The organism is Trichocoleus sp. FACHB-90 (assembly GCF_014695505.1).
Lineage (GTDB): Bacteria > Cyanobacteriota > Cyanobacteriia > Cyanobacteriales > FACHB-T130 > Funiculus > Funiculus sociatus.
On record NZ_JACJOK010000069.1, the window covers coordinates 172,106 to 229,599 of the forward strand.

The following is a 57,494-nucleotide window of genomic DNA, read 5'->3' on the forward strand; positions in this document are numbered from 1 at the left end:
TGAGGAACGATGCTCAAATTCCATCGCTTGTTTGTGGGGAGGAGAGAAACTTGGTACCCAGATCACCTTGTCCAAATCCGCTTGAATTAAGGCAGTTTCCGCCATCAACAGGTGTCCCCAGTGAACGGGATCAAAGGTGCCACCCAAAATTCCCCAGTTTTGCATAATACAACAGCCAAAGATAGCTTGTCGCCCATCGTCTTTGTCAAACAGTGAAAACTCGGATGAACTGCAACCAACTATGGTGTTAGTCTTTTCAAGAAGTTTCCGGAGTGTAAGCAATTTTGACGAGTAAAGATAAAAACCATCTCATGATAGAAGCTACTGGGTCAGGAATAACCTAGCGTGTAGTTAATCTAACTAGGGTGCCTAGTGCTACGCTCTTGAAGTGCGGGTATTGCGTGAAACAAAAATACTCTTATTATCGAATTGCGCTCTGGGATTGTATTGTAAATCTCGGCAAGGTTGTATCGAGAAAAATCAATTCTTGATATGATAGCGCGTGTTATCGGTGCAGCCTGGATGTGGTGTGGTGTGTAAGGAGCTAAAATGCCGAATACAGTTGATTTTACCGGGAGGCCATTTCATTTCATCGGCATTGGTGGAATTGGAATGTCAGCTCTCGCCTACGTTGTAGCTAAACGTAAGTTGCCTGTATCTGGGTCGGATATTCATTCGAGCCATATTACCAAGCGTTTGCAGGCAGTTGGCGCTCACATTTTTGGTAGTCAAGATGCCTCAAACATAGAATTTTTTCAGCCGAGTAGAGACACTGAAGCGGAGAAAGCGGCAGTTATAGGCATAAGCGACGCAAAAGAATCTTCTGTGGAACCAGAGAAGAACGGACTTGTCCGTTCTGGCGGTCGATGGTCATCTACGAATGGGAAAGTAATGTCGATGACCTTGCCGCAAGTGATTTGTTCCACAGCAATCAATCCGGCAAATGCTGAATATCGGGCAGCACTTGATTTAGGGTGTCCGATTTTTCATCGTTCGGATTTACTGGCAGCTTTGATTCAGGATTACCAGAGTATTGCGGTCGCTGGTACTCATGGCAAAACCACAACTAGCAGCATGATTGGGTATTTGCTGTTAAAAGCCGGGTTAGACCCGACAATTGTGGTAGGTGGAGAAGTAAATGCCTGGGAAGGCAATGCGCGTTTAGGAGACGGGCCCTATCTGGTTGCAGAAGCGGATGAATCTGATGGTTCTTTATCTAGACTTTCAGCTGCCATTGGGGTAGTGACAAACATTGAACTGGATCATCCAGACCACTACGATAGCCTCGAAGAAGTGATTAACACCTTCGAGATATTCGCTTCTCGGTGTAAAAGTGTCATAGGTTGCATCGATTGCGCGGTAGTTAAAGATTCCTTGCAACCGGAAATTAGTTATAGCCTGCGGCGGGACTCTGGGGCTGATTACACCGTCGATGAGATTAATTATGGAGCTGACGGCACAGAAGCGAGAGTTTGGGAACAAGGAAAAATTTTAGGGAAGCTTTCAGTGAAGTTGCTAGGGGCGCACAATTTGAGCAATGCTCTGGCGGCGGTAGCTGTAGGGCGCAAATTGGGTGTAGATTTTGGGGTAATTGCAGAAGCGATCGTATCCTTCGAGGGCGCACGCCGTCGATTTGAGCTGCGGGGCGAGAGCAATGGCATCTGCTTTGTGGATGACTATGCCCACCACCCCAGCGAAATCATCGCCACGGTAGGGGCAGCACGTTTGCAAGTCAAAGCACCGCGCAGGATTGTGGCAATCTTCCAGCCACATCGCTACAGCCGGACTATCACTTTTTTGGCAGAATTTGCACAGTCGTTTAAGGATGCCGACATTGTTGTTCTCAGTGATATCTACAGCGCGGGAGAATCAAATTTGGGGCAGATTAGCGGTGAACAGGTTGCAGAATTAATTGCAACCCATCATCCCAAGGTTTACTACCAACCGTCTCTGCCCGACATCAGTAGGTTGCTTACCCAAATCCTTCAACCAGGTGACTTGGCTCTGTTTTTGGGAGCTGGGAACCTGAATCAAATTATTCCAGAGGTCATGGCTTTCTATCAAAAAGAAGGAAGTAGTTAATAGTCATAAGTCATTGGTTACAGCTTTTCTAATGACCAATGGCTTATAAATAATGGCCTTTCTTCCGTGGTGTCAGCTGTCTCGGCATTCTCATTAGCGAATTGATATGACTCTTTCCTATGATCCACCAAGCGTTTTGAACGCTTCTGTTAACCCCAGCAAAGAATCCCTGAAATCTTTACCCCTTTACTTACCAGGAACTGAGTGTTTATTGCGATCGCAAGCACCTCTCGACCGACTCACATCTTACAGAGTCGGAGGCCCCGCAGAGTGGTACGTGGCTCCCCGTCGCATCGAAGAACTGCAAGCCAGTTTTGAATGGGCTAATTTCGAGGAATTACCGATCACTTTGTTGGGGGCTGGTTCAAATTTACTGGTAAGTGATAACGGGCTTCCCGGTTTAGTTATTTGTACTCGCCATCTCCGTCAAACTCACTTTGATCCCGAAACGGGTCTAGTGAGTGCAGGTGCAGGGGAACCGATAGCCCGCCTCGCATGGCAAGCAGCCGAACGCGGTTGGCAAGGGCTAGAATGGGCAGTTGGCATTCCCGGTACAGTCGGCGGCGCAGTGGTCATGAATGCGGGCGCTCACACTAGCTGTACTGCTGATATTTTGGCCAACACCCAAGTCTTCTCACCAGACGGGAAAATAGAAATTCTTACCCCTGAAAAACTCAAATTTGCTTATCGTACCTCAATACTGCAAGGAGGTAATCGCTTAGTCACCCAAGCAACCTTCAAGCTTCAGCCTGGAGCAGATCCTGCCTTCGTTATGGCAGCAACCAGCAAACATCTAGAACAACGGCGCACCAGTCAACCTTACAACTTGCCTTCCTGTGGAAGCGTTTTCCGCAATCCCAACCCCCACAAAGCAGCTTGGTTGATTGAACAAACTGGTCTGAAAGGATACCAAATTGGCGGCGCTCAAGTTTCCCAGCGCCATGCTAACTTTATCCTTAACTGCGGCGGTGCCAAAGCTAGTGATATCTTCCAACTCATCCGCTATATTCAGCAGCAAGTGGAACATCGCTGGTCACTGTCTTTAGAGCCGGAAGTGAAAATCTTAGGCGACTTTCAACCTGTGTAGAGATGTCGCACGGCCTCAAGAATACTAAGATCGAGATAGACTTGCAAGTCCAACTAATACAGCGTTAAATAGTCATGACACAAAAAGGATTCGGCTTCGGTTTAGGCAAAATGAAAGAACTAGCCGAAGCTTTCAAAAAAGCCCAGCAGGTTCAAGAAGGTGCTAAAAGGCTTCAGGAAGAACTGGAGCAAATGGAGATTGAGGGAGCTAACGACAATAGCACCGTCAAGGTTTACTTGAGCGGTAATCAAGAACCTCTGCGGGTAGAAATTTCAGCAGATGCCTACAATCTGGGGGCAGAAGCCCTTTCTGGACAGGTGACGGCAGCAATGAAAGATGCCTACGAGAAGTCCACAGCAACCATGCGATCGCGCATGGAAGAACTCACCAGTGGACTCGATCTACCGATGTAGTTAGGGATTGGGGATTGGGGATTGGGGATTGGGGAGAAGAAGGCTTACCTAGTCCCTAGCCCGTAGTTCCTAGTTCCTAGTCCCCAGTCCCCAGTCCCCAGTCCCCAGTCCCCAGTCCCCAGCCCCCAGTCCCCAGCCCCCAACCCCTATCTCGGCTTCCGAGTTGCAATCTGAAGCAGAGGTAACTCCAACATAGTTTTGTAGAGTCTATCTGCCAGGATTGTATTAGCTTCATCCGTCAGGTGAACGGCATCAGAGAAAGCCTGACGGGGATACTTCTCGTAAAGTTTGTAGAAGTCCAACGTTTTCACATTTTGCCCATACATTCGCTCTAGCTGCTGATTGGCTGCGGCTAATTGTACATAACCGTCTTTGACTCGTTGAGTATAGGTTGAACCTAATTCGCCCAAAAGCTGCCGCTCTTTTTCCGACATACTGCTGGTTGAGCGCCCGGTAATTTCGGGTTGAGTAGCCACAAGTAAAGGAATCTTTGCCGGTGCTGTCAAAATAGCCATCTGCTTCATGCGATCGCTATAACGTTCAACCCGACGCTTTAACTCAGCTGGCGAAGCTGCCAAACGTTCTTCTAAAGGCAAACTTTCCTCACTCACTGCCATACTCAGCTGATCCACCGATGGCTGCGGTTTCAACACCCAATACTGCGTTGCTTTCACTAGATACGTTTGACTGAGCCAGCGCTTAAGATCCTGGGTCAGAACGAACCATAGATGCCCAGGTGCATTGTTCAGAAATTTGTCTAAATGAGGAATATCCGTTTCGTTTTCGGTGCTGGGCAACATTAAGTCTGCATACCCATCCAAAACTATGATCGCGTCCGGCTTATAAGGCAAAATCTGGAGCGCTAATTGAGCCAGCTGATTGCCAGAAGTATAGCCTGGTACAGCCGCATTGATGACGCGATATTTGCCTTCGCGAATCCGTAGCGGTAAGGAAAGGGCTTTGATTCGTTCTGGCTTGTAGTAAGGCAAAAAATCTGGGCGGAAGTTCTCCGGAGCTGCTTTTTGCTTGGCTACTCGTATATTGAGACTACCTTCAAGCTTGTTAGCAAAGGTTTCTTGGTTACTCAAATTCCTGTGACCAAAGGCGGTTGATCCACCCAAAACGAAAACCCGAATTTCATCTTTGGGTTTTGCTAGGGGAACCGCTTCGTTGTCACGAAAACCCTGTTGGTTAATGCGCCAAAATTTGCTCTTCTGGTTAGGAGCCAGCTCATATCCTACAGATAAACGCTGATTAGCAATCAGATGCCCATAGTTGGGTAGACCGTCGAAGGGTTGCTGGTTTTGATCGAGGAACTTAAGACGGTAAGCTGTAACTTCTGGTGGTTCGCCTTCATAGGCTGCCAATTCGGGACTTTTGCCTGCGACACCCACGAAAACCCGTGCCAGCAATTCTAGAAAAATCAAGAATAGGGGCAGGGCTAGGAGTACGAGGAGAAGCTGAGGCGGCTGGCGGCGTTTTTGGTAAGATTTGTAGCTGTAGCCGGACTTTTTAAACATCAAGTAATGAACCTCAAATGAGCAACGAACAGGGGAAGTTAAAAGTTAAAAAGCAAAGGTAAATATTTATTCTTTTTTGCCTTTTGCCTTTTGCCTTTTGCCTTCGGCAAGCGATCGCGCTATGCTGCAATTTCGTTGCTAAACTTAACAGCGTGGTAGATGACAACCTATGATGAATTTGCTGTGCCAACAGACTTTTCCCTAAATGCTGGTGCGGTATTTAGGGAATCGTTACTGCATAAGAGTACAAAAGTAGATATCTTACCATATGCCCTACAAGTTATTATTCGTCTGCCTTGGTAATATTTGCCGTTCGCCTGCGGCAGAAAACATCATGAACCATTTGATTGAGCAAGCAGGTTTAAGCGATCGCATTAGCTGCGATTCTGCGGGTACTGGAGGTTATCACATTGGTAGTCCTCCAGACAGACGCATGGCAATAGCCGCTAAGGCACGTGGAATTACGCTTCAGGGTCAAGCGCAGCAATTTCAAAAGTCAAACTTTGAGGAATTTGATTTAATTTTGGCAATGGATCGAGAGAACTACCAAGATATCCTCTCCCTTGATCCAGCTCTCAAGTATCAGGACAAAGTGCGCCTAATGTGTGACTTCTGCACCCACCATACTGCCAAGGAAGTTCCTGACCCCTACTATGGGGGCCCGGAAGGATTTAATAAAGTCATAGATTTACTTTTAGATGCCTGTGAGGGGCTGCTGCAACACATTAGAGCTAATAGCATTTAAACAATTAGCTATTAACTATTGACTATTCCACCAAACGATGCTCCATAGCGAAACGCACCAATTCGGATCGGTTGTTGGTTTCCGTTTTTCTCAGCAGACTGCTGACGTGCTTTTCCACCGTCCGAGGACTGAGGTGCAGCTTGTTGCCGATATCGCCATTAGATAGACCTTTGGTGAGTTGATCTAGAACTTCCTGTTCTCGCTGAGTGAGGTTGAGTGTCACGGAAGCAACAGGTGGAGAAAGCGGAGAAGCTTCGACTTCTTGTGTTGGTGCAGCTCCACCTTGGATGAACGATCGCCACTCGACTTGGATCATTTGCGATCGCTCCAACAAATTGCGAATCACCGCCCCCAACTCCTCCAGTTCAAACGGCTTGGGCAGATAAAGATCGCACCCCAACTTATACCCCTGAATCCGTTCTGAGGTACTGGCACGCTCTGTCAAAAAAATCACAGGTAGCAACCGGAAGGCTGGACGTTGACGAAGCTGCCGCACCAGTTCGTAGCCGTCCATCCGAGGCATCATAATATCTGTCACCAGCAAATGAGGATGATACTTCTCAACCAAGCCGAGTGCGGCTTGACCATCCTCGGCTGTAATGACCGAATAGCCAGAAAGCTCCAGATAATCGCTAATAGAAAGACGAATCCCTGGATCGTCATCGGCAACCAGGATGAGCAAAGGCATGGCAAACAGGAAACAGCGTACTTAACCCCTAGAATAAGTCAATTTTATTTATAAGATTAAAACATTATAAGTTTTAGGCAACTTTTCTACCCATTGAGGTAAAAGCTGAGGATGCGTGAACACCGACTCAAACAAAAACTCCAGCAGGGCGAAGTCGTCATAGGCCCATTTATCAACTGCGCCTATCCCGCATTTATTGAAATCTGCGGACACGCCGGATTTGATTTCGCTGTCATTGATATGGAACACGGTGCCTTAAACACGCTAGTTGCCGAAGACCTATGCCGTGCAGCAGACTGCGTGGGATTAGCACCTATTATACGCATCAGCAAGAATGACGCGCCACAAATCCAACGAGCGCTAGACATCGGCAGCGCAGGTGTCCAGGTGCCTCAGATTGAAACCCAAGCCGACGCAGCAGACGTTGTGCGTGGTGCCAAGTATAGCCCGCTTGGTTCTCGCGGTCTATCATTCTACACCAGGGCTGGTGTGTATGGGGCAGATGGCACGCAAATTACCGATCGGCTAAACCAAGAGTCTTTAATTGTCGTTCACGTCGAAGGCAGGCGCGGCGTGGAAAACATCGAAGAGATTGTCAGTGTCCCCCACATCGATGTTATATTTCTCGGCCCTTATGACCTGTCACAATCGTTGGGAATTCCCGGTCAGGTAGGCGACTCGCGGGTTATTGACTTGATGCAGAAATGCGTTACCAGCATCCGCAACGCTGGGAAAGCTGCTGGCACCTTTTCCGATAATCCGGAAACCGCGAAGCAGTGGATTGATGCTGGGGTTCAGTATGTCGGGCTAGGCGTGGATGTAGGCATCTTTTTAAAAGCGTGCCAGGCGTTGGTTCATGCGGTGCGGTCTTAAAGTTTTTTAGCAGGCGTAAAGATGCGATAACCGCAAGTCTTATATACCAATTCTATTTGAGTTGTGAGCCAGCTCTTCAGATCCGCGACTTTTTGGAGAAGTCGGGGATCTCACCTTCACGAATCATTTAGGGCTACTACACAAAATGGCAATCAGCTTCATCAAAAATTTATATGAGTTTTGTATCAAATATAATAGTTTTTTATTTTTCTGAATCTATGCTTGATATAGAGTCCTCATAAAGAGGCTGAATATATAGGGATCAATGCTTATTGGAGAAAAAGCTATGCAAACGCTATCTGAAGTCAAAAATTTGGCTTATGCCATGATGTTTACTTTGCACAAAGTCAAGTCAGTAAACATTGAGGAGTTTAAGCCATTCTTTACCAATCTTCCTGTTGACCCTTATATCAAAGGTAATTATCGCTTTAGACGGTTATCTCGCTTCAAAGTATTGGGGGATGAGTTAATCAAGCTGCCTCATGGCTACTTGTTCCAAAGCAAAAAATACAATCCATTACTGGGGGACATTAAGAGAGAGTTTGCTGAACTCGATGATGCCATGACAAAGCTTGAGGATTTTAAAAAGCTGGTGTTGGCTTTTATTGATTACTGTCAACTCGACAAACAAGCTGTTGAAATTGGAGTTCATCAAATCAGAACTACCTGTTCGCCAGATAATTATGGAAATCCAGCTCCTGAAGGCATTCATAGAGATGGCACTGATTTTGTCGGGATATTTTCTGTGGATAGGAACAATATTCAAGGCGGGGAAACCGAACTGTATAAATCCAAAAAGGAGAGTCCAGTTTTTCATAAAATCCTCAATCCAGGGGACTTGCTATTAGTCAATGATGACGAGTTTTTTCACTACACTACTCCTATCCAACCGCTAGTTTCTGGTAAAGGTACGCGGGATGTGTTTGTTCTGACTTGCCCAAGTTTACTGAAAGATTAAAAATGGGAAGTTGTTAATTTCTGATTTTTACTGAAGGCAGAGTTTCGATTGTTTGAGAAAATCGAAACTCTGCCTCGTTTTTTTTTAGCAATGCTTTTGCATTTTCAAGCTTGTAGGGAATTGTGGCTGCAAGTAGATGGCGATCGCTCAAAGGAATGTACTGATATCGGTTTTGCAACAGCACCATCACAAAAATCCTGAAGATTACGGTTGGTGGCTCAAATGCCAACTGAAAAGCCGATTGTCAGATGAATTAGAAGATGTTCGGCGCGATCGCGTGGAGCGCACCAGCAAAGCTGAAAAACTGATCGCATCGTTTTTTCCTATTGGTGGGATTTATCTGAATAGTTGCTACGTTTGAAGCGATCGCCCTTCTCGGTAATTAATACGCCTCCTCTTCTGTCTACCAACGCCGCCACCTTATCCCCTAATTACCTATATTTTCCATGTTATTCCGTATGTTTACGGATATTGCCAAAGCCAAAATTGCTTTACCAATAACTTGAATTACTAATAACCCTAAGTATTTCTAATTAAGCACTTGCCAGGTCGGATAAAGGGTTCAAATCTTTATCCAAACTTTACTAAATAACTCGGCGATTTCAGTAAAGCTTCGGTTTACGCCCAGGAAATGAGCCAGTTAATTTAGGCAAAGGATAAATATCATCAATTGCTCTAAGAGGGCGGCGTTATTGAGTTTTTATTTAATTCAGGGCGTTGAAAAGTGATACTTTTGCAAGTGCAAAAGCATCCCTATTGTGATGTTTAAACAAGATATCTACCAGAAAATTAATCATGCGAAATCTCTGGAATAACTCTTATTCTCAAAGTCAAGAACTAAATCCCACTTTTAATGGCACCAAGAGTGGTGGCAACTCCAGAGAAGTGACTTCTCTCATCTCAGCTTCCCCAAGAAAAGAAATCGTCTTCATTGACTCTACAGTTGAGGATTACCAAAGTCTTGTTGCTGGTGTCAAACCAGCAACTGAGGTAATTATCCTTGACCCTTTGCAGAATGGAGTAGTGCAAATTACACAGGTGTTGGCAAACCGCACCGACATCAGTAGCGTTCATATTGTCTCCCACGGCAGCGAAGGCAATTTGCAACTGGGGTCAACCCTGCTCAATTCTGACAACTTGGAAGCCTACACCAGTTTTTGGGAGCAGTGGACAGGTGCCTTGACAGCTGATGCCGACATTCTCCTGTATGGTTGCGATGTGGCAGCGGGTCAGGTGGGGAAAGCCTTCGTGCAACAGTTGAGTCAACTGACAGGAGCAGTTTTCGCTGCTTCTACCAACCGCACTGGTAGTGAGGCAAAAGGCGGTGACTGGGAACTAGAATTCACCACTGGAAACATCAAAGCCGATTTAGCATTTGGGCAGTTGGTGAGGGAGGCTTACGGCGCTGTTCTTCCCATCAACCGCGTCTCCGTTGCTAGTGACAGCACTCAAGGGAATGGCTTTTCAGAGTACGCCTCTATTTCCGGTGACGGACGGTACGTGGCGTTTCAGTCTACTGCCAGCAGCTTGGTGAGTGGCGACACTAACAACACTTCCGATATTTTCGTCTACGACCGAGAGACTAACACTACTAGCCGCGTCTCCGTTGCTAGTGACGGCACTCAGGGGAATGACTACTCCTACGACCCGTTTATCTCCGCTGACGGACGTTATGTAGCGTTTGAGTCTCAGGCTAGCACTTTAGTGAGTGGCGATACCTCTGGAAGTGTCGATATTTTCGTCTACGACCGAGAGACTAACACTACCAGCCGCGTTTCCGTTGCCAGTGGCGGCACTTATAAAGGCGGTAACTCTTACGACCCCTCTCTCTCCGGCGATGGGCGCTATGTAGCGTTTTTTTCCAATGCCAGTAGCTTGGTGAGTGGCGATACCAACGGTCAATCCGATATTTTCGTCCACGACCGAGAGACTAACACGACCAGCCGCGTCTCGATTGCCAGCGACGGCACTCAGGGGAATAACTACTGCTACGAACCCATCATCTCCGCTGATGGACGTTATGTGGCTTTTGCTTCTTTTGCTACCAACCTGGTGAGTGGCGATACTAACACCACCTCCGATGTTTTTGTCCACGACCGAGAGACTAACACGACTCGTCGGATCTCGGTTGCCAATGACGGAACTCAGGGGAATAACTCCTCCCGCAGCCCCTCTATCTCAGCTGATGGACGCTATGTGGCGTTTTATTCTAGTGCCAGCAACTTGGTGAGTGGCGATACCAACGGTCAATCCGATATTTTCGTTTACGACCAACAGACTAACACTACCAGCCGTCTCTCAGTTGCCAGTGACGGTACTCAGGGGAATAACTATTCTCTCAATCCTTCCATTTCCGCTGATGGGCGCTACGTAGCATTTAATTCTCTGGCCAGCAACTTGGTGAGTGGCGATACCAACGGTCAAAGGGATATTTTTATCCACGACCGACAGACAGGTACCACCAGTCGCCTCTCCCTCTCTAATGACAGTACTCAGGGGAATACTCACTCAGATTCCCCTTCCCTATCAGCCGATGGACGCTATGTAGCGTTTCATTCTGATGCCAGCACTCTAGTGAGTGGTGATACCAACGGTCAAAAGGATATCTTTGTCGCCGCTAACAACAGCGCCCCCGTACTGGACAACACGGGGAATCCTACCCTAACAACCATCAACCAAGGTGATGCCAGCAATACTGGCACCCTGGTTTCTGCCCTAATTGCCAGTGGCGCTAACGGCGACCCTATTACCGACTCAGACGCAGGTGCTGTTGAAGGAATTGCCGTCACCGCCGTCAATAATACCAATGGCACCTGGCAATACTCCATTGATGATGGGAATACCTGGAATAACTTTGTGGTGTCCGCCACGAATGCCACAGTTTTGACAGACACCGCAAGCGATCGCATCCGCTTCGTTCCGGGTGCTAAGTATAGCGGTACTGTTACAAACGGCATTACTTTCCGGGCTTGGGATGCTACAGACGGACTTGTTAGCGGCACAACGGGAGTGAACGCGAGTATCAGTATCAGTGACGGGGCAACGCCTTTCAGCTTCGCTGCTGAGACAGCCAGTATTACTGTCAATCCCCCACCTACTCTCAGAATCATCGGTACCAACGTCATCGAAGGCGACAGCAACACCCCCAACGCCGTTTTCACAGTTCGCCTATCAGCCGCTAGCACCCAATCGGTGACAGTCAACTATGCCACTGTCAGCGGGAGTGCTACAGCTGGCTCAGACTACACCGCCACCTCTGGACAACTCACGTTTGCGCCTGGAGAAACTACCGCTACTATCAGCGTCCCGATTCTTAACGACTCCCTAAGCGAAGCGCTGGAATCTTTTAGCGTTAATCTATCCAATCCCACCAACGCCACTATCGCCACTCCAACGGGTACAGCTATGCTCACCGACTTCCTCGTGACTTCGGTTAGCACTACTCTCAGCCCTGGCATTGAAAATCTCTCGCTTGAGGGTGACAGTGCTATTAGTGGGATCGGTAACAATTCTGGCAACCTGATGATTGGGAATGCAGCTAACAACTTCCTGCGAGGAAAAGTTGGGAATGATACTCTCATTGGTGGCGCTGGCAATGACACCCTTGTAGGCAATTACAATAACGATACGCTGTTTGGCGGTACGGGCAATGATTTGCTTAAAGGCGGTAAAGGTGCAGATATCTTTGTCTTTGCCAGCCCTAGTGAAGGGGCGGATACCATTGCTGATTTTAATGTTGCTGAAGATACGATCCACGTTTTCAGTGATAACTTTGGTAGCGATTTAGTTACTGGAGCTGCAATTACCACCCAACAGTTTTGGCTGGGTGCTAGTGCAGCTGATAGCAGCGATCGCTTTATCTACAACCAGAGTACGGGTGGTTTGTTCTTTGATGTTGATGGTAAAGGTGGAGCTGCACAAATCCAAGTAGCTCAACTCTCGACTGGCTTAGCGATGACTAATAATGACCTTTTTGTTCTTTGATGCTGATGCCGGGGCATTGATTTAAGATGTAAAAAATTCCGGGGTAATGCCAAAGGCATTACCCCGGAATTTTTAGAGTGCAATATTCCTTCTCTAGCCACTCACTGGAGTTTAGAGCCAAGCTACGCGGCTCTTGAGGGTCGAGAATTAAAAATTTGAGTACCTTTGTTAAGCACAGGATATGTGATTCTACGTTAGCGAGATTGCTCTTGTTTCCAACCTGGAGATTTTCTACACCAACCACAATTCCCAGATGATCCAGGGGATTAAATTACTCTAGCGATCGCCTATTTTTAGTCTAAACTCCAGGCTGGAGCCTCGCCCACAAAAACACTACCACCTCTGAAAAACCTAATCACCCAGTTCCGCCTACGTTAGCGAAGCGGCACGAAGTGCGGGAAGGGGAGCCTGTTGCCCCTCCCCTTGCTCCCGGAGAGGTTGGGGAGAGGTCAAACGAGCTATTTTCCCGGTTGAGTCTGGGAACGAGAAAACAAGAAATTAGGTGGCGGAAACCATCAAACTTGCTGGTTTTGCGAAATTGCCTTCTAAGGCAACACCCCGGTGGTTGGCATGGAGATGCCGCAGGATTTTGTAAATCGCCTCAACTTGATCGGAAGCACCAGCTTTCTGTGCCAATTGGGTAAGAGAGAGGGCAGCGCCTTCTTCCTGTAGGACTTGCAAAACTTGTTTCTGCAAGTCGAGAATGGTGGCGGCAGCTTTTTTACCAGCTTCTACCCCCGGTTGGTGATAAGCATTGATATTGACAAGGATTCCATAAAATCCAACAGCCCGCTCATACAATGCAATTAACGCTCCCACCATGCGGGGATTGACTTGCCCAATCGTCACGGTGATAGAATCTCGGTGATTTTCGTAAAGAGCTTGTCGCGTTCCCTGCAAGAAACCGGATAGATAGTCGCCTGATGTGACACTAGGCTCTATTTCTGGGGAGTTGCCAGAGCGATCGCGTAACACTTCAATAAAGGTTAAGAAGAAATTCGGAACCCCATCTCGCAACTGCTGAACATAGGCGTGTTGGTCGGTTGAGCCTTTGTTGCCATAGACGGCGATGCCTTGGTGAACGATATTACCGTCCAGGTCTTTTTCCTTGCCCAAAGATTCCATCACCAGCTGTTGCAGATAGCGGCTGAATAGCAGCAGGCTGTCTTTGTAAGGCAACACCACCATGTCTTTTTCGCCTTTGCCGTTGCCAGCGAAGTACCAGCTGAGGGCAAGCAGTGCCGCTGGGTTTTCTTTCAGCTTAGGGATGCGGGTAGCGGCATCCATTTCTTTTGCACCAGTAAGCATAGCGCGGATGTCGATGCCTTGCAAAGCGGCTGGAACCAAGCCCACGGCTGACATTTCCGAAGTTCGTCCTCCCACCCAGTCTTCCATTGGGAAGGTGTCTAACCAGCCTTCTGACTTTGCCTGCTGGTCTAATTTGCTGCCGTCTCCTGTGATGGCGACGGCTTGGGGGGGAAAGTTCAAATTCTGAGCAGCAAAGGCTGTTTGCACCTCAATCATGCCGTTGCGCGGTTCTGGCGTTCCCCCAGATTTGGAGATGACTAAGACTAGGGTACTGGCTAGTCGGTCTTTGAGTTTGTTGAGGATACTGTCGATACCAGCGGGATCGCTGTTGTCGATGAAGTGAATTGCCAGGGGCGGGAAATCAGGCGCTAGGGCTTCGGCGACAAACTCAGGGCCAAGGGCTGAACCGCCAATGCCAATGGAGATAATGTCGGTAAATTTGGGGGCGTTGGGGGGTTTAATTCCCCCGCTATGGACTTTTTGGGTAAAGGCTTCAATTTTTTCTAAAGTTTTGACAATCTGTTGTTTTATTTCCGGGGTGGGGGCTAAGTCGGGATCGCGCAGCCAGTAGTGTCCGACCATGCGGTTTTCGTCGGGGTTAGCGATCGCGCCTCCCTCCAATTCTGCCATCTCCTTAAACGCCTTCTCAAACCCCGGCTGCATCGATTGGACAAACTCATCATCAAACCGCATCCGGCTGATATCGAGGTAAAATTCTAACCCCTCGTGATAGTAGAGCCAATCCTGGTACCGTTGCCAAAGTGCCACTGCATCCATAAGCGAATCTCACCAAGCGTGTTTTCAGTCAACACAAGTGTAAGGTAAGCGATCGCATTACTTCTGTGCTTACAGTTTAAAATTCGGTATTTGTGCCGAAACAACCCAGAACTGAAATTCAAAATTTCTTTTCGTCTCCCTAAGAGAAGGGACTGGGGACTAGGGGCTGGGGACTGGGGGCTGGGGACTAGGGGCTGGGTAAGATTCCTTCCAATCCCCAATTCCCAATCCCCAATTCCCAATCCCCAATCCCCAATCCCCACTCCCCAATCCCCAATCCCCAGTCCCCAACTTACAAATCCGGTTTAGGCAGAACCCGCAGGAATTTAACAATATGCCCTGTTACCTCAATTGCAATCAGATAGTCATCTATACTGAAGCGGTAGAAAATGGTATCGGAACCGAGTCGCTGTAATTCCGGTAGGTCATAAATTTGATTGACCCGCAGGAACTCTTCAAAAACGAATTCATAGATGCGTTCTCTAGCCGCGTACTCTAAATTTTTAAGGTCGCGCAAAAAAGACCGGGCGTAGCGCACTTCTAGTTTCACTTTCCAGCTTTAGCTTATTTTAATCGGCACACCCAATTTATTTTGCACTCTTCATGCTGCCAAACACATTTCCCCAGTGATGGAAAAACTTAGGGGAATTGCAACATACGTATAGCCTCTTCGCGGGTTAGGCTTTCCCCCGGCTGTACGCTTTGCTTCGACTCTTGGATGGCTTTGAGCATATAGAGGTCATAATAAACCTGTTGTAGAACTTGCCAAGTGTCTTCCAAGTTATCATCAGTTAGTTTCTCGATTAACTTAGGCATCTTAGCAATTAAGCGTTGTAACCGGCCTCTGACAAAATTCATACTTAAATACCACTGAACAAATTAACATCTTCTTTCTTCGGGTGCTGTTTTCATAAAACGGTTGCCCCTTGTTAGAGGACTCTAGATAGTCTAAAGTCTAAAGTCTCAAGTCCATTGTTTCATTACGTTTCACAAGCGTGACATGATTGGCTATCTAATTTTTTTGGTAACTTTTACTGCGACCTTTGCGCTGTTTAGCCTGGGGTTAAATTTACAGTGGGGCTTTACGGGGCTGATTAATTTTGGACACGTTGCCTTTATGACTGTTGGTGCATATACCACAGTATTGTTGAGTATGAAAGGCGTACCGCTGATTTTTGCGGTTTTGATTGGTGCAGCTGTGGCGGCGCTGTTGGGACTGTTGATTGGTTTATCGACGCTGCGGTTGCGGGAGGATTACCTGGCGATTGTTACTATTGGGGTTGCCGAGTTGCTGCGTCTGGTGGCGCTGAATGAGGAAGAGTTGACTTTTGGCAGCTTTGGGGTGCAAGCTCGTACTTCAGTAGGGAGATCGGGGTATGCACTGCCACTAGATTCTCTGCCACTAGATTTGAATATTGGGTTGATGGTGTTGTCGCTGTTGGTGTTGGGGCTGACTTTTTGGCTGCTGGAGAGGTTGGTGCGATCGCCTTGGGGTCGAGTGCTGAAAGCTATCCGGGAAGATGAGCAAATACCGAAAGCGTTGGGAAAGAATGTTTTTTGGTACAAGTTGCAAGCGTTTATGTTGGGAGGCGCGATCGCGGGTGTCGCTGGTTCGTTCTATGCTTGGTATCTGAAAACAGTTTACCCGACTAACTTTGAGCCGCTAATTACTTTCAACGCTTGGACAATCGTGGTTTTGGGCGGTGCTGGGAGCAATCTAGGTACTATACTAGGAGCAATTATTTTCTCGGCATATTTCGAGGCAACTCGCTTTATCCTTCCCGGACTTGTTAACATCGATAGTGCGCGTTTGGGGGCGTTGCGAATTATGCTGATTGGTTTAATTTTAATGTTGCTGATGATTTGGCGACCGCAAGGTATCTTGGGTAAAAAAGAGGAATTGACCCTTGGCAAATAATTCTCACATTCCGCCCAATTCGCTTTCTGATGATTCTTTAAACGGTAGCAGCCACCATGTCGAAAACAGTTCTGATGTGGTGGAAGAATACCAAAAACCCCAAACAGAAATATCTTTATTAGCCGCTACTGGACTGTGCAAAAGCTTCGGCGGAGTCCGGGCGGTGAATAATGCCGAAATTAGTGTAGCTCAAGGTAGCATCACTGGGCTGATTGGCCCGAATGGTGCTGGCAAAACTACTCTTTTCAACCTTTTGTCTAATTTTATTCGCCCAGATAAAGGGCGAACCATTTTTGACGGCGAACCTATTGAACACTTACAGCCGTATCAAATCGCCCAGATGGGGATGGTTCGCACGTTTCAGGTGGCGCGGGTGCTGTCGCGGCTGACGGTGATGGAAAATATGCTCTTAGGGGCGCAGAAGCAAACTGGCGAGAACTTTTGGAATGTCTGGCTTCAGCCGCATCTGGTTGTGAAAGAAGAAAAGCAACTGCGGGAACGGGCGATGAGTATGTTGGAATCTGTGGGTTTGGCTGCGAAGGCGCAGGACTACGCAGGTGCGCTGTCTGGCGGACAACGTAAGTTGCTGGAAATGGCGCGGGCGCTGATGACTCAGCCGAAGTTGATTTTGTTGGATGAACCAGCGGCGGGGGTGAATCCGACGTTGATTAATCAAATCTGCGAGTACATTACCCAATGGAATCGCGAGGGGATGACATTTTTGATTATTGAACACAATATGGACGTGATTATGTCACTATGCGATCGCGTTTGGGTTCTCGCGGAAGGTCGCAATCTTGCTGTAGGTACTCCGATAGAAATTCAGCGCAACTCAGAAGTTTTAGAAGCTTATTTGGGGCAGTAAGCTTTTTGGGAAGGCAAAAGAAAGAAGATTATTTACTATGTTTCTATTGTTCTGTCTAATTCTTCTTTTTTTTACCTTTTTTAACAAAAAATATTTATTTTTTAATCTATCTTATAGCTGAAATTTAATTACTTTTGAAATTAATAAATATCTATCAAACGATGTGCATATAAATCAAAAAAAAATATAAAAAGTGCTTTAGCGCAGGCTATTGGTTTACCTCCCGGACAAAGAAGCGATCGCGATACGGGATATCACATCGAAGCTTTCTATAGATATCAGTTAACAGAAAATATTTCGATTACTCCTGGTTTCTTTTGGCTAACAGCGCCTAACCATGACGATCGAAATCCTGATGCTGTGATTGGTGTGGTGAGAACAAGTTTCATTTTTTAGGATAAAGCAAATATCCCTGGCGAATAGAATTCGCGGCTACACAAATAAAGTCCGCATAGGCGGACTTTTGAAACCCGCATAGGCGGGTTTAGTCTGTATAGATGCGAATTCTATTCGCCCTTTCTACTTATAAAATGTAACTTTTCGTTAACAAAATCTCATCCTTAAGATAGTAGAAATCATCCTATAGTTAAAGGGTTAAATGTTGATAATCAAAACTATTAAGGAATTCCTAGCCATGCCAAAAAGGAAATGGCTCTTCTTCATCTTATTTTCTGTTGCGCTGACGATAAGTTTAGTTTTTGGAGGTTGGAGAAGCGATCGCGTCTTAGGACAATCGCCCCAATATCAAGGTAAAAAATTTGTGATGGTCACGTCAGCGGATTATCCACCTTATGAATTTCGAGATACTGCTAGTGGTAGCGCTGATATTGTTGGTTTTGACGTAGATATTGCCAACTATATTGCCAAAGAGTTAGGGTTTCAACTTGATATTAAAGATACAGATTTTAGCGGCATAATTCCTGCTGTGCAATCAGGCCGGGCTGACTTTGCAATGGCTGGAATGACACCGACAGCAGAACGGAGACAAAATGTAGATTTTTCCGATATTTACTATGAAGCCAAAAACACAATTGTTGCTCAAAAAGGTAGCAACCTAACCACACCTGAAAGTTTAGCAGGGAAAAAAGTTGGCGTTCAATTGGGTTCAACTCAAGAAAAAGCTGCTAAAGAAATAAAAGGTGCAAATCTTGTCGCCCTAAACAAGACTGGGGAGATCATCCAAGAAGTTAAATCAAATCGTATCGACGCTGCAATTATCGAAGATACAATCGCCAAAGGTTTTATCGCCAATAACCCAGATTTGGAATTTAATACTGTTCCCAATACTGGAGAAGCAGGGAGTGCGATCGCGTTCGCCAAAGATTCGCCGCTAGTCAATGACTTCAACCGCGTTCTGGCAGAAATGAAACAGAACGGGGAAATAGACAGGTTGGTGACAAAGTGGTTTGAAAACAAAGGAAAAACTGAAACCCCAGCTAGTAGTTCCAGCTTAGCTTTTGCTAAGATAAGGCCTCGGATTCCTTTCATTCTAAAGGGAATATTAATTACTCTCCAATTTACTGCCATCTCAGCAGTCTTAGGATTCATCTGGGGAACAATCTTATCGTTGTTTAAGATTTCTACCTTCAAGCCGTTGGTTTGGTTCGCCACAGCTTACACGTCTATCTTTCGAGGCACACCACTACTGTTGCAAATAGCTTTAGTTTATTACGCGACGCCTCAATTGATTGGCTACAATATCCCCGCCTTGTTAGCAGGTGTAATTACCTTTACTCTCAACTCAGGGGCTTACATTTCTGAGACAATTCGCGGCGGTATTCTGGCAGTTGATAAAGGACAACGGGAAGCAGCTTTATCCCTTGGCGTTCCCTACAGACCAATGATGCTAGATATTATCTTGCCACAGGCGATAAAAAACATTTTGCCAGCATTGGTGAATGAGAGTATTGCGCTACTGAAAGACTCAGCATTAGTCTCTACAATTGGTGTAACTGACTTGTTACGCCGCGCCCAAATTGTGGGAGCCGAACAATATATCTACTTTGAACCTTTGCTATTTGCAGGTGCAATTTACTATTTAATGGTCATGAGTTTAACATGGGGGGGTTATGCACTCGAACGAAGATTACAACGCAGCAGTTAAGGTTGATAACTTGCATAAATCTTTTGGCAACCTCAAGGTTTTGCAAGGAATTTCTACTGAGATTGGACACGGGGAAGTTGTGGCAGTTATTGGGCCTTCGGGTTCTGGTAAATCCACTTTCTTGAGGTGCATGAATTTACTAGAAGTGCCAACTTCAGGTAAGATTTACATCCAAGGAGCAGACATCACCTCGCAAAAAACGGACATTATGAAGGTTCGTCAAAATGTCGGGATGGTATTTCAACATTTTCATTTATTCCCTCACAAAACTGTCCTTTCTAATGTGACGTATGCACCAAAAAAGGTGAAAAATGTTTGGCCGGAGGAGGCGCGGCGAGAAGGAATGGAATTGTTGAGTAAAGTTGGCTTGGCAGAAAAGGCTGATGTTTATCCTTCTAAGTTGTCAGGGGGACAGAAACAGCGGGTAGCGATCGCGCGTTCCTTGGCAATGAAGCCTGATATTATGTTGTTTGACGAACCCACCTCCGCACTCGACCCAGAAATGGTGAAAGAGGTGCTGGAAGTGATGAAAGACCTTACCAAAACTGGGATCACAATGGCAATTGTCACCCACGAAATGGGGTTTGCGCGAGAAGTTGCCAATCGAATTTTGTTTTTGGATAAAGGTATGCTGGCGGAAGACTCACCGCCTAGCAAGTTCTTTACAAATCCAGAATGCGATCGCGCTAAGCAATTTCTTGAAAAGATGCTGTAAAAAATGCCGGATGAGTGTAGGCGCGCCTTCCCGAAAGGTAAAGGGCAAAAAAAAAGCCTGCTGACCTAGGCTTTTACAGCGCTTTTCGGGTGAGTATACAGATACGCGGCTTCTTCAAGAAGTCGCGTATCTCTCTACATAGCCTGTACTTCATCCGGCTGCAAGCCGCTGTTTATTACAATAAAGTATCCGTAGCCGGACGAGAGTTTGTGTAGCGCCATCCTTTAGGGTGAGCGCTAACTAACATTCTTGGCACATTCATGAAGCTGACTTTTGAGCTTTCTACAGTGAGCCTTAACTTCATTAGCTTGTTGTTTAAGCCTGTTAGATTGAGCTTGAAGTTTATCACTTTGCTCTGCCAGCGAAGTAAACTTAGTTCTAAGTTCACTTCCCTTGAAAGGGTCAGGTGCATTATTAGGGTGAGCGTTTGTCAGACAAGTAATAGAACTTGCTGTGTCTGTTTGCTGCAACTCATCGGCTTTGACTGGAGTACCATAGATAGCACTGAGGAGTTCACACAGAGATTCGCCAGTAATGTTCTGGCTTGCCAAAATGCTTTTAGCTAATTCCTTAGCCTCATCAAGAGTTAGCTGCTTCACTGCGAGTACAGCACATAGCTCCTGATTTGTAAAAATCAATTCTTGCTGTATGTGTTGCAGTTCTAACTCTTTGTAATGCAGCTCTTGCTTTAAGCTTTCTACTTGCTCGTGCAAAAGCTCTACTGCATCCTCAATTTCCGTTCTGTATGCGTACATTTACTTCAATAGCGACTTCTTTAACTTGTTTTAGTAGCGATCGCGTATCAAGAGCAATAGACTTGTTGCACCTTTACGCCAGCCTTTTGCATTTAGTATATAGTTTTGAAAATCGTTGCTCTGTCCGATATCGTACTCTAGGTAGAAATTGCTGCTGGTGTCTTTGGTGCTATAAAGCTGGCTCCTCCACTGGACGGATAATTGGAGGAGTTGACGGGTTTTCTGGTTGGAAGATAGCCTGGAGTGCTTGATCGAGAGTTTCTGCCATGATGATGCGGTTCTCATAGGCAACAATCACGCGCACTAAAGTCGGTAAACTGTTTCTTTCTGCTTCTAAATAAAGAGGTTCAACATAAAGCAGCGATTCTTCAATTGGAATTACCAATAAATTCCCTTGAATTGCTCTTGAACCTTGACGATTCCACAGAGAAATCTGTTGGGAAATAACCGGATCTTGGTTAATCAACGCTTCAATTTGCTCGGTTCCATAGATTAATTCCTGTTTAGGAAATTGGTAGAGTAACAGCTTACCGTAGTTATCACCATCGGAACGCGCCGCTAACCAAGCAATTAAGTTATTGCGTTGTATGGGAGTGAAGGGTAACAGCAGGATAAATTCTTCTTCCTGGGCTGTTGGCAGTCTCATAATTAGAAAGTAGGGTTCTACTGCTTGCTGTTCGGCGGCGTAAATTTCCATCGGAATGCGCCACTGATCTTCGCGGTTGTAGAACACCTGTTGGTCTGTCATGTGGTATGTTAATAATCGTTCCGATTGGGTGTTGAAAAAGTCCATCGGATAACGAATATGACTGCGTAAGGTAGCTGGCATCTCGTTTAAGGGTTTGAAGAGTCCCGGAAAGATAGCACTCCAGCTATTAATGATTGGGTCTGTAGGATTGGCAATGTAAAAGTTAGCAGAACCGTTGTAAGCATCGATGACGACTTTCACGGAATTCCGCATATAGTTAAAGTCATACTTGCCTGGATCTGAGTAGGGATAGCGATCGCTTGTTGTATAAGCATCCACAATCCAGTACAAGTAACTTTGAGTCTCGCTGTCGCCAGTATTAGCAGCTACCAAATAAGGTTCGCCATCGTATCGCAAAAAAGGCGCGATCGCTCGAATTCTCTGATTAATATTGCGGCGAAACAACAACTTAGTTTCTGGCGTAAAATCCCGCGTCAGAAGCATTTGCCAGTCTTTCAAATACTCGGCAAACAACAACCGCCGCCACCAAGAACCGATAGAAATACCGCCGCGACCATCATAAGTATTGTAAACATTATCGTCGCCACTCGGAAAATCTAACTCTCTAGCTCTTGTTGATGTCATTACATAGGTGTTGCTAATTTCACCGTAGTAAATCCGAGGCGTTTCAATAGGAATACTAGCTCGAACTGCTTCGCTAGATGTCTTTAAAGTGCCAGCTTCACCCGCCTCCGTGCCAATATCTTTTACAAAATAGTCTGGTAGTCCGCCTGGGCCTACTGTATTTACTGGAGAAAGGGTAAAACCGTAACCGTGAGTGTAAACTAGGTGTTCGTTTACCCAAGTCTGCGCTTGTTGGGGAACGGCGGTATAGTCTAATTCTCGTGCAGCGATGAGTACCTGTTGTCTTGATGTTGGGGGCGTTTTTGGAGCAATAACCTCGCTTTTTAAAGTATATCTATCGATATCAGCATCGGGAAATTTGTAATAAAGTCTGATTTGCTGTAACTGGCGATTAGTTTGCAAAAGTGGCCGCGTATCCCAAAGGCGAATATTATCAATAGTTAGATTGTTATTCTGTAAATCAGCTGCGGTGAGTTGATCTGTGGGATTAAAGGTTTGTACTTCAATATCCTCTAGATCGAATGCTTGACGTGTGAAAGCGATGCTGCGTTTAATAAAAGGTGTTTCTCGGCGGAGTTCGTTAGGCTGAACAACTAAGCGTTGTACTACGAAGGGTAAGACAATGAAAAATGAAACATGAAGGCTTAAAAATGCAATTAAAAAGAATTTTAATTTTAAAACTTTTAGTTTAAATTGCATTGTTCGCCAAAACAGGAAAAGCGCGATCGCTACTGCCAAAATGCTCAAACCTGTATTCAACGGCAACTTCACTGTGACATCAGTGTAACTGGCACCATAGCTAACGCCACTGGTGGAATACAACAATTGATAGCGCGACAGCCAATAATGCAGCGCCAGCGCGCTAAATAAACATCCTCCCAGTCCGTACAAATGCCGCAGTTGCGCTTTAGAAAATCCCGGAAATATGCCTTGACTAATACTGTTCCCGGAGGTTAAGTATGTCAGAGTTACTGCTACTAAACCATACAAAGATAGTCCGAAAAGCCCAAAATCCAATAACTCCCAAATTGGCAAACTAAATACGTAAAAGCTGATATCGCGCCCAAATAATGGGTCAATGCTATTAAAACTTATGGGATGAAAAAACTGTAAAACTCTCGCCCAGTGACTTGAGAGAACTAACCCAAAAAATAAACTTATGACAACAGCGATCGCTGTTACCAAAAACTGCGGAAAACTAAAAACCAGCGCCGCCGATACCAACACTACAACTATCTGCCAGCTGTTAGATAGTATCTTCCTACTTTGAACCAAAATCAACTCTGGCTGAATCCACACTGGCACGGGTGGAGATATATTAGGCAAGTTGAGATTGGGATGCCAATAGCTTACGGCTATTTGACCATAGTGCAGCAACATTAACCCAATCAGCAAACTGAGGGCGATGGTGATTACTAGAAGCGATCGCAATTTCAGTGCTGAGGATTGGGGATTGGAGGCTGGGGACTGGGGATTGGGGACTGGGGATTGGGGACTGGGTGAAAAAAAGGATTCTCCCCTATATTCGGTTAAGATTTGATCCCCCCTAGCTGCTCTTGAAAAGAGGGGAGAAAAGCCCCCCTTTTTTAGGAGGGTTGGAGGGATCTCGTTGGGATATTTGAGACGATGGGCGAGATATAAATTGCCCAGTAAAAAGCCTGCTGTAACGATAAATGCGATCGCACCCAACGACAGCTGAGTTTTTATCCTCAGAAGAAACGCCGCTAAATACCCGACTTCCTGAAACCAAAAAACATCTGCTACTAGGTGTGCGACTAGATCGAAACCTAGCCAAACCCCCAGTAGCAGTACAATTAATCGGAAAATTCGATTCATTATGTTAATTGCTAATGGCTAATTGTTCATAGCCATTGGCTATTAGCTAAATTGTTCACCTACATCCAGGTTAAACAATACTTGCAGCGATTGCATCGCTTTGCGTCTGGCGTCGATATCTTGCTGCGATCGCAACTGTACCATCGGATCGTGCAGAATCTTATTAACAATTCCGCGAGTTAGTGCTTCGATGACTTCTTGATGTCTTTCCGCAAACTCATTCCCCAAGCGGGATAGAGCTTTTTCTAACTCTTGGGCGCGGATAGTTTCCATCTTGTCGCGCAGACAGCTAATGGTTGGAACAGTTTCCAGCGATCGCCACCAGACATCAAAGGCATCCACCTCCTCTTCTAGCAGCCCTTGCGCTTCCATTGCCATCTTGCGACGGCTTTCGTGATTTTGCGCCACTACCGCCTTCAAATCATCCACATTGAACGCCTGCACGTTCTCCATTTCCTTGACATCCCCATCCACATTGCGCGGTACGGAAATATCAAATATCATCAAAGACCGATGCGCCTCTATGTGTATTTCCAGCTTTGAGCGGTTCAACAGCGGTTCCACAGAAGCGGTACTGGTAAACACCAAATCCGATTGGGCGATCGCGCTCATCATTTCTGATAGCGGATACAGTTGAAACTGGGCCTCTGGGAACTGACGCGCCAATTCTTGCGCCCTATCTAAACTGCGGTTCAGAATTGTGATGTGGACGGCTCCCTTTGCAACTAAATGCTGCACCAAAAGCCGCGACATTTTCCCAGCGCCGACAATTGCCACCCGACAAGCTGCCAAATTCTGCGCTTTAACTTGAGCTAATTCTACAGCAGCCGAGCTGATCGAGACTGCCCCAGTACCGATACTGGTTTCGGTGCGGACGCGCTTCCCAGCGGTGAGCGCACTTTTAAACAAACGATTCAGAATGCTGCCGATACCCTTGTATTGCTGCCCCAATTTGTGAGTATGTTTCACCTGAGCTAAGATTTGCCCTTCTCCTAGCACCAGACTATCTAACCCAGCTGCCACCCGCATCAAGTGCATTACAGCATCTTGGTGCAGCAACATAAACAAATTTTGCCGCAACTGGTGCATAGGTAACTTGCTGTATTCCGAGAGAAACTGGATAACTTCCCGGACTCCCTGTTCAGTCTCTTGAGCGACGATGTAGATTTCCAGACGGTTACAGGTGCTAAGTATCGCTACCTCTTGAATATGAGGGTAGCTGGTAATGTGGGCGATCGCACCTTCATACGCTGCCTCTGGAATACTGAGTTTTTCCCGAATTTCAACTGGCGCTGTCTTATGGCTAAGACCTACGACTGCAATATTCATTTGCTAAATTGCTAATTACTAATTGCTAATTACTAATCGCTAATAGCTAATGGCTAATTAACCATTAGCCATTAGTCATTAACGTCTTACTTCAATTGCAGCTGCTTTGGCTCTTCAAACATATGGATAGTATCCACAAACCGAGCCGTGCGCGACTGACTGGAAATTACCAGGCTTTCAGTCCTTGCCCCTCCCTTGAAGAACCGGACACCTTCCATGAGTGTTCCAGGGGTGATGCCACAAGCTGCGAACAGAACCGTCTTGCCAGAGGCTAGTTCGTCAGCGTTGTAAACTTTGTCTGGGTCTGTGATACCCATCCCGTTGAGTCGCGCAATGTTGCTTTCTCTGCTCTCCCCAATCAAGCCTGTTTTCACCACATCTGGATCGTAGATCAATTGACCCTGGAAGTGTCCACCCAGACAGCGCAGGGCGGCGGCTGAGATAACGCCTTCTGGTGCAGCACCAATTCCCATCAAAGCGTGGATATTAGTACCGGAGAAGGCGCAGGAGATAGCAGCAGAGACATCACCATCGCTGATCAGGCGCACTCTGGCACCAGCTTGCCGGATTTCCTGAATCAATTCTTTGTGACGGGGACGATCCATCACTACTACCACCAGTTCCTCAATCGAGCGGTTCAGACACTCAGAGAGAATTTTCAGGTTTTGGGTAGGGGACTTGTTAATATCTACATGACCCCGTGCCACTGGCGGAGCTGCCAGCTTTTTCATGTAAAAGTCAGGAGCTGCAAACAAACCGCCTTTTTCAGCGATCGCCAGCACTGCCATTGAACCATTTTGACCGTAGGCAACCAGGTTGGTGCCTTCGCAAGGGTCAACGGCAATGTCAATCTCCATCAATTCATCTGGGTTGCAGAAAGTTTTAGCATCTTCGCGGGTGCAAATGCCAACTTCTTCCCCGATATACAACATGGGAGCGTCGTCCCGTTCGCCTTCGCCGATGACAATGCGACCCCGCATATAAATTTTGTTCATCCGCTCCCGCATAGCTTCCACGGCTACTTGGTCAGCCGTGTTCTTTTCGCCTTTGCCCATCCATCGGGACGATGCGATCGCAGCTTGCTCAACTACCTCTATAATTTCTAATCCCAGCGTATTTTCCACGAAGACTGTCCTCCCAAGTGCTTGATTTGGCGACGTTTTATCTGGCGATTCCAGTTAGAAGTCTATCAGAGGGGGGATACCGAAAGCTGGAGATTTTCCGGCTTATTTATGTTAACTTTTGCTAAAGCCTAATGGCTAGAGGCTTTCTGAGCCTTTAGCCATTAGCTTTTATGGCAACTCAACGGATGTTGGTTTAGCAATGTGAGGCAAACCCCAGCCGAGTTTTTCCCGCAAAATCCGGAAAAACTCAGGTGGTTGCAGGCGAATGAAACTAGCCGAATAAGGCGATCGCTGCATCTGTACCCGATCTTCTGGCAACACATAACACCCTGCATTCCCATCCACCACCATCACCAGCGGATTAGAATTAGCTGGGAAAATTGTCACCGTTTCGCTATCAGCAAACACCAAAGCCCTAGATGCCAGCGAATGCGGACAAATCGGCACCAACTGTAGAGTCGGCACCCCTGGTGTCACCACTGGGCCTCCAGCACTCAACGAGTAAGCCGTCGAACCAGTCGGAGTAGAGATAATCAAACCATCTGCCGCAATATCCACAGGCGCATGACGACCTATCACCACCTCAAAATGGCACATACTCGTCAACGGTTCCCGGTGAATCACCATTTCATTCAGACAAAGCGCTTCCCACAACAGGCAATCATCCCGAAACAGCTGCACCGACAGCATCGCCCGTTGTTCAATCTCAAATTCCCCAGTTTTCAACATTTCCAGGGCGGTAGGCAACTGGTTCACATAAGCTTCAGTTAAGAAACCCATGTGTCCCGTATTTACCGCCAGCAAGGGAATCCCGCAGGGTGCCACTTGGCGAAATGCCGCCAAAACTGTGCCATCTCCCCCCAACACCACTGCAAAGGACATCTCGGCATCAAATCCAGGGGGAGCCAACGAATCAATCGGTGTATGACAAACTGGACGATTCGGGCGAGAATAACCCAAAATCCCACCGGAACCCGTTGCCATGCAAACTTCCCAACCTGATGCCGCCAGCTTGTCTTTCAACTCCATTGCCGCACGACAAGCTACAGGTTTGATGTCATTGTAGATAATCCCTGCTTTAGGCACGCTTCGAGTCCGGTAATGGTTCATTATTTGCTATTTGTTTATCTTGGTTTTTAGTTATCTCATAACTAAAAATTAACAAGTAAGCAACTAACTTAGGATCGGTAATTAGTTGGGTGGCATTGTCCACCCAACTGCTGTAAATTTAACTCAGAATGTAAAAGGCATCTTTTTCTTCTGCTTTTTATTTTTGGATGTTTGGTAATCTATTTCCTTAAGCTTTTTCAAAATTCGACTAAAGTAGTCTTGCAGGTATGCTTCTAAGGTTGTGATTTCCTCTTTGTCTATCCCGAAGACAGGATAAACTTCATCCATCGAGGAACTTAGGGGCTTGCCACTAGCCAAAACTTCCGCAAAAGCTAGTCTATCAGCCAAATTCCAGCCCCATTCAAAAAAGCGGGCAGTGGAACGAACCCCACGTAGTAAACCCAGAGGCATCCGCGATACCTTTGCCTGTCGCCCAGAAAGCCGTTCGCACAAGCGGATGATTTCGTATGCACCCCAAGCACGAGATCCTACCACTGGAAAAGATTTCTTTTCTGTTTCCGGAAGCCGCAGAGCTGCAACTGCAAACTTAGCGATATCCTGAGTATCCATGTAGGCAATAGGAGAGGTGTCACCTGTCACCCACACTGCTTGGCCATCCAAAATCGGCACCGCATATTGACCAATTAGCCCTTGCATAAAGCCGCTTGGTCGCAAAATTGTGTAATTTAATCCTGACTGGGCTAAAAAAAGTTCTGTACACCGCTTGATTTCCATCAGCGGCACATTGGGGTACTTTTCGGCATCCAAAATTGAGAAGAAGATAAAACGCTCAATACCCGCCGCCGCCGCTGCTTGAATCAGTGCGACTTTGCCATCCCAATCTACCTGTCTCATACTCAGGGAGTCGGTGGGGCGAGAGGTTGCTGCATCAATCACAGCGGTTACTCCGCTGAGGGCAGCTTTGAGGGTTTCGGGTTCGCAGAGGTTGCCTGGTACAAGTTCAGCGCCCCATTCTTTTAAGAATGCGGCTTTTTTAGCACTCCGTACCATACAGCGTACTTGATAGCCCTCTTCTATTGCCCGACGAGCCACCTGTCTTCCTAAGGTGCCGGTGGCACCGACTATTAATACGGTCATCTAGATAAATTAGTAAGGAATCTTAATCTTTCTATAAGATGTTATCAGAAATCTCAGGTTTAACTCTAAGAAAGTTTACAAAAGCCGGGAAGCTGGGATCAATGGCAGGAAAGATGCGATCGCGTAACATACGGGCTATCTGTGCTGTTCCCCATCAAAACAGGAAATTTTCGCCTCATGGCAATGCCACAGGCGAGTTATAAAATTAAACAAGTACCGCAAAAGGCGACACGCGGCTTAAAGCCGCGTGTCGCCTTTTGTGCGAATGAAGAATTTTCCCCTACAAGGACTCGTTTTCGCCGCCTTGGATTTTGAGTAACAAAAAGCCCATGCCCAGACCCACTAAAATCAAGGAAAAGGACAATATAGCTGCCTTGACAATCTCTTCGGTCATCGGTTGCAAACTCCAACGTTGGTGAATTTAAAGTTAGTCGTATTTTAAACTGAAAGCTGTGACAAGTTTCTTTACAAAAAGTTCAACCAATTTCACACAACAGCAAACTCGTCCCCGGTTGGCTGTTACATTGGGAGATCCAGCCGGAATTGGGCCAGAAGTGGTACTAAAGGCGCTGGCAGATCCGGATGTCACTAAAAATTGCGATATTACAGTGGTTGGCACCTCTGCGCTGTTGCAAGCCGGACTGAAGTCGCCGCTATCTGAACAAAGCCTGCCTTCGCAGACTAAAGAGTTATCTATTATCGATGTGCCGCTGGATGCGGAAATTACAATTGGTACTGGAAATGCTGCCAGTGGTGCCGCTAGTTTTGCTTATATGGAAACTGCGATCGCACGAACTCTTTCCGGCGAGTTCGATGCCATCGTCACTGCACCCATCGCCAAGTCTGCTTGGAAAGCTGCTGGACATGATTACCCCGGTCAAACGGAACTTTTAGCCATCCGCGCTGGTGTCGATAAATTTGGAATGCTGTTTGTAGCGCGATCGCCTCATACTGGCTGGACGCTCCGCACTTTACTTGCTACTACACATATTCCACTTTGTCAAGTTGCCGAAACATTATCACCGCAGTTGATGACAGCAAAACTAGATTTGCTGGAAAAGTGCTTGCGGGAAGATTTTGGGATAGAAAAGGGAAAGATTGCGATCGCGGGTTTAAATCCCCACAGCGGCGAACAAGGACAACTCGGACGAGAAGAAATAGACTGGTTAATTCCTTGGCTAGAACAAGAACGCCAAAAACGTCCGCACCTGCAACTCGACGGCCCGATTCCCCCAGATACCATGTGGGTGAAGCCTGGTCAAGCCTGGTTTGGTGGCATTTCATCTGCTCATGATGGCTATCTTGCACTTTACCACGACCAAGGTTTAATCCCAGTAAAACTGATGGCTTTTGACCGTGCGGTTAATACTTCTATCGGTCTTCCCTTCATCCGCACCTCACCGGATCATGGTACAGCTTTTGATATTGCAGGGACTGGAATTGCTGATGCTACTTCGATGAAAGCAGCGATCCAATTAGCAACCGAGTTGGCGTATCAGCGACAAAATTGTTCAAGGTAAGCTGGTTGTTGAATGCGATCGCAATCTCTCACTAATTGCCTTATGGCTATTATCACCACTGTTACTCCCAAACGTTTTACTTTAGAGGAATATCATCGCCTCATTGAATTGGGGTTCCTCACCGAAAATGACCGCCTAGAGTTAATCAAGGGAGAACTGATGCAAATGGTAGCTAAAGGAACCCCCCACACCGTTTGCAATACAAGTTTGGTTTGCGAAGTCACATTTTTGTTGCAAAGACAAGCAATAGTCCGAGGACAAGAACCAATAATTCTACCTCCCAATAGCGAACCTGAACCCGATTTAGTAATTGCACGTTATCGTCCAGATCGTTATTTATCGGATCATCCCAGTCCATCTGATATTTTACTCGTAGCTGAGGTTGCCGATTCTACGCTTAAGTATGACCAGGAAGTGAAATTATCTCTCTACGCTGAATCTGGAATTTCTGACTACTGGATATTCAATTTAGTAGCAAGTTGCCTAGAAGTTTATAGTCAACCTTATCAAGACTTACAAGGCAACTTTGGTTATGCCAGTAAACGAATTTTTTTATCTAATACTATTGTTACTTTACCAGGGTTTCCCGATTTATCTCTCGATTTATCCAGAGTGTTTCCCGATTTTGACACAGTGAATAATTGACGCGATCGCTCGCTTTTACCTTGCCTTAAATGATTAAGCTTACTTGCTCTCTGGTTGGGATTACCAGCTCTGCTCTTGGATAACTTGTTTAATTTCCACTTCCAGTGCTTGAAAAGCAGGCAAAGCTCGCAGGGGTGAAAAGTCATCAATGCCTTCTGCTAATCGGTGAACACGATCGTTAACCCGGAATCTCTTGAGTTTATTAGTTCCAAGGCCGCTGGCTTGGCGCAGGAGGTCATAAAGAACGTTTTTAGGATCAGGTAGTTCTTCAAGTTTGGTTATAGGTGGAAGCTGCAATGGTTGCCGTCCACGAGGATTGTCTGCTGCTGTACGCAGTGCGATTTCATTAAATAGCAACCAGGCTTCGGTCATGTGAACTGGCACTACACAAACAGCTGGTGGCACTTGCACTGATTTAACAGCTTCATCTATCGCTGCTCGAATTTCAGCCACACGTTTCTCGCGTGTTTCCTTTTCTGCATCACGGTGTACAAACAAAAGATTACAGGGGGCAAGGTCAAGGGTACTTTTGATTTTACCTGACAATGTTTTTGGGGGGTTGGGCAACCGTCCGATATCCGCCCACTGTGGCTGAATAGCAGACTCAATAAGGTGTTGTTGCAATAACCACGAGAGGAGAAACATCAGCGCCTTGTCCGAACTACCGTCAGACAGCAAAGTGTAGCAAAGCTCTTTCATGCTAATTCAGGAGGGAAACCGGGGATTAGTGGGTGCAGGTCTTCTCTATCGACAACTCGGCGTTTTTTGGGTTGTGTTGGTGCTGATTGGTACTCAGTTGCTGTTCCATTACTATCTGGCTGTGATTCGCCAAGCACCACCGGATTCAAGTAAGCAAGTAATTTGTTTTTGGGGACAACATTCACTCCTTCCGGGGCTTTTTCTCGCCATGTGTCAGGTAAACAACCAAAACACACTCGCTTAAACCGTTGACGTGAACGGAATGTTTCCTTCAATTCGGCAATCAATAAGCTGTCATCGGGTACTTGCATAACAACAGCAGGAGAGTGGGTATTGATAATCACTTGACGGAGTGGGTTATCTAGACCAATCGGTTCCTCAACATCGGTGGCAATGTCTTGAAGCAGTTGGAGTATTGCCGGAATGCGCTCTGGATGAATGCCGTTTTCCGGTTCTTCCAGGCATAAAAGACCCTGAGCCTCTGGTTCCAGCACAAGAACCGCTAGAGCCAAAAAGCGTAAGGTTCCGTCTGATAGCGCTCGTGCTGGATGAGATGTACCGTCACGTCCTGTCACCTGCAAAGTCAGCAGTTGGCGTTTTTCATCGCGATCAACCCACACCCCACGCACATCATCAATAAGTTTGGCTAAGCGGTTAGCAACTTCGCTGTAAACCTGTGCTGCTACCTCATCTTCAGGCGGATCATTGGTTTCGTGATTTTTGGTTCCTGCCAAGTGATAGAGCGTTGCCGCTAGGTGAGATCCATCTGCTCCTAATCTTGTAGAGGCTGTCAACTCGTCTGGTTTTCGTAACCTAGAAGGCTCTAACTGAAGTAAACGCCATGATTGCATTTCGCGCCGCGCCAGCAGCACTGTCGGACTCTCGGCAGCATTAGCTACAGAAAGCACGGTTCGAGGAAGATTGACCGCTAACCGAGACAAAGGTCTTCCTTTACTGCCATCTTGATGTAGCTCAATGACTAGGTTGCCTTCCTTGTTATATCCAGTTGAGATAAATTTTGATGTCCGTCGTCCCTTTATTGCTGATTTGCGCCAGCTAGGTTTGTGATTGAACAGTAAGTGTTTGGTAGCATCACCGAGGTTAATGTGAACTAATTCCTCTTTGAGAATTTCCAGTGAGCCTAAAGACCGCAAGCCATCATCTGATCTGTAAGCAAGGGTTATGGAGTAGCGAAGAAAGGTAATACTAGCTTGTGCCTGTTGCCCTAGATCATCTACACCGTCCTCCGGAACAATCATTTCTGCCTCAAAGGACATTTCCTCGCTATATTTATCACTAACCTGATGGAACAGGCTACGTACATCAGCTGTTCGACCCCCTTCATCGCGAACAGCCAAGGCAGCTTCAATCAGGGGACGATCTGCGATCACGCTCAAAAACCTAATGGCATCAAACAAGTTAGATTTGCCAACACCGTTAGCGCCAGCTACACAGGTGAATGGCCCAAAGCGGACATCAACATCGACCAAATTCTTAAAACCAGAAACTTTTAATCGGGTCAGCATAATGTTTTAGTGAAAGAGGGCGATTGCTGTTACAACAAGGAAAGACGTAGTAAAATTCTGTATTCTGACAAGCTGGCAACTACCTATATGTGGGAGGTGCCGAATAGAGTAAGAAATTATGAGAGTACAATTAACTATTATTAACATTTAAGTCATGACTTCTTGGCGCGATCGCTCCCCACCCAAATAGCACACTTAGCACGCGATCGCCCTTAACGCACCCAATTATCACACCCTATAACACTTCTCTTGGTAGAAGGCTATCGGCGATGCGCCCCCTAAAGTAGAAAATATACTCAGGTGAGTATTGTTTGCAGTTGGTGGCAAGTCATGACTTCTTCTTGGCGCGATCGCTTTAATCGAATCAGTGGCAAAACCCGCTTTGCGGTCTGTCGTATATTTATCCACCTAGCAGGTGCAGAGGTTGCTCCTCTGCTGGGAGTTCTCAATCGTGCCGCTAGGGAGGCAGTCGAAGCCGACGGCGATATTACAATCTTAGGGGAAGGATTGGTTGAAATTTGCCAGAATTTATTACAAAACGATATTTACTGGCAATCAGCAGCGAATGAAGGCGATGTTTTCTGGGATGAAGGTGAAGCCGGAGACTATGTGAATGAACTATTTACTGACTCTGCCGAACGCTATCTAAGCGAACCTGATTTCAGTCAAAATCCTAGCAGGGGAAATGAACCGTTATCATTGCCTGTAACCCGGAACTTGATTGTAATGCTTACAGTGGCTTACGAGGGTGAAGTACCGCAATTGGAAACTGACCTGGCAAATATTGATGCGCTCAAACAAGGTTTAAAAGCCTTGGTAAATCTCCACTATCAGGAAAAATTGCGGGCTATTCAAGTTCATTTTTCTCCTGCACAGTTGGGCGATGAATTGTCAAGCGATCAACTGTTGGAGTATTTTCCAGAACTGATTCCCCTCTAATCGATTTTGGATTTTAGATTGGGGTTGATGGGAAAAATTATAAATTGTTGAGTATAACAATTTACCTGAAATCCCAAATCTAAAAATAGAAATTTATAAATCCAAAATCCTTGCATCGAAAATCCCAAATCATTATCCCGGTTTATGTTGCGAAAATTTACCATCTTTTTAATGACCATGACGTTGTGTTTTACCACATTAGCTTGTGGTGCGCCAACGCCTCCTCCTACCCAATCTCAAAATCGGGATTTTAACACAACGTCCGCTCAAACTAGATTAAGTAACGGACAATATCCCGTGCAACAGGCTACTTACAATGATGCCAATGGGGAATATAGTGTAATGTTGCTCAATACCCCTCCTGGCACACCGTCTGTTTATCGCAATACAGATTTGCAGATGGCTCGTCTGAGCGACGAAGAAATTAAGTCTGGACAAAAAGGTTATCTGAAGATGGATAACGGTCAGGCATCTCTACACATACCAGAAGACTTCAAAATTGAATACATTCACAACGTTACCGAAACTCGAACTGACCCACAAACAGGTCAACCCCAAACGGTAGTCGTGCGTCAGCAACCTAGCTTCTGGACTCCTTTTGCGGGAGCATTGGCTGGTCAAGCTGTGGGCAGCTTGTTGTTTTCTCCGCGTTACTATGTGCCGCCAGTCTACCAACCAGGAGGCATTCTCAGAGGTTACGGCGGATATGGCAGCACTTATGGGCAAGCGGTTCAGCAATACCAAACTCGCTACCAAGCGCCGCCACCAGCTGTAAGTAATCGTCAAGTTCTCCGGACTACTGGACGCTTGCGATCGCCTTCCTACAATCAACCAACGGTGCGCCGAACACCTGCAACCGGAAGCGGACGGGCTACAGGATCAGGTTACGGTACTAGCACTCTGCGCCGTTCTAATAGATCTACTCCCAGCCGTGCCGATAGAAGCCCAAGTTTTGGCAGTGGTGGGCGATCGCGCGCTCCTAGCCGCAGTCGCGGTTTCGGTTCAAGCGGTAGAAGGCGCTAATTCTGTCTCTTCCTCTTTCCAATGATTACTTGTTCCCTACAAGGGTGTTAACCTCTCCCCAAACCCCTCTCCTAAAAGGAGAGGGGCTTTCAGTTTCCCCCTTCTCTACAAGGGAAGGGGGCTAGGGGGTTAGGTTTTCCTCCTACCCACCAATTGGTAAAGTATCGGCGGATTCAGTTTGCAGCAACCCTGTCAAAATAGAGGCGGGACGCTGAGCGTAAGGCCAAGCAAAGGCATGGCGGAAAGCTGCTTCTTGACAAGCTTGCAACTGGTCAAAACCAATCACATCTAAAGTCAGCAGATTTTCATACTCAAAGGGCAAACGCACGTTGTGCAAGCCAGCATTATCGGTGCAGATGGCGATGTCTACCCCAGCGTCAAAACAGCGGTCGAAAACCAGCTTCAGTTGGCGCATATCTTCCAGCGTGCCTGTTTTCAGGTACGTGGTCGGGCAAACTTCCAAACACTGATTGCGTTGAGCCACTTCGGGCAGTAATTCTGGATATTTTAGGGGAATTTGGATGCCGTGACCAATTCGCATCAAATAAGGTAGCAGTTGGGGATAACAGCCAGATGAAGTTTCAAACAGGTGTCCGGTGGTTTTAATGCCGAGACTCCGCGCATACTCAAACAATTCCACAAATTCATCCAAACGCTCGGCTACGTGGGCATCTCCCCCGGCAATATCTACCGCACATACATACTCCTTAGCCTGGGAAGCCAAGTCAACAATCGCCCGGTTCACCTCATAAGGCAACCGCGAGTGCATACACAAGATTTGGCTGGTGACAATTGGATACTCAGGCACTCGGCTGGAAATGCCTACAATATCGACAATTTCCGCCATTTTCTCAATCCGTTCTGACTGACTCAAATGGTCTGGCGTTCGGAGATAAGGCGTATAGCGCAACTCCAAATATGCCAGATTTTCAAAAATGTAAGCACCCCGAATCAGCCGATAGATAAAGTAAGGCAGCGTTTGGGCTGTTTGGACACTTTCTACGAGCGTATGCAGTTCTAAATACTCATCAAGAGTATTGCGTGGGCGCGTGTAAAATTCCTCAAACTCAGGATACTCAGGAAACCGTTGCGCCAGATCGCGATCGCTGCGATGGAAATATCGCCAGAGAACGCGAGGTACAACCGAACCGCCTAGATGGCGGTGTAGTTCAGCATATAAAGACATTTGATTCTCTTCTATTTAGTGGTTTGCGGTTTAGTTGATATGAGCTTGACATTTTGCAACACAAGCAACAAGAATCGGGAGGCAGAGCCTTGACTGCGAATTGTTAACTCTGTATTGACAGCGATATCACTATCTGTTAATAATTGTAATTTGTGAAAACTCTAGCACTTTTAATAAACCCTTGGCTAACGTAGTTGTGATTGGCGCCCAATGGGGCGATGAAGGCAAAGGTAAGATAACCGATTTACTGAGCAAGTCAGCAGATGTCGTAGTACGTTACCAAGGGGGTGTCAATGCTGGACACACCGTTGTGGTGCAGGGTCAGACATTTAAGCTGCACCTGATTCCGTCTGGAATTTTGTATCCTGACACCGAGTGCATTATTGGCTGTGGTACGGTCATCGATCCGCAGGTGCTGATACAAGAACTCGATCAGCTGGAAGCTCTGAATATTTCCACCCGGAATCTGTTAATTTCCGAGACTGCCCATGTAACGATGCCTTATCATCGGATGATTGACCAGGCATCCGAGGAGCGTCGGGGTACTCATAAAATAGGCACGACCGGGCGCGGTATTGGCCCGACTTACGCGGATAAGTCGGAGCGAACGGGAATTAGAATTTTAGACTTGATGGACCCAAAAGGGTTGCAAAAACAACTGCGCTGGACGATTGAGTACAAGAACGTCATTTTAGAAAAGCTTTACAATTTACCGCCGTTGGATGCAGAGACGGTGATTGCTCAGTACAGAGAGTACGCTGAGCGTTTGCGTCCCCATGTGGTAGACAGTTCCCTGAAAATTTACGATGCCATTCAGCGGCGGCGAAATATTCTGTTTGAGGGCGCTCAAGGAACGCTCTTAGACTTGGATCACGGGACTTATCCTTACGTTACGTCCTCGAACCCAGTTGCAGGTGGAGCTTGCGTGGGAACTGGCATAGGGCCGACAATGATTGACCGCGTGATTGGAGTGGCGAAAGCTTACACAACACGGGTGGGAGAAGGGCCATTTCCTACCGAACTGGATGGAGTAGTAGGGGAAATGTTATGCGATCGCGGTGCTGAATTCGGCACCACAACAGGACGCAAACGCCGCTGCGGTTGGTTTGATGCTGTGATTGGTCGCTATGCTGTCCGCATTAACGGTCTGGACTGTCTCGCCATCACTAAGCTAGACGTATTGGACGAACTAGAGGAAATCAAAGTTTGCGTCGCTTATGAGATTGATGGCGAAACCACGAAAGATTTTCCTAGCAACGCCCGTCACTTTGCCAATTGTCAGCCGATTTACAAAACCCTCCCCGGTTGGCAAAAATCCACCGCTGAGTGCCGCACTCTGGAAGACTTACCCAAAGAGGCACTTTCTTACCTGAAATTCCTAGCAGAGTTGATGGATGTCCCCATTGCGATCGTCTCTCTCGGCGCTAGTCGCGATCAAACGATTATAGTAGAAGATCCGATCCACGGCCCCAAGCGGGCGCTGTTACACGCCAATGGCACACCCGTGACATCACATAGGTAATAGTTAATGGCTAATAGCTAATGGCTAATCGGAAGACTTCACCAATTAGCAATTAGCTATGAGCGATTAGCAATTAGCTTTTTCCCCTGAACACCTAACAAACCACGAAAATGCAAGTTACAGTTGAATGTCAAAAGCGGCCCGAAGGCAGCAAACCAAATGCGCTTCGTCGCAGTGGGTTAATCCCAGTAGTTTTATACGGTCACCAAGGAACTGAATCCCTTTCCCTGACCATGCCTGTCAAAAAGGCTGAAGTTTTACTCAGAGAGTCGTCTGTTAACAACACTCTGATCGATCTCAACATTCCTGAAATCTCTTGGAGTGGTAAGACGCTGCTAAAAGAAGTCCAGAAACATCCCTGGAAAAACTCTCTCTACCACCTCAGTTTTTTTGCGGTCGCTGCTCATGGCGACCTGGATATTGAGGTGCCATTGCATTTTGTGGGAGAGGCAGCTGGTGTCAAGCAAGAAGGCGGCTTATTAGACCCCGTGCTTACACAACTTCAGGTGCGGTGTGCGCCTGAAAGCATTCCCGATTCTATTGAAATTGATGTCTCTAATATGCAGGTTGGGGATGCCCTGCATATCAATGAACTGGTTTTGCCTCCAGGCGTTACAGCTTCAGGCGAGCCAGATCAAGTGATTGTCAGCGTTCTCCCGCCGCAAATCACCCCTGGAGCGACAGATGCTGAAGAGGCAACCGAATCCGAATAAGTGAGGTTGGTTTTTCTGACATCTTGCACCATTCGCAACCAGGGGGAAGCACTTCCCAGCTTTCGTTCCCAGGCTCAGCCTGGGAATGAGAATATTGAGCCACCTCGATTTGATACTGGTGCAAAATCTCAGTTTTCGTTAATCTGTATAGCCAGGGGTTAACCCCTGGCTTTTTTTTTACCCCTAAGACGCTAAAAACGCAAAAAATATGACTGAGAATTCTTTTCCCCCTTTGATTCAGCAGATGTTGCAACCGGGTTTTTATCCACACCCGGTGATAGAACCAATTGAACTGATTCAAACCCACGTTTCTTATGTGCTGTTGACTGGCGATTATGTTTATAAAGTTAAAAAGCCAGTGAATTTTGGCTTTTTGGATTACTCGACTTTGGATAAAAGGCACCATTTCTGTAAGGAAGAAATTCGGCTGAATCAGCGCGGTGCAGCAGAAATTTATTTGGAAATTTTGCCGATTAGTCAGGCTGGGGAAAAATATCAGTTAGGCGGTACTGATGCAGTGGAATATGTGCTAAAAATGCAGCAGTTTCCGCAGGAAGGGCTATTTAGCAATATGTTTGAGCGGGGCGAACTGACGGAAAAATATATGGAAGATTTGGGGCGGATTGTTGCCCAATTCCATGAAAAAGCCCATACGGATGATTATATTCGCAAGTTTGGCGAAATTCCCCAGGTTCGCGATGCGATTGATGAGAATTATCGGCAAACTGCCAGTTATATTGGTGGCCCTCAAACTCAGGAACATTACGAGGAAACTCAGCAGTATACAGATAAATTTTTTGCTTCTGGTCAAGAAGTTTTTGCCAGTAGAATTAAAAATAATTGGATTCGGGAATGCCACGGGGATTTGCATCTAAGAAATATTTGTTTGTGGCAAGACAAAATTCTATTGTTTGATTGCATTGAATTTAATGAACCTTTCCGCTTTGTAGATGTGATGTTTGACATTGCTTATGCGGTGATGGATATGGATGCGCGATCGCGTCCTGACCTGGGCAATGCTTATCTAAATACTTATGTGGAGCAGATTGGCGATTGGGAAGGATTGCAGGTTTTACCTTTGTACTTGAGCCGTCAAGCCTATGTCAGAGCTAAGGTGACTTCTTTCTTGTTGGACGATCCCTCTGTTCCCGCCGCCGAGAAGGAAGCTGCTGCGGTGACAGCGGCGAAATACTATCAGCTGGCTTGGGAATATACGCGATCGCCGTCTCCGGCGTATGCCGCTCAAAGCGGCTCCAGCCAAGGGAAACTAACTTTGATGTCAGGACTATCAGGTTCTGGTAAAAGTACCGTAGCGCGTCACCTAGCGCGGCACACGGGGGCGATTCACATTCGCTCGGATGCGGTGCGAAAACACCTTGCGGGCGTACCATTGGACGAGCCAGGTGGAGCAGACCTTTACTCAGCCGAAATGACCGAGAAGACTTACAGCCGCTTGTTGGAATTGGGAATTAAGCTGGCAAGTGTTGGCTGGTCGGTGATTCTTGATGCGAAGTACGATAAAGAGAAGTTGAGACAAGATGCGATCGCTCGGGCTAATTCCCACCAGCTGCCTCTTTCAATTCTCCACTGCACCGCACCGATGGAAATTTGCCAGAGTCGCGTTTCCTCTCGCACGGGAGATGTCTCTGATGCTACCGCTGACCTACTGACTAAACAACAAGCCGCAGCTGAACCCTTCACCGAGTCGGAACAACCTTATGTGAAAACTTTAGACACAACCCAAGATTGGGAGTCACAATTAAATTGTTAGCACTCAATAGCTAATTGCTAATAGTAGCGCAGGCATCTTGCCTGCGACTTCCCGGATATAACTGTCAATTACCATTAGCAATTAGCTATTAGCCATTAGCCGTGAACTAATAACTAATGACTAATAAAAGCACTGCGCGAATTTCAGCGGGTTTTTCATCGGCATTGAAGTATTGGTTATTTTTCCTGGTTAGCTTTTCCTTGCTGGGCTACCCAGTACCTTTAAGTATCTTTATTGGGGCGATTGGTGGTTTAGCTGGAGGCTGGGTAGTTTCCTGGTCAAAAGCAAAAGATGATGTAGCACCGCAGATAAGCCCTGCAAAAACTCCTGAAGAAAAAGCCGAGGAGCAACCTAAGATTGGTTCACAAAAGCGACAACGGTATGGTAAACCAAGGGATGCTTACATCCGGCGTCCCAGTTCTGAGGAAAAGCCAGAAGAATAGAAGCAGTTAGCCTCCTGCGGGATTGACATTCCAGACAGTCGCTACCTTACCATCGCCTGACTATCGCATGAAATGGCGGGCGGCTAAGCTCATGGCATCAGAGATATCGACATCCCCATCTCTGTCAGCATCCAAGAAGGCACTCAGCACAGGATTAGACCCGCGCCCACTTTGAGTATGGGAGCCAGTATGTAGGAAATTTAGCACCAAGGGAACCAAAATTGGCAGCATCTGCTGAATCATCCCAGCATTTAATCCTGTCCTTTGAGAAACTGCTTGGACGATTTGCTGCACCTGAGAAGCACCAAAAAGGGCGTTTACGGCTTGAGGGTTGGGAGAAGACCCGCTATATTGATTGACGAAGGCTTCCGCTTGCTCAGGGCCTTGGGTAGCTTGCTTTTGCTGTAAAGCAGAGCGAACATAGTTTCCGACAATCGACATGGCAGATTGAACGGATGAAGGATCGGCACCGTAGCTATTACTCACCTGCTGCACGGTATTGAAAATACCAGACATCTGTCCCGGACTAGCTGCTTGATTCGGATCGTCGATGGCATTCAAAATTTGGTCGAAAAGTCCCATAATCTTTCTTTGTACTCAGTTTTTACCTTTTCAAATGTCTCACTTTTCGGAGGCAATCGCCTCTAACTAATAGCAGATAATTGCTTAAGTTAGTGCTTTATTAGGTTCATGTTTGACGGGTAAAGCGATCGCAAACTCTGTGCCTTTCCCTAATTGGGAAACGCAGTTCAACTTACCGCCATGTTTTTCTACGACAATCTGATAGCTAATCGATAAACCCAAACCAGTGCCAACGCTTCTCGGTTTCGTTGTAAAGAAAGTATCAAATATTTTCCCCTGATTTTCTGGAGCAATGCCAGAACCATTATCAGAAATTTTTACTTTAACCCAGTCTTTGTCTATGAGTTCTGTGGAGATGACGATTTCCTGCAACCCTTTTACTTCTTCCAAAGCATCAATTGCATTACTCAGCAAATTCATAAATACCTGATATAGCAAACTTGTATAACCTTCAATTGGTGGGATGTCGCCGTAGTTTTTCTGTACGGCGATTTCCTTGTTGAGACGATGGTTTAGAATTAGCAGTGTACTATCGATACAGGCGTGCAAATCAACAAAGGTGGCTTTTGTCTGATCTAAGCGAGAGAAATCTTTCAAACTGAGAACAATTGACCTAGTACGTTCTGCTCCAAATTTCATTGATTGCAATAGCTTAGGCAAGTCTTCTTTGAGGAATTTAATATCAATTTCATCGGCTTGCTGTTGAAGATTTGGGGAAGGATTAGAAACCTCGTTTTGATAAGTTTCCAGCAGTGCTATCAGTTCGTCAATGTATTCACTAGCATGGATGATATTGCCATAGATGAAGTTAACGGGATTATTTATCTCGTGGGCAACTCCTGCCAGCATTCTTCCGAGACTGGACATTTTTTCGCTCTGAAGTAGCTGGGTTTGTGTGGCAGCTTTTTGTTCTTCTAAAAGGTGCTTGACTTGTTGAATCAGCTGGTTAAGGGAAGTGGCTAATACCCCAACTTCATCTTTAGTCGTTACTGGTGCTTGCAAGTCGAAATTTGCTTCTTTGGTGACGCGCTCAGCAACATCGGTTGCTGCTAGAATAGGATGCGCGATCGCGCGACTCGTAAAAACAGCACAAAGGGCAGCGAATACAACTGATAAAAATATACTTGCGGCAATGATCTGCACTCGAATTGTCTCCGCCGCAATTAGGGCAGTCTGTGCTTGCGCGTCCTCCTGATAAGAGGATTGAATTAGCTCTGTGAGATCATCTGAGAACCCATCAAATTTAAGTGCTACAGAGCTATTCGTAAACTTTAAAAGTATTTTTTGGGCGGCATCAATCTCCCCTGGCTTTAAATTAAGCGGATCGATTTGCTTTAAAAGTTGGTTTATCTGCTGAAAGTAAATTTCTGGCACATCTTCGTAGGTTTGCAGAAACTGTTCTATATCCTCACTATTAGGATCGTCTTTAAGAGGGGCCTGCTCTTCAAAAGATTTGACTTCCAGAAATACTTTAGTAATCTCAGCGGCATGGTGCAGAAAATGCGAGTATTCTTCTTGTAATTTTTCTGGTTCATCCATCAAAGGGATGAACTGTTGTTGATGCGTTCGTGCCTGTATTATGCCCGTTTGCAAGCGATGCAGAAGACGTATTTCTTGGTGAGCGTGTTCTTCTTGCTCTCTAGCCGTTCGCTCAAAGGAATCTCCAATGGTAAATCCGGCGGTTGTTCCTACAACAACAATGCCAAGGGTAAGGGCATACCCATAGCTGATTTTGTTACTAATACTTAGGCGACGACTCAACTGAGCGATCCACTTGCTTAAGGGTAGCTGAGTCTCTCTGGTGTCACGCTTAGAAGTCACGATTTTGCTCCTGTGAGCGATACGAAGGTATGTTTACCTGCTAAGTTGCTTAGCAAGCTTCATATTTTCACAAGTCATCCCCTATTCCACACCCATCACCACCGACTATTTGCCCAGGGAAATGCTTGATACTATAACCTGCTTTTTGAGTTTCAGGCTTATTATGGCAGTACGGTGTGGCAAGAAGATCCGTGTATATTCTGAATTTGCTTTCCTGACAGCTCTTATTGCGCCGCTGTTTCCTTAAAATTTAAAGTAAATTACCAAACTTCTTCATGCCTTTATCGCGCTTATTAACGCTATTAGTAGGCCTCAGTTTAATCCTAGGGCTGATGCTGTGGCTGATAAACTCTCTATATCGACTTTATATTCAAATCTCCTTTACAGCCCCCCTGCTGGCGAATCTGCTGTTATTGTTGGTGATTGTGTTGTTGGGGGCGATAATTGGCGCATTTATATATTATGTAAATTTATTTGGGCAGCCAAAACGTTCATCACGCCGCAGACTTCCGAAAGTCCCGGAAGCGAAGACGGAAGCAGCTGAGGAAACTCTTAAAGCTGTGCGCCAGCAGGTAGCGCAAATTCAGGATGAGGTATCTAAGCAGGCTTTACTAGAGCGATCGCGCGAAATTGAGGCAAACTTGTCTCGTGGGGAACTGTTGGTAGTCGTCTTTGGTACGGGTTCCGCGGGGAAAACTTCTCTGGTAAATGCCTTAATTGGGCGCATGGTGGGGAGAGTAGACGCGCCAATGGGTACAACAGAGGTAGGGGAAACTTACGTTCTCAAGTTGAAAGGATTAAATCGGGAAATTCTGGTCACGGATACGCCAGGAATTTTAGAAGCGGGTGTGGCGGGAACGCAACGAGAACAACTGGCGCGACAATTGGCAACGGAAGCCGATTTATTGCTGTTTGTGGTAGATAATGACTTGCGACAATCGGAATATCAACCGCTGCGAACTTTAGCGGAAATTGGCAAGCGATCGCTTCTTATCCTCAATAAAACCGATCTTTACAGAGAAACCGACAAAGAAACCATACTCGCCCGTCTCCGAGAAAGAGTACGCGGATTTATCTCCACATCTGATGTAGTCGCCATTTCTGCCAATCCTCAACCAGCAAAATTGGAAACCGGAGAAACCTTTCAACCCGAACCCGATGTCATGCCTTTAATCCGCCGCATGGCAATCGTTCTCCGAGCCGAAGGTGAAGACTTGGTAGCAGACAACATATTACTGCAATCTCAGCGACTGGGAGAAGAAGCGCGACGACTACTTGATACCCAGCGCCGCCGACAAGCCGACAAAATAGTAGAACGTTATCAGTGGATTGGTGCAGGTGTGATCGCGGTTACTCCCTTGCCTGTGGTAGATTTGCTGGCAACTGCTGCCGTAAATGCCCAAATGGTGGTAGAAATTGGCAAAATTTACGGTTGCGAACTGAATATGGATCGCGGGCGCGAGTTAGCGCTTTCTCTGGGGAAAACTTTGGCAAGTTTGGGAATAGTTCAAGGAGCGATAGAATTGCTCTCCAGGGTATTGCAACTCAGTGTCGCCGCCTATCCGATTGGGAAAGCAATTCAAGGCGTTACCGCAGCTTACCTCACCCGCATTGCTGGTAAAAGTTTCATTGAATATTTCCGCCACGATCAAGATTGGGGTGACGGCGGCATTACCGAAGTTGTGCAGCGACAGTTTCAACTCAATCGCAAAGATGAGTTTGTGAAGGCGTTTGTACAAGAAGCGATCGCCCGCGTCGTCAAACCTTTGACAGAAGCGAAAGAACCACAACATGAACCTGAATCAGACCAGCATCATCAATAACAGGTAATGGGTTTTCACGATGATAGTTTATGTAAAGCTGGCGTTGACGGCTTTGATTTGGGGTGGCACTTTCATTGCAGGAAGAATCGTAGTACAAAGCATGGAACCATTTTCAATAGCGTTCTGTCGCTTTGCGATCGCATCCCTTTGTCTGCTTTTGTTTACCCACAAAGAAGGTAGTTTACCCAAACTCAAGCCACAGCAAATCCTGCAAGTTGTTTTACTCGGTTTAACTGGGGTTTTCGCTTATAATGCCTTCTTTTTTCTGGGTCTTAAGACTATAACTGCCAGCCGCGCTGCTTTAATCGTTGCACTCAACCCGGTCTTTATCGCCCTTTGTTCTGCCATTGTTTTCAAAGAAAAACTCACTCCCTTGAAGCTAACTGGGATTCTCACGTCCCTGCTAGGTGCGACAGTAGTGATTAGCAAAGGCAACCTGCTAAACTTCCTAGCTGGCAATTTAGGTTGGGGAGAAGTCTTTTTACTTGGCTGTGTCTTTAGCTGGGTGGCATATACGCTTATCGGCAAACTAGCCATGAAAGAACTTTCTCCTCTGGCTGCAAGCACCTATGCTTGTGTAATTGGAGCGATCGCTTTGTTTTTTCCAGCTTGGATGGAAGGACTGGCTCAAAACTTCGGTCAAATTTCACTGACAGCTTGGTTAGGAGTTTTCTATTTAGGCTTTTTGGGTTCTGCCGTTGGCTTTAACTGGTACTACGAGGGTGTTCAAGCAATTGGTGCCGCCAAAGCCTCAGTTTTCATCAATTTGGTGCCAGTATCTGCTATTTTATTAGCCGCTATTTTATTAAATGAGCAACTAACTCCTACTCTGCTCTTGGGAGGTGCCTTAGTTGTTATCGGAGTATTTTTTACCAACAGGGGGTAATTTAACACTGCTGGCAGAGCAAGTAGAAAAAAGCGATCGCCCTTCTTTTAAAGTCAACTTCCCCCGATTTCCCTTTTCTCGCAATACGTGTACATCACATCCGACCGCAGTACATACTTCCGACCCTGAATGACGGGTGCGCCTTCATGTTTTATTTCGTGGATGAAGAACAAAACCATACCCATTTTTGGAACTATAGAGACGTAGGGTGAGAAAAACCGAGTTTCACCTCCCTCAAAGTCTTCGTTTAGATAAATCATAAAAGTCAAACGGCTATGATCGCCGTTTGTTCGCCAATAACTACCATCGTGATGCGGTGCGAAGCGCTGACCCGGATCGTATCGGTAGAATCGCAAGCGCTCATTAAGCCCAATTGCACACCAGTTACCAATCCTGAGAACAGAAGTTTCCACACGATGCCACAAACTTTCTGCAAGCTCTTGATTATCCAAAATCACGCGATCGTTATTTCGGATTGATGGAGCCATGAGGTATTCGTCCTGTCCTACAGTGAGACCAGCAGGAGTATAGCCAATGTTCTCGCTCAGGGCAATATACTCGGCACACTCTGCTTTTGACAGAACGTTTTGGACTGTAAAAATTGGATTTTCCAAGGGGTGTTTTTTCATGATTAAGTATTATTTAATACTTGTTTTATTCGGAAAATAATGTATTATTAAATAATGGAAATCTGTCTGCTCAAGAAAATCTCTAATTGTGGCGATTTCTAGCATCCAAAAACTTTAGCTGCTGGTAAAGCATAGCGATTTGCGGCAAATCAACGCCCGCAGCTTTAGCAATTCTCAGCGGGTTGCCAAACATGGTTTCCACCTCCATCTGTCGCTTTTCGTCGTAGTCTATTTTCATGCTGGTGCGGTACGGCTTCATCTTCAGCGTGTAATCGAGCATCTTTTGCACAAAGCTATCTGGGATAATGCGATCGCACGCTTTAGCACCCGCCACGACTTCATCCATCAATTGCTTAACTAAAGCACAGGTGTGACTATCCGCCATCAACTCATCTGTGGTAGCATCGAGAACCACAGAAAGACCGTTGTAAGGAATATTCCACACCAGTTTTTGCCAACGCGCCAGCAGCAAATCTTCAGCGAGTTGGATAGGGATACCAGCATTTTCAAAGTCATCAGCAATCTGACGCATTCGCCCAGTTATCCCGCCGGGACTATAATCGGGCGTATATTCGCCAAGCTTAATCTCGCCATAGTCAAGGTGGTGGATATGTCCTGCGCCTACCTTATTAGAGCAGAGAAAGCACAACCCGCCGATGACACGTTGCGAACCCACAATTTCGGCAACTTCCGCCTCAACACCCAGACCATTTTGCAAAACCAAGACAACGCCATCATCTTTGACAACATGTAGCATCTGAGGTAAAAGATGATTTTGCGTAGTTTTGAGAGCGATCGCTACCACATCACAAGGTGGCATCTTAGCAGCATCTTGGTAAGCATTTACATGAGGCAGGCTGAAATCTCCGTCTGGAGACTCCACAACTAAACCATGCTGACAAACGTGTTCATAGTCGCTGTGCAACAAAAAATGCACATCCAGCCCCGCACGTTGCAGTTTAGCACCGTAATACCCGCCCAAGGCACCCGTTCCCAGGATGCCATAACTACGATTAGACATTACCTTCCGGTTGTAGAGACGGTGTAGACGAGATTTCGGTAGTGGTAAACAGGTAGTGATATTCAATGCTAAAAGCCTTGTACGGTAGGGGGTGAAAGTGGATTTATCACTACTTCTATACCACTACCGAGATTTCTACACCCAAATCGACTGGTATTTGGGCAACTTGCACTGCTTGCGGCAGTATACTTACAGGTGCGGGAATCATCTCCCGCCGGAAGTCTAGCAACTGTACCAGCAGCAGGTAGGCAAGAGCTAGAGTTATAGAAATCGCCCCGGCGACAATTGCAACTATTTTTGAACGATCCATAAGTTACCTCGAAATATTATTAACTTCATACACTATTCTTAACTGATATGAAACCAGGCAAAATAGGGAATTAATATACTTAGTTGCCACAGCTGCGATATGTCGTTGATATAGATATGGATACTGTTGTCGATAAACCAGGGGAACTCGTTACTGTCAACCGCGAACCAGTAGTGCAAACTTCTCAACTGCGAAAAGTCTATCGTACTGGCTTCTGGATGAATCAAAAAATCGAATCCTTAAAAAGCTGCACTCTGACGGTCTATCAGGGAGAAACTTTTGGCTTGCTAGGGCCAAATGGTGCCGGAAAAACTACCCTGTTGAAGACGCTGCTGGGGATTGTGCGCCCGACTTCTGGGCGGGGATTCTTGTTGGGAAAACCTGTAGGCGATCGCATCGTTAAGCAACGCATCGGGTATCTCCCGGAAAACGCCTATTTTTACGATTTTCTCACAGGTTGGGAGTTTTTACAGTTTGCCGCCGGGTTATTTCAAATCCCCGCCTCAGTGCAACGTCACCGCATCCCCCAACTGTTAGACTTAGTTGGTTTAGCCCAAGCCTCCGCCCGGAAAAAGCAAATGCGTCAGTATTCTAAAGGAATGCTACAACGAGTTGGCATGGCTCAGGCGTTAATCAACGACCCAGAACTGGTATTTTTAGATGAGCCGATGTCTGGACTCGACCCAATGGGGCGTTACCAGATGCGAGAGATTATTTTATCTCTCAAAGAGCAAGGCAAGACAATTTTCTTCAATAGTCACATTTTGGCGGAAGTCGAGCAAATATGCGATCGCGTCGCCATCCTTGCCCAAGGCGAATTAATTTGCGGCGGTTCCCTCAACGACCTCCTCGGTACAGCCGAAGCCTACCATGTCAAAGGCAAAGGCGGCAACCTGGATATACTCAAACGCTGGGTACCCGATCTAGAATTTGACCATGACGGTTGGTACGGTCATTTAAAAGGCGAACCCCAAGAGTTTCTCGCTAGCCTCCGCATCATGAACGCCCAGCTAATTGCCATGAACCTCTCTCGTCCCTCCCTGGAAGACTTCTTTATTCAGCAACTCCAGCAGCGCGGTATTCGTTCCAGTAGTTGAGTTATTGCGCCGACAACTTAACGTTAGCTTGGCGGTTGAAACCGCAGCTACACAAACAAAACCCGCCTGCGCGGGTTAAAAGAACCTTGATATTTCCTCAGTCCGCGATCGCTTTAGCGTTCCCGAAGGGTAGGCGGACTGAGTTTGTTTAGCCGCGACTTCCAGTCGCCAGGGCTTAAGTTGGCACCAAGGGGCAATGCCATGTCCCTACCAACGTGGTGACAACAAAACAACCGCCATATATTCCACCCAACTGAGAAACGCTATAAAGTCGGGGCTAAACAAACAAAATTTACGTGATCGCACCCTTCGAGAGTGCGCTGGTAGTTGCGATCGCTACCAATTTCATCTTACTTGCAACTCCAGAAAGATGCGCTCTTGCTCTTTTAACCTGTATCCCTAAACAGGATACATACTTAGAAATCATCAAAACACATGGCTGACCTTCTAGAAACTGCCGCCAACGCCGAATCTTTCACAACCCTGCTGAGTGCTGTTGAAGCTGCTGGTTTATTAGATATTCTCAAAAGTCCTGGCCCCTTCACCATCTTCGCACCCACCGATGAAGCTTTTGCCAAGATTCCCTCTGACACCATCACTTCTTGGATGGAAGACATCCCCAAACTCAAGAAAATTCTGACTTATCACGTCCTGTTTGGCGATGTCAGAACAGACAATTTGGTTGAACTAGATTCCGCTGAAACAGTTGAGGGCGGCATTGTCGGAATTGATAAAATCGACGGTGGCTTCAAAGTCAATGACGCTAAGGTTCTCCAAGCAGATATCTTAGCCGACAACGGCGTTATCCACGTGATTGATAGCATACTTATGCCAGCGCTAGTGTAACAAAAGCAACAATTGTCAGCTATTGTCTTCTCTCTAAAGACATACTTATTTGCCTCAAAACCTTGTCCTGTGGAGGGGGAACGAGTTTTGGTTCAATGTAATTTGGACGACATCATAAAACTTAAAAGTCCTTTACATTTGTTAAGGAAACGTTTTTAGGGATTAGGTGTAACAAATGGCTGACATCGTAGATACCGCCGTTAGCGCTGGAAGTTTCAAGACCCTAGTCGCTGCTGTCCAGGCTGCGGGCTTAGTAGACACCCTCAAAGGGCCCGGGCCGTTCACAGTCTTCGCACCAACCGATGAGGCATTCGCCAAGCTTCCCGCCGGAACAGTAGATTCTCTGCTGGCGAATATTCCTGAACTGACCAAAATTCTGACCTATCACGTTGTCCCTGGCAAAGTGATGTCTTCTGATGTGGTCAATCTGGATAAAGCTACAACCGTTCAAGGTTCAGACCTCACCATTGATGCTTCTAGCGGAGTCAAGGTGAATGCTGCGATGGTTGTGACACCGGATATCGAAGCTGACAATGGCGTTATCCATGTCGTTGACACGGTTTTGCTACCACCTCAAGGATAAGCGATCGCTCCTGACCAGATTAAGTAAATAAAAAGGAGGCTACCTGTGCTAGGATACCTCCTTTTTATTTGTTAAAAAATAAAAGTTTAGGTGGGTTTGAAGCAACAAAACCCTACCATTTTAAGCAATGGTAGGGTTTTGTTGTAAGTTTCAACCTACAGCGATCGCATTCTCAATCGCTTACTTTTACAAGTAACCTATATTAGCGGTTAATACAGTTGGTAGGTGCGCCTTTTGCTGATTGGCTATAGCGATAAAAACCATCTAATTTGAGTACAGCATCGCGATAGCGAATTTTTCTACTCCCGGTGGTAGCATTCCTGCCAATTTGAGTGGCTCTCGCAACTTTCAAATAACCTTGGCTATCCCAATTAACCAGTCTATTTCCTCGTGAATTTGGCGGGATATTGCGGTTCCCAATATCTCCTACCAATTCTATAGCTTCGCCGCGAACAGTTTTATTGTTGAGCGTACCGCTAACACAGGCGCTTACTTCGCCCAAAGACCTGGAATCGTAAAAGTCTCCGACTAGGCGATTTCCTCTTTTATTGAATACATAACAATAGCCTGTATCTCCGTTACCTGTGTCCGCTGAAGGCGACTTGCTACAAAATCTGTAGTCACCATTTGGTAAGCTTTGAATAGACTGAGTTGGGGTTGGGGTGCTGGATGCGATCGCTGTAATTTTAAACGGTGTACCCACCAAACGTTCAGTAGGATAGATTTCTTTTACTTCACCGCTGAATACGATTGCTTTTCCCTCTGTTTTGAAAGCATCGGGAAGATTGCAAGTAACAAATCTTGTTCCATTAACGCCTTCGGTAACAATTACATAATTGTTAGCAACCAGAGTCACCTTGCCCTTTTGACTTTTCACAGTTTGCACTGTTTTTCTAGTGTCGTAGACACACTTAGAGGGAAGTTGCGTTGATTGGGCTAGGATTTTCTGTGATGTTGTGACTGTTTGGCTTGACGCGGAAGATTGGGATAAAGCTATGACGTGATTAGCAGAAGTAATTGTTCCCAAAGTTGTCAGAGATAAGCTGACAAATAGCATTGATTGACGATGAATACGCATTTTGATTGTTGTTGCTAAACTAATTGTGTACTACACCAATGTAGAAAACGTTTCCGAAAAAGTTCGGTTGATTGTGTGTCAATATTTGAACTGACATAAAGGATTAAGTTTTACCTTGGGGAAACTAGAATTGCCCTGTAAGAAAAAAAACTGCATACACAGGTGTTAAATCTATTTGTAGAGACACGAGTCTGTACAGTCCGCGCAGGCGGATTTGGTTTGTGCGGTTGCGAATTCTATTCGCTGGGGTTTATTTTTATTTCATCCTTGCTCGTACATCTGTTTATGCTTTGCTAAAAGCTGTAAATACTTCTCATTGGTCTTGGCTTGCATCCATTTTTCTTTGAATATTGCCGCAGATTCAGCTTTCACCGGGTCTACTTCATTTGGTAAAATATCTTTTCTGGCTGTAAGCTGGGCTTCTTTAGAATCTTCTTTTTGAGGATTTGACTTATATTTTCTGCCGCTTTTATGATTGGCATAGCGACGTGATCGCGTATAACCCATTTGTAAAAACTTCCGCGCCATATCCGCCCCAATAAAATCATCCTGCTCCAGATAATCCAGAAACAATTGGTAGATTTTTTCGCTAGACTCCCTAGCGATATCCGGAGTTTTAAACCGCCAATGGGGAAGGATTTCGGCTTTGTATGGCTCCACCAAAAGCACCCCTTGTTCGCCCTTGCCAACTCGATAAAGTTCAGGGCGATCGCGAAAATTGATATTTTTGAAATCCAGAGAATAATCAAACTGCATAATTAATTTTTAATTTAAAATAATAAAATTAAAGATAAAAGTCTAGCTTCTATCTTAAGTAATGAAAGGTTGCGATTACTACCATGCTTTCTAGCCCTCAATCTCAGAATATTGCTCTTACCCCAGGTAATCTGCGTCGAGTACACCATATAGCCTTGAACGTTCAAGATATGCAAGCTTCCCGTCACTTCTACGGAGCTATACTTGGTTTACACGAACTGACAGGCGAAGAAGTTCCCGCAACATTGCGATCTCTTGTGACAGATGGAAAAGTGACCAACTTCGTCACCCCAGATGGCACCGTCCTCGATCTGTTTTGGGAACCGGAACTGTCACCGCCAGACGGAAACCCCCATCGCGCTTTTACCCGCGCCAATCACCTTGCCTTTGACATCGATCCGCAATTGTTCGACCGCGCCGTCGAGGTGCTAAAGCAAAATCAAGTGCAGATCGATCATGGCCCGGTTAGTCGCCCTACCGGACGAGGCATTTACTTCTACGATCCAGATGGGTTTCTCGTCGAGATCCGCTGCGATCCAGAATAAATTTAAGCTTGAAAGTCTTACCTTTGTCGCTGATGATAAGAAAAGTGCCTGATGGGAGTTAAACCAGTGCAGCAGCTATTTAAGGTAATCGAGGAAATATTTACCAAGCCTCCGATAAAATTTGAGCCAGAAAAACACACGCTAAAAGCGTGGGCAATGTATTGTCTTAGAGACAAAGGCTTTAAAGTAGTCTACGCTGAAAAAGCCGACTTTGCGGTTGAACCTAGGAACGGAGAAAAGATATATTTTAAGGTCACAAATAGTTCAGATGATTTAGACAATAAATTGGCTTGGATAGTCTGGGATAACTCCACTAACAGCGCCAAATTAATTGCACCTCAACAGTAAAATTCCCTTCCACATCTACAGAGTGTACTGCAACCAAAACAATATTAATGGAGATTAAATTATGTGGCTGGTAACTGTCACCTGCTCAGGCGATGACTGGAAACGACATGGGAAGGAATTTTTAGCGATCGCAGACAAGTATCAAAATACTTGTATTTCTTCCAAAAAAATGCCCGATGGTAAGCGTTTCATGGAATACCAGGTTGAAGATGTGGGGGACGCGGAAGCCTTCCAAGACGAGAGTTTAACCCTGGAAGGATTTTCGGCTTCCTTTGAGTCACTTTGAGGAATGACAAACTAAGAAAGCCCAGCAGCACAAAGTTATGTTTAGAGTAATAACGCCGGGATTCTCCCAAGAGTTTGAAAGATGGACGGACGCATTGAATACCGCTAAGTCTCTTCAACCAAAATGCAAAAGTTTGTTTCAAGATATCCGAATTCTTGACGGTGAAGATGTGGTATGGGTATATAGCCGTTCTCACACTTACCCGCAGTTTATTGGTGCTGGCACCTACAACAGATTGGCTATGCTATTTCTTCAGGAAGCAATGCAAGATAGTGAATCATCTGATGGAGAAAGCACGGATAATTAAAAGTAGTTTAATTTAGCTAATGATTAGGGGAATAATGTTGAATAAGTTAGGGAAAATCGCGATATTGATGGTAATAATGCTGACCATTGCATTTATTCCAAATGCTTTAGCGGCAGATACAGCTAATGGTGCCAAAATTTTCAGCGTTGAATGTGCTGGTTGTCATATCAATGGCAGCAATATTATTAGACGGGGGAAAAATCTGCAACTAAAAGCTTTAAAAAACAATGGATATGATTCAACGGATGCGATCGCGTCCATCGTCGCCAGCGGCAAAAACAATATGTCGGCATACAAAGACCGCTTAAGCGAACAAGAAATCCAAGCTGTTTCCGCTTATGTGTTAGAACAAGCTGAAAAAGGCTGGCGTTCTTAACAAGTTGCTGGTTACTGACACATAACTAAGAAACACAAATCTCAGTTGAGAGGTGATAAATGTCTGAACCACAGCAAATAAAAACTACAACTTTTAACAGCTTTGCTGACTGGTGTTTGCACAAAGAAAGCCTTTCAGAAGCAGCAAGACATACAGTTGAGGTGCTGTTACATAAAGCTGGCACTTGGGACTGCTATGAAGCGGATCGGATACTTTCATACTACCCTGAGCTGGATATCAGTCGCAATCAAATTAGCGACTTGAGTCCAATTTCTGGGTTAATCAACCTCACCCAACTGAGTCTCAGTGGAAATAAAATTACTGAATTGAGTCCACTTTCTGGGTTAACCAACCTCACCCAACTGCACCTCTATAACAATCAAATTAGCGACTTGAGTGCGCTTTCTGGGTTAATCAACCTTACTCACCTGTATCTCGGTAGCAATCAAATTACTGATTTGAGTGCGCTTTCTGGGTTAACCAACCTTACCCAACTGTATCTCGGTAGCAATCAAATTACTGATTTGAGTTCGCTTTCTGGGTTAATCAACCTTACTCAACTGTATCTTCTCCACAACCATCAAATTACTGATTTGAGTTCGCTTTCTGGGTTAACCAACCTTACCCAACTGTATCTCCACAACAATCAAATTCCCCACTTGAGTTCGCTTTCTGGGTTAACCAACCTCACCCACCTGTTTCTCGGTAACAATCAAATTACCGACTTGAGTGCGCTTTCTGGGTTAATCAACCTCACCCACCTGTATCTCGATAACAATCAAATTACCGACTTGAGTGCGCTTTCTGGGTTAATCAACCTTACTCAACTGTATCTCCACAACAATCAAATTACCGACTTGAGTGCGCTTTCTGGGTTAACCAACCTCACCCACCTGTTTCTCGGTAACAATCAAATTACCGACTTGAGTGCGCTTTCTGGGTTAACCAACCTCATCCGCCTGAATCTCGGTGGCAATCCAATCCTTAATCTAACTTTGTTGCGATCGCTTCAACAGAAATGGCGCACTCTCTCAACGAAACCGAGCGATTTTCAAAAAGCCAAAAAAGCTATCAAATTTGCCTATGCAACGATTGGCAAAGAAGCACCAGAAGTTCTTTTTTTGCCTAGTCCACACGCAGGGTGTACTCAACTATTCAACTTGCTCAAACTAGACAATACACCAGAAGAACAAAGATTTGGGAAGCTGAAATCCCTGCTCGTGTGGGGAGAGTCACTATCAAAGCAGCTCCAATGGTTTTTGGAAGGACTTTCGTTTCAAGCGCTGTGGAAGTGTATCCGGAGCGAAATAGCACCAGAGCAGACAGCAGGAGACAAAGAAGCATGGCGGGAGTTGTATGAATTAATTAATAACTCTCCAGAACTCATCGGAGCTGATTCCAGCTCTTTTAATGCAGATGATGTTTATCCAGTAACCCCCACAGAGCTTTTTAAGCAAATCTACGCAACTGAATTTTATGTTTCTTCGTTAGGTGTCACTCTCGACCAAAAGACACAGGAAGCATTTGACTGTCTGAACCAGCTTTTCGAGCATTGTGGTTTGATTTTCCCGTTTGAGAAGGTTTGTGTAGTATGCGATCGCCCTACTAAAATCTCCCTCGACAACCAAAACCGCCTCCACGCCGAAGGTGAACCCGCGATTCAGTTTGCCGATGGATGGCATACGGGATATTATTATCACGGTGTAAAGTTGCCTGAAAAATATGGCAAATTGCATACTCATCAATGGCAGGCGCAATGGCTTTTAGAAGAAGACAACGCCGAACTGAGGCGAGTGCTAATTCAGGGGATTGGCTATGCACGAATTTGTCAAGAATTACAAGCAACTGAATTAGATTCTTGGCAAGAATACACTTTGCTAAAACTTGATGCTGATATTGATGGTTTCGAGCCTGACGATTTTGATGATGATGCTCCTCAAAAAGAGCCAATTCATTTGCTGAAAATGACCTGTCCTAGCACAAATTTCATTCATGCTATGCGAGTCCCACCGGATATTACATCAGCTCGTGCAGCGATTCGCTGGATCAATTGGGATATCGATCCAGAAGAATTTTCCGTGCAAACCTGAAGGGTTCAAATTTATTTTTTTATTGCGTTTCCTTGTTGGGTGAAATATATTGCGGTTCTAACGTTCGGTAGGGGCATGGCAATGCCATACCCCTAGAAAGGTATCGCACCCAACCCTTGAATTGCTATAAATAAGTTAATTAAATGAACAATTATGCAAATAATGTTTTTTATGTCAATCTACCTATTGAAAATTTTTCTTCTGCCCACAGACCGCTAGGGGTTTAAACCCCTGGCTCATAGTTCAAGTCGGTTAAAACTGACTAAAAAACTAAATCAGAGTCGGTTTTAACCGACTTTAGCTATTAGCCCGGAAATTAATTTCCGGGCGTTACAATAATTTTGGCAATATCATAAAACTAACAAAGTGTCAAAATGAATCTACCCGAATCAAGCAGACTGCAATTTACCCCAGATTTGAATATCTGCCGCGTACTAAATGGTATGTGGCAAGTATCAGGCGCTCACGGACGAATTAACTCAAAAGCCGCCATCCAAAGTATGTTTGACTACATGGATGCAGGCTTTACAACTTGGGATTTAGCAGACCATTACGGCCCCGCAGAGGACTTTATTGGCGAGTTCCGGCGGCAATTGGTAGAAACCCGTGGAACCGAGGCGCTGTCTAACTTGCAATCTTTCACAAAATGGGTGCCAAGACCAACTAAAATGACGCGCAAGTTGGTAGAAGATAACATTAATATTTCCCTGCGAAGAATGGGAGTTGATTCCTTAGACTTGATGCAGTTTCACTGGTGGGATTACCGGGATGAAAACTACTTGGAAGCGCTCAAGTACATGACCCAACTTCAAGAGGAAGGTAAAATTAAGCACTTGGCTTTAACAAACTTTGATACCGAACACGTAAAAATTATTACTGATGCAGGAATCAAAATCGTTTCCAATCAAGTGCAGTTTTCTCTAATTGACCGCCGTCCTTTAGTAAATATGGTGCAGTTTGGCCAAGAAAACGATATCAAACTATTTGCTTACGGTACGCTTTGCGGCGGCTTGTTGTCAGAAAAATATTTGGGAAAACCGGAACCGCGAGGGGGAGAACTAAACACGGCTAGTTTGAGGAAATATAAAAACATGGTAGATGCGTGGGGTGGTTGGAGTTTATTTCAAGAACTACTTTCAACTCTCCAGCAAATTGCCCAAAAACACGGAGTGAGTATCGCTAATGTAGCGGTTCGTTACATTCTGGCTCAGCCAGCGATCGCAGGTGTAATTGTCGGCGCACGGTTAAGCGTGTCGCAGCATTTGGAAGACAACGCCAGAGTATTTAATTTGACGTTAGATAACTCAGATTATCAGCAGATTGATGCTGTCCTGGGACAGTCGCGGGATTTGTATCACGCGATTGGTGACTGCGGAGATGAGTATCGAAGATAACAGTCCTGTAGTAAAAATGTCCGACGACTAAAGTCGTGGCTAAACAAACAAAGCCAGCCAACGCAACCGTTGGTAGGCTTTGTTCTTTGAGTATCGAGGCTTCTAGC

At 45.9% G+C, this 57,494-nt stretch carries 58 protein-coding genes and 1 pseudogene (1 of these 59 cut by a window edge); 35 read left to right on the forward strand and 24 right to left on the reverse strand.

The window, feature by feature from the left end; translation table 11 throughout:
* Positions 1–165 carry the 5' end (the start) of a nicotinate (nicotinamide) nucleotide adenylyltransferase gene (nadD, locus tag H6F74_RS20265; protein WP_190443983.1) on the reverse strand. 438 nt of this gene lie to the left of the window's left edge, so only the first 165 of its 603 coding nucleotides appear in the window; it begins with the start codon at positions 163–165; its stop codon lies off the left edge, out of view.
* A gap of 384 nt (positions 166–549) precedes the next feature.
* On the opposite strand from nadD, the gene murC reads away from it, so the two are divergent.
* The 3 genes from murC to H6F74_RS20280 all read left to right on the forward strand — a co-directional run bounded on the left by murC (position 550) and on the right by H6F74_RS20280 (position 3,582).
* On the forward strand, positions 550–2,082 hold the full coding sequence (gene murC / locus H6F74_RS20270; RefSeq protein WP_190443984.1) for a UDP-N-acetylmuramate--L-alanine ligase: 1,533 nt from the start codon (positions 550–552) through the stop codon (positions 2,080–2,082).
* Positions 2,083–2,188: 106 nt separating this feature from the next.
* Positions 2,189–3,169 carry a UDP-N-acetylmuramate dehydrogenase gene (gene murB / locus H6F74_RS20275; protein ID WP_190443985.1) on the forward strand — a complete coding sequence of 327 codons (981 nt, stop codon included), beginning with the start codon at positions 2,189–2,191 and terminating at the stop codon, positions 3,167–3,169.
* Positions 3,170–3,243: 74 nt separating this feature from the next.
* Complete coding sequence (locus H6F74_RS20280) at positions 3,244–3,582, forward strand: YbaB/EbfC family nucleoid-associated protein (protein WP_190443986.1); 339 nt, start codon at positions 3,244–3,246, stop codon at positions 3,580–3,582.
* A gap of 146 nt (positions 3,583–3,728) precedes the next feature.
* On the opposite strand, the gene H6F74_RS20285 is transcribed toward H6F74_RS20280, so the two are convergent.
* Positions 3,729–5,102: an SGNH/GDSL hydrolase family protein gene (locus tag H6F74_RS20285; protein WP_190443987.1), complete on the reverse strand. Its 1,374-nt coding sequence runs from the start codon at positions 5,100–5,102 to the stop codon at positions 3,729–3,731.
* Positions 5,103–5,261: 159 nt separating this feature from the next.
* On the opposite strand from H6F74_RS20285, the gene H6F74_RS20290 reads away from it, so the two are divergent.
* Entirely contained in the window at positions 5,262–5,405 is a 144-nt protein-coding gene (locus H6F74_RS20290) for a hypothetical protein (RefSeq protein WP_190443988.1), read from the forward strand.
* A complete protein-coding gene (locus H6F74_RS20295) occupies positions 5,371–5,847 on the forward strand; it encodes a low molecular weight protein-tyrosine-phosphatase (protein ID WP_190443989.1) in 477 nt (158 codons plus the stop codon). The genes H6F74_RS20290 and H6F74_RS20295 overlap by 35 nt, the downstream gene beginning before the upstream one ends.
* Before the next feature lie 22 nt (positions 5,848–5,869).
* On the opposite strand, the gene H6F74_RS20300 is transcribed toward H6F74_RS20295, so the two are convergent.
* Complete coding sequence (locus H6F74_RS20300; protein ID WP_190443990.1) at positions 5,870–6,535, reverse strand: response regulator transcription factor; 666 nt, start codon at positions 6,533–6,535, stop codon at positions 5,870–5,872.
* 111 nt (positions 6,536–6,646) lie between these two features.
* Here H6F74_RS20300 and H6F74_RS20305 point away from each other — a divergent pair, with 111 nt between their 5' ends.
* The 4 genes from H6F74_RS20305 to H6F74_RS20320 all read left to right on the forward strand — a co-directional run bounded on the left by H6F74_RS20305 (position 6,647) and on the right by H6F74_RS20320 (position 12,350).
* Positions 6,647–7,408, forward strand: a complete 762-nt coding sequence (locus tag H6F74_RS20305) for an aldolase/citrate lyase family protein (protein ID WP_190443991.1) — start codon at positions 6,647–6,649, stop codon at positions 7,406–7,408.
* A 286-nt stretch (positions 7,409–7,694) separates the two neighbouring features.
* Positions 7,695–8,366: a 2OG-Fe dioxygenase family protein gene (locus tag H6F74_RS20310; protein ID WP_190443992.1), complete on the forward strand. Its 672-nt coding sequence runs from the start codon at positions 7,695–7,697 to the stop codon at positions 8,364–8,366.
* 136 nt (positions 8,367–8,502) lie between these two features.
* Positions 8,503–8,727 carry a hypothetical protein gene (locus H6F74_RS20315; protein ID WP_190443993.1) on the forward strand — a complete coding sequence of 75 codons (225 nt, stop codon included), beginning with the start codon at positions 8,503–8,505 and terminating at the stop codon, positions 8,725–8,727.
* 434 nt (positions 8,728–9,161) lie between these two features.
* Entirely contained in the window at positions 9,162–12,350 is a 3,189-nt protein-coding gene (locus tag H6F74_RS20320; RefSeq protein WP_190443994.1) for a DUF4347 domain-containing protein, read from the forward strand.
* Positions 12,351–12,848: 498 nt separating this feature from the next.
* Here the strand turns inward: H6F74_RS20320 and H6F74_RS20325 are convergent, their stop codons facing one another.
* The 4 genes from H6F74_RS20325 to H6F74_RS20340 all read right to left on the reverse strand — a co-directional run bounded on the left by H6F74_RS20325 (position 12,849) and on the right by H6F74_RS20340 (position 15,251).
* Positions 12,849–14,435, reverse strand: a complete 1,587-nt coding sequence (locus tag H6F74_RS20325) for a glucose-6-phosphate isomerase (protein ID WP_190443995.1) — start codon at positions 14,433–14,435, stop codon at positions 12,849–12,851.
* Positions 14,375–14,698 carry a hypothetical protein gene (locus H6F74_RS20330; RefSeq protein ID WP_190443996.1) on the reverse strand — a complete coding sequence of 108 codons (324 nt, stop codon included), beginning with the start codon at positions 14,696–14,698 and terminating at the stop codon, positions 14,375–14,377. The genes H6F74_RS20325 and H6F74_RS20330 overlap by 61 nt, the downstream gene beginning before the upstream one ends.
* 29 nt (positions 14,699–14,727) lie before the next feature.
* Positions 14,728–14,985: a cytotoxic translational repressor of toxin-antitoxin stability system gene (locus H6F74_RS20335; protein WP_190443997.1), complete on the reverse strand. Its 258-nt coding sequence runs from the start codon at positions 14,983–14,985 to the stop codon at positions 14,728–14,730.
* A gap of 89 nt (positions 14,986–15,074) precedes the next feature.
* Positions 15,075–15,251 carry a hypothetical protein gene (locus H6F74_RS20340; RefSeq protein ID WP_206756334.1) on the reverse strand — a complete coding sequence of 59 codons (177 nt, stop codon included), beginning with the start codon at positions 15,249–15,251 and terminating at the stop codon, positions 15,075–15,077.
* A gap of 184 nt (positions 15,252–15,435) precedes the next feature.
* Here H6F74_RS20340 and H6F74_RS20345 point away from each other — a divergent pair, with 184 nt between their 5' ends.
* The 5 genes and pseudogenes from H6F74_RS20345 (at position 15,436) to H6F74_RS20365 (ending at position 20,037) form a co-directional block, all read left to right on the forward strand.
* The gene (locus H6F74_RS20345) at positions 15,436–16,353 is read left to right on the forward strand and encodes a branched-chain amino acid ABC transporter permease (protein ID WP_190443998.1); all 918 of its coding nucleotides are present in this window, start codon (positions 15,436–15,438) and stop codon (positions 16,351–16,353) included.
* Positions 16,354–16,432: 79 nt separating this feature from the next.
* On the forward strand, positions 16,433–17,218 hold the full coding sequence (locus H6F74_RS20350; RefSeq protein ID WP_347269537.1) for an ABC transporter ATP-binding protein: 786 nt from the start codon (positions 16,433–16,435) through the stop codon (positions 17,216–17,218).
* Between the two features lie 198 nt (positions 17,219–17,416).
* Positions 17,417–17,614: pseudogene (locus H6F74_RS20355) on the forward strand (carbohydrate porin); the annotation flags it as partial.
* Positions 17,615–17,852: 238 nt separating this feature from the next.
* The gene (locus H6F74_RS20360; RefSeq protein WP_190444000.1) at positions 17,853–19,322 is read left to right on the forward strand and encodes an ABC transporter substrate-binding protein/permease; all 1,470 of its coding nucleotides are present in this window, start codon (positions 17,853–17,855) and stop codon (positions 19,320–19,322) included.
* Positions 19,288–20,037, forward strand: a complete 750-nt coding sequence (locus tag H6F74_RS20365) for an amino acid ABC transporter ATP-binding protein (RefSeq protein WP_190444001.1) — start codon at positions 19,288–19,290, stop codon at positions 20,035–20,037. Before H6F74_RS20360 ends, H6F74_RS20365 begins: the two co-directional genes overlap by 35 nt.
* A 236-nt stretch (positions 20,038–20,273) precedes the next feature.
* Here the strand turns inward: H6F74_RS20365 and H6F74_RS20370 are convergent, their stop codons facing one another.
* The 6 genes from H6F74_RS20370 to H6F74_RS20395 form a co-directional block, all read right to left on the reverse strand.
* Complete coding sequence (locus H6F74_RS20370) at positions 20,274–20,792, reverse strand: hypothetical protein (RefSeq protein ID WP_190444002.1); 519 nt, start codon at positions 20,790–20,792, stop codon at positions 20,274–20,276.
* 169 nt (positions 20,793–20,961) lie between these two features.
* The gene (locus H6F74_RS20375; RefSeq protein WP_190444003.1) at positions 20,962–23,961 is read right to left on the reverse strand and encodes a UPF0182 family protein; all 3,000 of its coding nucleotides are present in this window, start codon (positions 23,959–23,961) and stop codon (positions 20,962–20,964) included.
* A 42-nt stretch (positions 23,962–24,003) separates the two neighbouring features.
* Positions 24,004–25,290 (reverse strand): glutamyl-tRNA reductase, encoded by a 1,287-nt coding sequence (locus H6F74_RS20380; protein WP_190444004.1) that lies wholly within the window; start codon positions 25,288–25,290, stop codon positions 24,004–24,006.
* A gap of 86 nt (positions 25,291–25,376) precedes the next feature.
* Entirely contained in the window at positions 25,377–26,414 is a 1,038-nt protein-coding gene (glpX, locus tag H6F74_RS20385) for a class II fructose-bisphosphatase (RefSeq protein ID WP_190444005.1), read from the reverse strand.
* Between the two features lie 168 nt (positions 26,415–26,582).
* On the reverse strand, positions 26,583–27,500 hold the full coding sequence (locus H6F74_RS20390) for an NAD(+) kinase (protein WP_190444111.1): 918 nt from the start codon (positions 27,498–27,500) through the stop codon (positions 26,583–26,585).
* A gap of 147 nt (positions 27,501–27,647) precedes the next feature.
* The gene (locus H6F74_RS20395; protein WP_190444006.1) at positions 27,648–28,622 is read right to left on the reverse strand and encodes an SDR family oxidoreductase; all 975 of its coding nucleotides are present in this window, start codon (positions 28,620–28,622) and stop codon (positions 27,648–27,650) included.
* 38 nt (positions 28,623–28,660) lie between these two features.
* Between H6F74_RS20395 and H6F74_RS20400 the strand changes: the two genes are divergently transcribed.
* Entirely contained in the window at positions 28,661–28,825 is a 165-nt protein-coding gene (locus H6F74_RS20400) for a hypothetical protein (RefSeq protein WP_190444007.1), read from the forward strand.
* Positions 28,826–28,902: 77 nt separating this feature from the next.
* Here the strand turns inward: H6F74_RS20400 and H6F74_RS20405 are convergent, their stop codons facing one another.
* On the reverse strand, positions 28,903–29,016 hold the full coding sequence (locus H6F74_RS20405; RefSeq protein WP_190426950.1) for a PetM family cytochrome b6-f complex subunit 7: 114 nt from the start codon (positions 29,014–29,016) through the stop codon (positions 28,903–28,905).
* 58 nt (positions 29,017–29,074) lie between these two features.
* Between H6F74_RS20405 and pdxA the strand changes: the two genes are divergently transcribed.
* Complete coding sequence (gene pdxA, locus H6F74_RS20410) at positions 29,075–30,142, forward strand: 4-hydroxythreonine-4-phosphate dehydrogenase PdxA (protein WP_190444008.1); 1,068 nt, start codon at positions 29,075–29,077, stop codon at positions 30,140–30,142.
* A gap of 51 nt (positions 30,143–30,193) precedes the next feature.
* Positions 30,194–30,787: a Uma2 family endonuclease gene (locus H6F74_RS20415; RefSeq protein WP_190444112.1), complete on the forward strand. Its 594-nt coding sequence runs from the start codon at positions 30,194–30,196 to the stop codon at positions 30,785–30,787.
* 60 nt (positions 30,788–30,847) lie between these two features.
* Here H6F74_RS20415 and H6F74_RS20420 read toward each other — a convergent pair whose 3' ends face one another.
* Positions 30,848–31,486: a DUF4276 family protein gene (locus H6F74_RS20420; RefSeq protein ID WP_190444009.1), complete on the reverse strand. Its 639-nt coding sequence runs from the start codon at positions 31,484–31,486 to the stop codon at positions 30,848–30,850.
* Entirely contained in the window at positions 31,483–33,012 is a 1,530-nt protein-coding gene (locus H6F74_RS20425) for an AAA family ATPase (protein WP_190444010.1), read from the reverse strand. Before H6F74_RS20425 ends, H6F74_RS20420 begins: the two co-directional genes overlap by 4 nt.
* Before the next feature lie 330 nt (positions 33,013–33,342).
* Between H6F74_RS20425 and H6F74_RS20430 the strand changes: the two genes are divergently transcribed.
* Positions 33,343–33,951, forward strand: coding sequence for a DUF1517 domain-containing protein (locus H6F74_RS20430; protein WP_190444011.1), 609 nt, complete (start codon positions 33,343–33,345; stop codon positions 33,949–33,951).
* Between the two features lie 144 nt (positions 33,952–34,095).
* Entirely contained in the window at positions 34,096–34,974 is an 879-nt protein-coding gene (locus H6F74_RS20435; RefSeq protein WP_190444012.1) for a hypothetical protein, read from the forward strand.
* 142 nt (positions 34,975–35,116) lie between these two features.
* Here H6F74_RS20435 and H6F74_RS20440 read toward each other — a convergent pair whose 3' ends face one another.
* The gene (locus H6F74_RS20440; protein ID WP_190444013.1) at positions 35,117–36,160 is read right to left on the reverse strand and encodes an adenosine deaminase; all 1,044 of its coding nucleotides are present in this window, start codon (positions 36,158–36,160) and stop codon (positions 35,117–35,119) included.
* A gap of 181 nt (positions 36,161–36,341) precedes the next feature.
* Here H6F74_RS20440 and H6F74_RS20445 point away from each other — a divergent pair, with 181 nt between their 5' ends.
* The 4 genes from H6F74_RS20445 (at position 36,342) to H6F74_RS20460 (ending at position 40,609) form a co-directional block, all read left to right on the forward strand.
* Positions 36,342–37,682 (forward strand): adenylosuccinate synthase, encoded by a 1,341-nt coding sequence (locus H6F74_RS20445; protein ID WP_190444014.1) that lies wholly within the window; start codon positions 36,342–36,344, stop codon positions 37,680–37,682.
* A gap of 110 nt (positions 37,683–37,792) precedes the next feature.
* Positions 37,793–38,395: a 50S ribosomal protein L25/general stress protein Ctc gene (locus tag H6F74_RS20450; protein WP_190444015.1), complete on the forward strand. Its 603-nt coding sequence runs from the start codon at positions 37,793–37,795 to the stop codon at positions 38,393–38,395.
* Between the two features lie 208 nt (positions 38,396–38,603).
* Positions 38,604–40,166: an AAA family ATPase gene (locus tag H6F74_RS20455; RefSeq protein WP_190444016.1), complete on the forward strand. Its 1,563-nt coding sequence runs from the start codon at positions 38,604–38,606 to the stop codon at positions 40,164–40,166.
* Between the two features lie 116 nt (positions 40,167–40,282).
* Entirely contained in the window at positions 40,283–40,609 is a 327-nt protein-coding gene (locus H6F74_RS20460) for a hypothetical protein (protein ID WP_190444017.1), read from the forward strand.
* Positions 40,610–40,669: 60 nt separating this feature from the next.
* Here the strand turns inward: H6F74_RS20460 and H6F74_RS20465 are convergent, their stop codons facing one another.
* The gene (locus H6F74_RS20465; protein WP_190444018.1) at positions 40,670–41,191 is read right to left on the reverse strand and encodes a DUF937 domain-containing protein; all 522 of its coding nucleotides are present in this window, start codon (positions 41,189–41,191) and stop codon (positions 40,670–40,672) included.
* Positions 41,192–41,275: 84 nt separating this feature from the next.
* Positions 41,276–43,012 (reverse strand): ATP-binding protein, encoded by a 1,737-nt coding sequence (locus H6F74_RS20470; protein ID WP_199301451.1) that lies wholly within the window; start codon positions 43,010–43,012, stop codon positions 41,276–41,278.
* Positions 43,013–43,287: 275 nt separating this feature from the next.
* Here H6F74_RS20470 and H6F74_RS20475 point away from each other — a divergent pair, with 275 nt between their 5' ends.
* Together H6F74_RS20475 and H6F74_RS20480 are read left to right on the forward strand one after the other, a co-directional pair.
* Positions 43,288–44,835, forward strand: a complete 1,548-nt coding sequence (locus H6F74_RS20475) for a GTP-binding protein (RefSeq protein WP_190444019.1) — start codon at positions 43,288–43,290, stop codon at positions 44,833–44,835.
* Positions 44,836–44,854: 19 nt separating this feature from the next.
* On the forward strand, positions 44,855–45,721 hold the full coding sequence (locus H6F74_RS20480) for a DMT family transporter (protein ID WP_190444020.1): 867 nt from the start codon (positions 44,855–44,857) through the stop codon (positions 45,719–45,721).
* 53 nt (positions 45,722–45,774) lie between these two features.
* Here the strand turns inward: H6F74_RS20480 and H6F74_RS20485 are convergent, their stop codons facing one another.
* The 3 genes from H6F74_RS20485 to H6F74_RS20495 form a co-directional block, all read right to left on the reverse strand.
* Positions 45,775–46,350, reverse strand: a complete 576-nt coding sequence (locus H6F74_RS20485) for a 2OG-Fe(II) oxygenase (protein ID WP_190444021.1) — start codon at positions 46,348–46,350, stop codon at positions 45,775–45,777.
* Positions 46,351–46,432: 82 nt separating this feature from the next.
* A complete protein-coding gene (locus H6F74_RS20490) occupies positions 46,433–47,371 on the reverse strand; it encodes a putative 2-dehydropantoate 2-reductase (protein WP_190444114.1) in 939 nt (312 codons plus the stop codon).
* Between the two features lie 115 nt (positions 47,372–47,486).
* The gene (locus H6F74_RS20495; protein WP_190444022.1) at positions 47,487–47,681 is read right to left on the reverse strand and encodes a hypothetical protein; all 195 of its coding nucleotides are present in this window, start codon (positions 47,679–47,681) and stop codon (positions 47,487–47,489) included.
* A 116-nt stretch (positions 47,682–47,797) separates the two neighbouring features.
* Here H6F74_RS20495 and H6F74_RS20500 point away from each other — a divergent pair, with 116 nt between their 5' ends.
* From H6F74_RS20500 to H6F74_RS20510, 3 genes are all read left to right on the forward strand, one after another.
* Positions 47,798–48,778, forward strand: a complete 981-nt coding sequence (locus tag H6F74_RS20500; RefSeq protein ID WP_190444115.1) for an ABC transporter ATP-binding protein — start codon at positions 47,798–47,800, stop codon at positions 48,776–48,778.
* Positions 48,779–49,213: 435 nt separating this feature from the next.
* Entirely contained in the window at positions 49,214–49,624 is a 411-nt protein-coding gene (locus H6F74_RS20505; RefSeq protein ID WP_190444023.1) for a fasciclin domain-containing protein, read from the forward strand.
* A gap of 175 nt (positions 49,625–49,799) precedes the next feature.
* Entirely contained in the window at positions 49,800–50,207 is a 408-nt protein-coding gene (locus H6F74_RS20510) for a fasciclin domain-containing protein (protein ID WP_190444024.1), read from the forward strand.
* Between the two features lie 202 nt (positions 50,208–50,409).
* On the opposite strand, the gene H6F74_RS20515 is transcribed toward H6F74_RS20510, so the two are convergent.
* On the reverse strand, positions 50,410–51,285 hold the full coding sequence (locus tag H6F74_RS20515; RefSeq protein ID WP_190444025.1) for a hypothetical protein: 876 nt from the start codon (positions 51,283–51,285) through the stop codon (positions 50,410–50,412).
* A gap of 261 nt (positions 51,286–51,546) precedes the next feature.
* Complete coding sequence (locus tag H6F74_RS20520; protein WP_190444026.1) at positions 51,547–52,041, reverse strand: DUF4385 domain-containing protein; 495 nt, start codon at positions 52,039–52,041, stop codon at positions 51,547–51,549.
* Between the two features lie 83 nt (positions 52,042–52,124).
* Here H6F74_RS20520 and H6F74_RS20525 point away from each other — a divergent pair, with 83 nt between their 5' ends.
* The 7 genes from H6F74_RS20525 to H6F74_RS20555 all read left to right on the forward strand — a co-directional run bounded on the left by H6F74_RS20525 (position 52,125) and on the right by H6F74_RS20555 (position 57,387).
* Complete coding sequence (locus H6F74_RS20525; RefSeq protein ID WP_190444027.1) at positions 52,125–52,586, forward strand: VOC family protein; 462 nt, start codon at positions 52,125–52,127, stop codon at positions 52,584–52,586.
* 51 nt (positions 52,587–52,637) lie between these two features.
* Positions 52,638–52,934, forward strand: coding sequence for a hypothetical protein (locus H6F74_RS20530; protein WP_190444028.1), 297 nt, complete (start codon positions 52,638–52,640; stop codon positions 52,932–52,934).
* A 61-nt stretch (positions 52,935–52,995) separates the two neighbouring features.
* Positions 52,996–53,220, forward strand: coding sequence for a hypothetical protein (locus H6F74_RS20535; protein WP_190444029.1), 225 nt, complete (start codon positions 52,996–52,998; stop codon positions 53,218–53,220).
* Between the two features lie 37 nt (positions 53,221–53,257).
* On the forward strand, positions 53,258–53,527 hold the full coding sequence (locus tag H6F74_RS20540; RefSeq protein ID WP_190444030.1) for a hypothetical protein: 270 nt from the start codon (positions 53,258–53,260) through the stop codon (positions 53,525–53,527).
* A gap of 67 nt (positions 53,528–53,594) precedes the next feature.
* A complete protein-coding gene (gene petJ / locus H6F74_RS20545) occupies positions 53,595–53,903 on the forward strand; it encodes a cytochrome c6 PetJ (RefSeq protein ID WP_347269538.1) in 309 nt (102 codons plus the stop codon).
* A 59-nt stretch (positions 53,904–53,962) separates the two neighbouring features.
* Positions 53,963–55,993 carry a leucine-rich repeat domain-containing protein gene (locus tag H6F74_RS20550; RefSeq protein ID WP_190444032.1) on the forward strand — a complete coding sequence of 677 codons (2,031 nt, stop codon included), beginning with the start codon at positions 53,963–53,965 and terminating at the stop codon, positions 55,991–55,993.
* A 374-nt stretch (positions 55,994–56,367) separates the two neighbouring features.
* A complete protein-coding gene (locus tag H6F74_RS20555) occupies positions 56,368–57,387 on the forward strand; it encodes an aldo/keto reductase (protein ID WP_190444033.1) in 1,020 nt (339 codons plus the stop codon).
* Positions 57,388–57,494: the final 107 nt, after the last annotated feature.

Coding starts and splice junctions, on each gene's coding strand:
- H6F74_RS20285 (WP_190443987.1), bottom strand. CDS start 5,102: ATGTTTAAAAAGTCCGGCTACAGCTACAAATCTTACCAAAAACGCCGC.
- H6F74_RS20315 (WP_190443993.1), top strand. CDS start 8,503: ATGGCGATCGCTCAAAGGAATGTACTGATATCGGTTTTGCAACAGCAC.
- H6F74_RS20525 (WP_190444027.1), top strand. CDS start 52,125: ATGCTTTCTAGCCCTCAATCTCAGAATATTGCTCTTACCCCAGGTAAT.
- H6F74_RS20495 (WP_190444022.1), bottom strand. CDS start 47,681: ATGGATCGTTCAAAAATAGTTGCAATTGTCGCCGGGGCGATTTCTATA.
- H6F74_RS20405 (WP_190426950.1), bottom strand. CDS start 29,016: ATGACCGAAGAGATTGTCAAGGCAGCTATATTGTCCTTTTCCTTGATT.
- H6F74_RS20555 (WP_190444033.1), top strand. CDS start 56,368: ATGAATCTACCCGAATCAAGCAGACTGCAATTTACCCCAGATTTGAAT.
- H6F74_RS20395 (WP_190444006.1), bottom strand. CDS start 28,622: ATGACCGTATTAATAGTCGGTGCCACCGGCACCTTAGGAAGACAGGTG.
- H6F74_RS20440 (WP_190444013.1), bottom strand. CDS start 36,160: ATGTCTTTATATGCTGAACTACACCGCCATCTAGGCGGTTCGGTTGTA.
- H6F74_RS20310 (WP_190443992.1), top strand. CDS start 7,695: ATGCAAACGCTATCTGAAGTCAAAAATTTGGCTTATGCCATGATGTTT.
- H6F74_RS20480 (WP_190444020.1), top strand. CDS start 44,855: ATGATAGTTTATGTAAAGCTGGCGTTGACGGCTTTGATTTGGGGTGGC.
- H6F74_RS20450 (WP_190444015.1), top strand. CDS start 37,793: ATGCAAGTTACAGTTGAATGTCAAAAGCGGCCCGAAGGCAGCAAACCA.
- H6F74_RS20550 (WP_190444032.1), top strand. CDS start 53,963: ATGTCTGAACCACAGCAAATAAAAACTACAACTTTTAACAGCTTTGCT.
- H6F74_RS20300 (WP_190443990.1), bottom strand. CDS start 6,535: ATGCCTTTGCTCATCCTGGTTGCCGATGACGATCCAGGGATTCGTCTT.
- H6F74_RS20465 (WP_190444018.1), bottom strand. CDS start 41,191: ATGGGACTTTTCGACCAAATTTTGAATGCCATCGACGATCCGAATCAA.
- H6F74_RS20425 (WP_190444010.1), bottom strand. CDS start 33,012: ATGCTGACCCGATTAAAAGTTTCTGGTTTTAAGAATTTGGTCGATGTT.
- H6F74_RS20490 (WP_190444114.1), bottom strand. CDS start 47,371: ATGTCTAATCGTAGTTATGGCATCCTGGGAACGGGTGCCTTGGGCGGG.
- H6F74_RS20345 (WP_190443998.1), top strand. CDS start 15,436: ATGATTGGCTATCTAATTTTTTTGGTAACTTTTACTGCGACCTTTGCG.
- H6F74_RS20370 (WP_190444002.1), bottom strand. CDS start 20,792: ATGTACGCATACAGAACGGAAATTGAGGATGCAGTAGAGCTTTTGCAC.
- H6F74_RS20485 (WP_190444021.1), bottom strand. CDS start 46,350: ATGAAAAAACACCCCTTGGAAAATCCAATTTTTACAGTCCAAAACGTT.
- H6F74_RS20530 (WP_190444028.1), top strand. CDS start 52,638: ATGGGAGTTAAACCAGTGCAGCAGCTATTTAAGGTAATCGAGGAAATA.
- H6F74_RS20430 (WP_190444011.1), top strand. CDS start 33,343: ATGACTTCTTCTTGGCGCGATCGCTTTAATCGAATCAGTGGCAAAACC.
- H6F74_RS20320 (WP_190443994.1), top strand. CDS start 9,162: ATGCGAAATCTCTGGAATAACTCTTATTCTCAAAGTCAAGAACTAAAT.
- H6F74_RS20535 (WP_190444029.1), top strand. CDS start 52,996: ATGTGGCTGGTAACTGTCACCTGCTCAGGCGATGACTGGAAACGACAT.
- petJ (WP_347269538.1), top strand. CDS start 53,595: ATGGTAATAATGCTGACCATTGCATTTATTCCAAATGCTTTAGCGGCA.
- H6F74_RS20340 (WP_206756334.1), bottom strand. CDS start 15,251: ATGCCTAAGTTAATCGAGAAACTAACTGATGATAACTTGGAAGACACT.
- H6F74_RS20280 (WP_190443986.1), top strand. CDS start 3,244: ATGACACAAAAAGGATTCGGCTTCGGTTTAGGCAAAATGAAAGAACTA.
- H6F74_RS20515 (WP_190444025.1), bottom strand. CDS start 51,285: ATGCGTATTCATCGTCAATCAATGCTATTTGTCAGCTTATCTCTGACA.
- H6F74_RS20375 (WP_190444003.1), bottom strand. CDS start 23,961: ATGAATCGAATTTTCCGATTAATTGTACTGCTACTGGGGGTTTGGCTA.
- H6F74_RS20520 (WP_190444026.1), bottom strand. CDS start 52,041: ATGCAGTTTGATTATTCTCTGGATTTCAAAAATATCAATTTTCGCGAT.
- H6F74_RS20540 (WP_190444030.1), top strand. CDS start 53,258: ATGTTTAGAGTAATAACGCCGGGATTCTCCCAAGAGTTTGAAAGATGG.
- H6F74_RS20500 (WP_190444115.1), top strand. CDS start 47,798: ATGGATACTGTTGTCGATAAACCAGGGGAACTCGTTACTGTCAACCGC.
- H6F74_RS20305 (WP_190443991.1), top strand. CDS start 6,647: ATGCGTGAACACCGACTCAAACAAAAACTCCAGCAGGGCGAAGTCGTC.
- H6F74_RS20455 (WP_190444016.1), top strand. CDS start 38,604: ATGACTGAGAATTCTTTTCCCCCTTTGATTCAGCAGATGTTGCAACCG.
- H6F74_RS20325 (WP_190443995.1), bottom strand. CDS start 14,435: ATGGATGCAGTGGCACTTTGGCAACGGTACCAGGATTGGCTCTACTAT.
- murC (WP_190443984.1), top strand. CDS start 550: ATGCCGAATACAGTTGATTTTACCGGGAGGCCATTTCATTTCATCGGC.
- H6F74_RS20365 (WP_190444001.1), top strand. CDS start 19,288: ATGCACTCGAACGAAGATTACAACGCAGCAGTTAAGGTTGATAACTTG.
- H6F74_RS20380 (WP_190444004.1), bottom strand. CDS start 25,290: ATGAATATTGCAGTCGTAGGTCTTAGCCATAAGACAGCGCCAGTTGAA.
- H6F74_RS20295 (WP_190443989.1), top strand. CDS start 5,371: ATGCCCTACAAGTTATTATTCGTCTGCCTTGGTAATATTTGCCGTTCG.
- H6F74_RS20460 (WP_190444017.1), top strand. CDS start 40,283: ATGACTAATAAAAGCACTGCGCGAATTTCAGCGGGTTTTTCATCGGCA.
- H6F74_RS20420 (WP_190444009.1), bottom strand. CDS start 31,486: ATGAAAGAGCTTTGCTACACTTTGCTGTCTGACGGTAGTTCGGACAAG.
- H6F74_RS20435 (WP_190444012.1), top strand. CDS start 34,096: ATGTTGCGAAAATTTACCATCTTTTTAATGACCATGACGTTGTGTTTT.
- H6F74_RS20510 (WP_190444024.1), top strand. CDS start 49,800: ATGGCTGACATCGTAGATACCGCCGTTAGCGCTGGAAGTTTCAAGACC.
- H6F74_RS20360 (WP_190444000.1), top strand. CDS start 17,853: ATGCCAAAAAGGAAATGGCTCTTCTTCATCTTATTTTCTGTTGCGCTG.
- H6F74_RS20475 (WP_190444019.1), top strand. CDS start 43,288: ATGCCTTTATCGCGCTTATTAACGCTATTAGTAGGCCTCAGTTTAATC.
- murB (WP_190443985.1), top strand. CDS start 2,189: ATGACTCTTTCCTATGATCCACCAAGCGTTTTGAACGCTTCTGTTAAC.
- H6F74_RS20505 (WP_190444023.1), top strand. CDS start 49,214: ATGGCTGACCTTCTAGAAACTGCCGCCAACGCCGAATCTTTCACAACC.
- H6F74_RS20290 (WP_190443988.1), top strand. CDS start 5,262: ATGACAACCTATGATGAATTTGCTGTGCCAACAGACTTTTCCCTAAAT.
- H6F74_RS20400 (WP_190444007.1), top strand. CDS start 28,661: ATGTTATCAGAAATCTCAGGTTTAACTCTAAGAAAGTTTACAAAAGCC.